This window comes from Cupriavidus sp. C3SS-1 (assembly GCF_057073755.1).
This window is the reverse complement of the sequence record NZ_CP172699.1, coordinates 1,074,979-1,131,506: the sequence shown is the minus strand read 5'-3', so window position 1 is coordinate 1,131,506 and position 56,528 is coordinate 1,074,979. Positions and strand designations below refer to the sequence as shown.

Here is a 56,528-nt window from a genome sequence, read left to right as displayed (position 1 = left end):
TGCACGAAGAGATCAGCGGCAGGTGGACCGCTGCGGCGCAATCGGCCAGCGTGAAGGAATCTCCCGCGATAAACGGCGAGAACTTCGCCAGCTTGGCGAACGCCGGGATATAGCGCGTCAGCAGCTTGAGCTGGCGCTCCTTCACGTTATCGCTGACCTTGCCGCCGAAGAAGGCTTCCGGATACAGTTCGCGCGCGGTAAGTTCCAGGTACACCTCCAGGAAAGTGATGATTTCGCGCACCTTGCCGGCCTGCAGGGGATCGCGCGGCAGCAGCGGCGTTTGCGGATAGGCGGCTTCCAGGTATTCGTTGATCACCTCCGACTCGCACAGCGACCCCGATTCGGTGATCACGTAGGGCACCTTGCCCGCCGGCGTGGCCGCCAGGTCGGTCTCGCCGATCCATGCCAGCACTTCCTCGAACGGCACATTCTTTTCCAGCAGTGCCAGCTTGACCTTGTTGTAGTAGTTGCTGGCGGCAAACCCGCACAGTTTCAGCATGTCGTCTCTCTCCTGTTGGAATCATGCTTGCGGGCGCGAAGCCCAAAGCCATTGTGGGCCATTCCGGTCTTCCGATGCCGCCGGACTGGCCGATCAGCGCACGTTGCCCGCGTTCCGGCTATTTCCGGAAAGGTGCATAAAACGTACGATCGTGCTAATTTAACCACAACTTCAGGGACGCAATATGAGCACTTTCACCATCGAGACGCTCGGCATCGTGGGTACCGGCGCCATGGGCCGCGGCATCGCCCAGATCGCGGCGCAGGCCGGACTCACCGTCAATCTGTACGACGCCAACCCGCAAGCGGTGGAAGCTGCGCGCAAGTATCTGCAGGATACGCTTGGCAAGCTGGCTGAAAAGGGCAAGATCTCCGCTGCCGACGCCGAGGCCACGCTGTCCCGCGTGAAGCCCTGTGGCGCGCTCGAAGACCTGGCCGGTTGCGACATGGTGGTGGAAGCCATCGTCGAGAAGCTTGAAGTGAAGCGCGATCTCGTGGCGAAGCTGGAAGCGGTGCTGCGTCCTGACGCGGTCATCGCCTCGAACACCTCGTCGTTGTCGATCACCGCCATCGCCGTTGGCGCGAAGGAACCCGGCCGCGTGGTTGGCTACCACTTCTTCAATCCCGTGCCGCTGATGAAGGTGGTCGAAGTCATCGACGGCCTGTCCGGCAACCCGGCCGTGGGCGATGCGCTGATGGCCCTGTCGCGCCGCATGGGCCATACGCCGGTGCGCTGCAAGGACATGCCTGGCTTCATCGTCAACCATGCCGGCCGCGGCATGAATATCGAAGGCATCAAGGTCGCGCAGGAAGGCGTGGCCGGCTTCGCCGACATCGACAACGTCATGCGCGAGCAAGCGGGCTTCCGCATGGGGCCGTTCGAGCTGATGGACCTGACCGGGCTCGATGTGTCGCACCCGGTGATGGAATCGATCTACAACCAGTTCTACCAGGAGCCGCGCTACCGTCCGTCGCCGATCACGGCGATCCGCTCGGTCGGCGGCCTGGTCGGGCGCAAGGCCGGCGCCGGCTTTTACCGCTACGTGGATGGCCAGAAGCAGGTCCCGGCCACGGCCGCGGTCCCGTCGGCACGTCCGGGCAGCGTGTGGGTCAGCCGTGCCAGCGAACGCGGCCATGCCATGGTGACGAAGCTGCTCGGCGCACTTGGCATCACGCCCGAGAGCGGTGACCGGCCTTCCGCCGATGCGCTGATCGTGGTCACGCCGCTGGGCCTCGATGCCACCACCTGCGCGCTCCAGCAAGGCCTGGACGCCTCGCGCACGGTGGCCATCGACACGCTGCTGCCGTTCGAGGCCACCAAACGCCGCACGCTGATGACCACGCCCGCCACCGGCGCCGCCGCGCGCGACGCCGCGCATGGCCTGTTCGCCAGCGACGGCGTGCCGGTCACGGTGATCCGCGACTCGGCCGGCTTCATTGCCCAGCGCGTGCTCTGCTGCATCATCAACATCGCCAGCGATATCGCGCAGCAGCGCATTGCCTCGCCGGCGGACATCGACCTGGCCGTGAACCTGGGCCTGGGTTATCCGAAGGGCCCGCTGGCACTCGGCGACGCTGTCGGCCCGCAACTGGTGCTGGAGACGTTGCGCAATATGGAAGCCCTGACCGGCGACATGCGCTACCGTCCGAGCCCGTGGCTGTGGCGCCGTGCGGGCCTGGGCCTGTCGCTGCTGACCGAAGAGAACTGAGGAGCCTCGGCTCCCCTGCCCCCGCAACACCCGAGGCTGCCCATGACCGCGCAACTGCTTTCATCCCGCGTCGATTCGACGCTGGTACTGACCATTTCGAACCCGGAAGCGCGCAACGCGCTGCATCCGGACATCTACGCCGCTTCGTTCGAAGCGCTGAACGCCGCCGCCAGCGATGATTCGCTACGCGCGGTCATCATCACCGGCGCCGACGGCATCTTCTGCGCCGGCGGCAACCTGAACCGGCTGCTCGGCAATCGCTCGAAGCCACCCGAAGTCCAGGCCGAGAGCATCGAGACACTGAACCACTGGATCGAGACGCTGCACGCGTTCCCGAAGCCGGTTATCGCGGCAGTGGAAGGTGCGGCTGCCGGCGCGGGGTTCTCGGTGGTGCTGGCCTGCGATTTCGTGGTGGCCGCGAGCGATGCCAAGTTCGTCATGGCCTACGTCAAGGTCGGCCTGACGCCCGATGGCGGCGGCTCGTATGAACTGGCGCGCGCGCTGCCGCGTGCCCTGGCCAGCGAGTTGATGATGGAAGGCAAGCCAATCGATGCCGCCAGGCTCGCGCATTTCGGCATGGTCAACCGCGTGGTGCCTCCGGGCCAGGCACTGACCGAAGCGCTGCAGCTGGCCGAGGGGCTGGCCGAGCAGTCGCCGCATGCGGTCGGCCGCATCAAGGGCCTGATCAATCATGCGGCGGCTGCGTCGCTGACTGAACACCTTGCGGCCGAGCGCGACAATTTCGTGGCGGCCCTTCACCATCCGGATGGCGGCGAAGGCATTGGCGCCTTCCTGGAAAAGCGCAAGCCGCGCTACCGCTGAAGGTTGCCTTGATCACCGCGGCGCTTTGCGCCGCCGCAGCCAGCCCGCGCAAGACGGGCCTGCTCGAATGATGGGAGACATGCATGGAATTGCCGCCGTCCTCGCGCCGCCGCATCTACCTGATGCGCCATGGCGCCGTCTCATACTTCGATGAAGGCGGCCGTCCCGCGCTGCCCGAGATGGTGCCGCTCAACGAGACCGGCCGCATGCAGGCCACCGCCGCCGGGCGCGCGTTCGCGGCGGAGGGAATCCGCTTCGACCGCATCATCGTCAGCGGCCTGCCCCGCACCGTTGAAACCGCCGAACTGGTGCTGGCCGAACTGCCCGAAATGCGGGACGTACAGCCCGAAGTCTGGCCCGATCTCCGGGAGATCCGTGGCGGCGACCTGTCGGCCATTGCTACCGAGGACCTGCGCGACGCCTTCGTCGGCGCCTTTGAAGGCGAGGTATCCGAGGACAAGCGCTTCCTGAACGGCGAGACCATCGGCCAGTTTCTCGACCGCGTCCTGCCTGCCCTGCAACGACTGCGTGACGACCCGGGCTGGGATACGGTGCTGCTGGTGCTGCATGGCGGCACCAATCGCGCGATCCTGTCGCAGGCCATCACCTGCGGCCGGCGCGTGTTCTTTGGCTCGCTGCTGCAGACCGCGGGTTGCATCAATGTGCTCGACATGGGCGACGATCCGCTTGACTGGGTCGTGCGCATGACCAATTATTCGCCGCCTACGCCTGTGCATAGCGGCTCGCGCCACACCACCATGGAAGTCCTGCTGCACCAGTACCTGCGCGGACGGCAGCCCGCTGCCTGAGGTGCCAGCCCGCACACCGAACGTCATACCCTCATACCCGATAGCACCAGAACATCACCGGAGACAGCATGAGCAGCAACGTATCGCACTTCGAAGGCACGCGCCCCGTGGCGGACCAGCAGCGTTTTGACATCGCCGCGCTGGAAGCCTGGATGCGCCAGCATGTGGAAGGCTTTGCCGGCCCGCTGAGCGTGGAGCAGTTCAAGGGCGGCCAGTCCAACCCGACCTTCAAGCTCGTCACGCCGGGCCAGACCTACGTGATGCGCGCCAAGCCCGGCCCCAAGAGCAAGCTGCTGCCGTCGGCCCATGCGATCGAGCGCGAGTACCGCGTGATGGCCGCGCTGGCCGGCACCGACGTACCGGTCGCTAAGATGTATGCGCTGTGCGAGGACGAATCGGTGATCGGCCGCGCTTTCTACATCATGGAATTTGTCAGCGGCCGCGTGCTGTGGGACCAGTCGCTGCCGGACATGACGCCGACGGAACGCGCCGCCATCTACGACGAGATGAACCGCGTGATCTCGGCCATGCACAGCGTCGACTACCAGGCCATCGGGCTGGGCGACTACGGCAAGCCCGGCAACTACTTCCAGCGCCAGATCGAACGCTGGAGCAAGCAGTACAAGCTGTCGGAGACCGAGTCGATTCCGGCCATGGATGCGCTGATGGACTGGCTGCCGCAGCATATCCCGCAGGAAGACGCCGACCTCACCTGCATCGTCCACGGCGACTACCGCCTCGACAACCTGATGTTCCACCCGACCGAGCCGCGCGTGCTGGCCGTGCTCGACTGGGAACTGTCGACGCTGGGCCACCCGATGGCCGACTTCGGCTACCACTGCATGAGCTGGCATATCGCGCCGGGCCAGTTCCGCGGCATCGCGGGCCTCGACCATGCCGCGCTGGGCATCCCCGACGAGGCCGCCTATCGCCGCCTGTACGAGCAGCGCACCGGCCGCCCCATCACCGGCGACTGGAACTTCTACCTGGCCTTCAGCATGTTCCGCATCGCCGGCATCCTGCAGGGCATCATGAAGCGCGTGGTCGATGGCACGGCTTCATCGGCGCAGGCGCTCGACGCTGGCAAGCGTGCGCGCCCGATGGCCGAGATCGGCTGGGAGTACGCGCAGAAGGCGAAGCAATAAGCACCTGACTGGCAGCCCCTGATTTTACCGGGAGGGGCCAAGTCATCAGACAACAACGCGCTACGGCGCGTTGTTCCGTTTGTGGCCTTCTAACCCGTCCCGTTGTTGGAGGCAGGGGAAGTTTCAGTATTTTCCCGATATCGGAATCGCCAGAATCCGTCTACCATGCAAACCATGTTGTATGACGACTGATAATTTAAAGATTTCTGGAGACATTGTATGACCTCCCGTCGCACGTTCCTGCAGCAGGCATCGGGCCTGGCAACCCTTGGCGCGCTTGGCGGCGCCTCCGTGGCGGTGCCGCGCCTCGCCCACGCCGCCGATGCGTGGCCCAATCGCCCGATCCGACTGATCGTGCCCTACCCCGCCGGTGGCTCGTCGGACATCATCGCCCGGATGATCAGCAAGCAGCTCGGCGAGGCGCTCGGCCAGTCCATCGTGGTCGACAACCGCCCGGGCGCGAACGGCAACATCGGTGCCGCCATGGCAGCGCAGGCCGGCACGGACAACCATACGCTTCTGCTTTGCGACGTGGGCGCGCTGGCCATCAGCCCCTCGGTCTATACCAAGCTCACCTTCAATCCGTCCAAGGACCTGAAGGGCGTAGCCATGCTGGCCTATTCGCCCCACCTGCTGGTCGTGCATCCGTCGGTCAAGGTGTCGAACCTGAAGGAACTCGTCGATCTGTCGCGGACGACGCAGCTGAACTTCGCCGTCACGGCCATCGGCAGCGCGCCTCACCTGGCCGGCGTGGCGGTGGCCCAGGCTACCGGCGCAAAGTGGCAGTACGTGCCTTACAAGGGCGGTTCGCAGGCGATTGCCGATACCGTCGGCGGCACGGCGCAGGTGCTGATGAACGGCATGCTGGCCACGCTGCCGCAGGTGCAGGCCGGCAAGCTCAAGCTGATTGCGGTTTCCAAGCGCACGCGCATGCCGCTGGTGGGCCAGACGCCGACCATCGCCGAACAGGGCGTGCCTGGCTTTGAATCCGGCACCTGGCAAGGCGTGATGGCACCGGTCGGCATGCCCGATGCCATCGTGAACCGGGTCAACGCCGAACTGGTCCGCATCATCCGCTCGCCCGAAATCCGCGCGCAGCTCGCGGGACAGGGTGCGGAAGTGGTGACGATGACGCCGGCGGAAACCAGCCGCTTCTACCAGACCGAGGAGGCTCGCTGGGCCAAGGTGGTCAAAGCAGCGGGCGTCAAGTTGGATGCCTGACGTGCCGGCATATTGAAGAAAGCCCGATAGAAACCAGAAAGGCGGGACCATGGATCCCGCCTGCTTGCGGCTTCATGCCGAACAAGCAGTTGACCGATTTCTCCTTCGGGCCAGGCGAGAACGGCAAGCCAGTTGCCACGCGCCAATCAAGCCGGCTTCAGCGCGTAGTGAACGACCAGTTCAGGCTGACCGGCTGCGCGCCGAGCTTGCCGCTCACGGCGACGCTGTAGCGCTGGCCGCTTGCCAGCGGGGCCAGCGGCGTGCAGATCGCCAGCCCGCGTGCCGCGCCGGACAGGCCCGACGAGCGGCTGTCCACCTTCAGGCAATCGACATTGCGACCCTGCGCGTCGGTGATGGTGAAGCTGTCGGCATCGAACTGCAGCGAGGCGTTGATCGCCTGCAGCGACACTGGGTAACCCATCGTCTTGCCGTCGTAGCCCGGCGCCGGATTGGGGCTTTCCGAGTTGACCCAGCTGGCCGGCACGTCGGCCTGCCCGTCGAACGGATACGCGACCATCTGGCTATCCGTGCCGCCCTTCGATGCGTCGGCAAGGTCGACGGTCTGGTAGTAGTAGGCGGCAGTGCCGCCGCCATTGGGGCCCACGCTCTCCGCATAGCCACTGCCGGCAGAGCCGTAGCTGCCCAGCAGCGCGGCGCGGTGGAATGGCGCGTCGATGAGATCCGATACAAGCGAGTCCTTCGGCGACAGCGAAAGCGGTGCGTTGGCGACCGACGTCCACTTATTCGCCGCTGCCACCACCTCTGCGTTGGCATTGGTCGGATATGCAGCCTCGATACGCGCGTCCGGCGTAGCGCCGGTGTAGCCAGGCTTGCCCGAGACTTCGTCATGCGTCAGCGTCTGGTTGGCGAGCATGTAGGCGGTGTGGTTCTGCGCCGCGTTGTTGAGCGCATCGCGAGCCGCTAACGGCGGCAGGCCGACCTGCTTGCGCCGGTAGTTGGCATAGCAGAGGCCTGCGCTGCGCGCGTCGTCGAGCACGCGATAGTTGCCGACGGCGCTGCCGAGCGCGGGCAGCAGCGTCACGCCACCGCCGGCCGGCGCCGCAGGGCTGGCGCCGCTGACCGTATAGCAGCCGCCCGCCGTAACAGCCGTGCCCGCAGCCTGGGTCGACGCGCTCTGCCCTGACGGCTGTGCGCCGCCGGCCGCGGCCGTACCGCCACCATCTCCGTCGCCCCCGCCGCCACAGGCGGCAAGGACCGACAACAGCGCGGCGCCACACAAAATTCGCAGGCGCAGCGGCTCAGCGCGTGAATGGATTGAAATGGATGCGTGTTCAGCAGGCAGGCGTTTCCCGTTCATCGATCTGGATGGTCGTGGTTCTGATGGAGATACTGCCCGTGGCAGCCCGGCAGGCGGGCGCAGCAGGACATCACCGGAGCGCAGGCGCGGGCGTGCGAGGTGAGGCCGGGGGCAGACGTGACCCGACGATGGTAGGGAGGGGGTATGCGAGCGTCCAGCCTGCTAACAATGGCTTACGTGTGACCCGTTCGCGCTGCACAGAAAGGCATCAGGCCGCTGGTGCCGGCTCCGTCGTGCCGCCGCCAAGCGATGACATCACCGTCATGAGCTGCTCGCGCAGCCAGCGATTGGCGCCGTCGTTCTCGCCGCCGGCATGCCAGTACAGATGCAGTTCGAGCGACGGCACCTTGAACGGCAGCGACAGGATGCGGTTGGCATAGGGCTCGTTGGCGATGCGTGCATAGCGCAGCGGCAGCGTGGCCAGCAGGTCCGTGCAGCTCACCACGCGGCAGGCTGCTGCGTAATGCTGGCAGCGCAGCCTTACGCGGCGCGTCAGCCCCATGCGGTGCAAAGACTGGTCTTCCAGGCCCGCACCGCGCCGCCGCGAGGACACGTGTACATGTTCCGCGGCCAGGTAGCGTTCGAGCGTCAGTTCCTTCTTGACCAGCGGATGGTCTCGGCGCGCCAGCACGACCATCGGGTCCGCCATGAACGGCGCGTGATGGATGGCCGGCGATACCGGCAGCAGGATATCGATCGCGGTATCGATGGTGCCGGCCAGCAGTTCGGATTCCATCTCGCGCCGGTCAAAGCGGATCGCGGCGATCTCCACCTGCGGGGCCGCGGCCGTCACGCGCGCCATCAGCGGCGGCAGCAACGTCGATTCCAGCGCGTCGCGCATGCCGATGGTGAAGCGCCGCACGGTGTTGGCCGGATCGAAATGCGGCGTGTCCTGCAGCGTGCGCGCGAAAGACTGCAACGCCGTGCGGATCTCCGAGGCTAGCGAGCGCGCCAGCGGCGTCGGCGCCATGCCCTGCCCGCGGCGCTCGAACAGCGGGTCATCGAACAGGCCGCGCAAGCGGCCCAGCGCATGGCTCACGGCGGGCTGCGTCAGGTTGAGCTGGCGCGCAGCCGCGGTGATGCTGCCTTCGCTGTAGATGGCGTCGAACACCACAAAGAGATTGAGGTCGATGCGGGATAGCTGCATGGCTGCCATTCTGGCATGGAATGCAGGACATTGATACTGGCAAATCCAGAAAATTCATTTTTGTTATTACCAGGTTTCGGATAGAGTGCATTGCATCGGCTCATGCCGCGCCGTGACGTAGCGCACCACCCTGGTTACGAGGAGACCACATGCAATTCGAATACACGCCGAAGGTCAAGGAGATGCAGGCCAAACTGCTGGCCTTCTTCGACCAGCACATCTACCCGAACGAAAAGCGCTTCTACGAAGAGATCAACGCCAACCGCCAGGCCGGTAACGCCTGGGTGCCGAGCAAGCTGATCGAGGAACTGAAGCCCAAGGCGCGCGAAGCCGGCCTGTGGAACCTGTTCCTGCCGCGCTCGCCGCGCGCGCCGCAAGGCCTGTCGAACCTCGAATACGCAACCCTGTGCGAGATCATGGGCCGGGTGCCCTGGTCGGCCGAGGTCTTCAACTGCGCCGCGCCCGACACCGGCAACATGGAAACCCTGGAGCGCTACGCGTCCGAGGCACTGAAGGACCAATGGCTCGAGCCGCTGCTCGCCGGTGAGATCCGCTCGGCCTTCCTGATGACCGAGCCCGCCGTCGCATCGTCGGACGCCACCAACATCGAATGCCGCATCGAGCGCGACGGCGACCACTACGTGATCAACGGCACCAAGTGGTGGTCATCGGGCGCCGGCGATCCGCGCTGCAAGGTCTACATCGTGATGGGCAAGACCGATCCGAACGCGGGGCGCCACGAGCAGCAGTCGATGGTCGTGGTGCCGGCCGACACGCCGGGCATCACCATCAAGCGCTTCCTGCCCGTGTTCGGCTATGACGACGCGCCGCACGGCCACATGGAGATCGAACTGAAGAACGTGCGCGTGCCGGTGTCGAACATTCTGCTGGGCGAGGGCCGCGGCTTCGAGATCGCCCAGGGCCGCCTCGGCCCGGGCCGCATCCACCACTGCATGCGCAGCATCGGTGTCGCGGAGCGCGCACTGGAGCTGCTGTGCAAACGCGCCTTGTCGCGCGTGGCGTTCGGCAAGCCGGTCGCCAACCAGGGCGTCACGCAGGAACGCATCGCCGAGGCTCGCTGCGAAATCGAAATGGCCCGCCTGCTCACGCTCAAGGCTGCCTACATGATGGACACCGTGGGCAACAAGGTGGCCAAGGCCGAGATCGCGATGATCAAGGTGGTGGCCCCTAACGTGGCGCTGAAGGTGATCGACTGGGCCATCCAGGTGCACGGCGCGGCCGGCGTATCGAGCGACTTCCCGCTGGCCAACTGGTGGGCCCACCAGCGCACGCTGCGCCTGGCCGATGGTCCGGACGAAGTGCACCGCAACGCCATCGCCAAGCTCGAGCTGGCCAAGCACATGGGCATCGACCCGAAGGAAGTGAAGATGCCGGTGGCACGCGGCTTCTGAGCTCGCCCCGGCAGAACTGCCGGGCAGCCCTGCCGGCGGTATGGAAACGCGCAGCCTGTCTGCGCGTTTTTTTCTTCTGTGCTTAAATCGGTCGAAACCCTTCCCTGGAATTTCGTTATGCAGTCAGGAGACTTCTCGCAATGATCGATGTCTACAGCTGGCCGACGCCCAACGGCCACAAAGTCCATATCATGCTCGAGGAGTGCGGCCTCGAATACAAGGTCCACCCGGTCAACATCGGCGCGGGCGACCAGTTCGGCGACGACTTTCTCAAAATCAGCCCCAACAATAAGATCCCGGCCATCGTCGATAGCAACGGCCCGGATGGCGAACCGATCTCGCTGTTCGAGTCCGGCGCCATCCTGCTCTACCTCGCCGGCAAGACCGGCAAGTTCCTGCCCGAAGACGTGCGCGGCAAGTACGAAGCGTTGCAGTGGCTGATGTTCCAGATGGGCGGCGTCGGCCCGATGCTCGGCCAGGCCCACCATTTCCGCATCTATGCGCCGGAAAAGATCGAGTACGCGGTCAATCGCTACACGAATGAAGCCAGGCGCCTGTACGGCGTGATCGACACGCGGCTCTCGCAACACCAATGGCTGGCCGGCGACCAGTACACGATTGCCGACATCGCCACCTTCCCGTGGCTGCGCAGCTGGCAGAACCAGGGCGTGGAACTCGACGACTATCCGGACCTCAAGCGCTGGTTCAACGCCATCGCCGAACGTCCGGCGGTCAAGCGCGGCGTGGAAGTCCTGGCCAATGCGCGCAAGCCGCTGCAGGACGACAAGGCGCGCGAAATGCTGTTCGGCACCACCCAGTACAAGCGTCACTGATGCCAGACTGCCCCGGGGGCGGCTTGCATGCCGCCCGGGGCGACGCCGCCGCTCAGGCCGGCACGCATGCCTCCTGATTTCCGTACGGCGCATGCGTCATCTCCACGACACCGGACCTCGCGCCGGGCAACCTTCGCGAAGCTTCGCGATAATCGCGCACCCCGGCCTGGGCCGCGCCACTGCAACACAGCAAGCCGGCAGAGGGCAGCAATGCCTCAAGGCTGTACGACTCATGCGGGTCCGGCACGAACAACGTCCCGGGCTGTATGAAATTCAGATAAGTCTCCCCACCCTGCGACCAGCGTACACAAAGCGCGCCGCGATGGCATAGCGCCCAGAGCAGGCCGCCGACCTGAACGCACGTCCCTGCCATCAATTGCGCGAATCCTGCGCGCGTGACCGGCATTGGCTGCGTGCCGCCGTAGACGAGTCCCAGCTCGTCGCCGACGTCGTCTGGCATCGTGGCCAGACATCCCAGCGCGCCGTATGACAGTTCACCTTGCAACAAGGTGTCTTCGAATGACGCGGCGTCGCCACAGGCGGAACTATCATCGGGGACGACGCGGACCAGGATGCTGTCGATCGCCGCGCGGACTTGCATCGGCATGCCCGGCATTGGCGCGAACATATCGCCACAGCCGATCAGCACCGCGTCGTGACCGGGCGCGGCGATGCGGATGCCGCCGCGCAGGCAAGCCCACCATTCGCCGCGCATGGCCATGAAGGCGCGCTGCGATTGACCGGCCGGCAGGAAGATCAAGTCGCACGTGCTGCCCGGCCCCGCGCAGGCTGGCAACAAGCGTGAATGAAATCCGATATGAAGGCCCGCGGAAGCGGCATGGCCGCGGCCAAAAGAATGCATGGGCGCGTCGAACAGCGAATAGATCTGCATGGCAATCCCCTGACAGAGCGAAGGAGACACGATGGTCCCCATTAACGCAACGACACCCGCGCATTCGACGCGAGCCTGTCCTTGCGTGTTGCCCCGTTTGGCACGGCCATCAGGCCGCCCGGTTCCTGCCACGGTGCTGCGCCCTTTTTTTGCACATCCCTTGAACTGCGGATCAGGCACCAATGGTGAGTGAGAATATAAGTTGTCGTGGCCGCAGCGTCAAACTTCTAGTGTCCTGTTCCGCAGAACTGTCACATCGATCATGACTGACCAGACTCTCAGACAATTCGGATTGCATCTTGCCAGGCTGCGCAAGCAGCGTGGCTGGTCGCAAGAAACACTCTCCCTGGAAAGCGGACTGGCCCGTTCGTACCTGAGCGGCATAGAACGAGGCAAGCGCAACCTGGCGCTGCTCAACATCTGCATGCTCGCGGATACGCTCGGCGTGCCGCCCTCGGACATGCTCGATTTCCCCAAGCACGGCGGCGCCGTGGCCCAGGTGAAAGAACCGCGCTCGGTGTTCGGCAATGCGCAGAATGCGGCGATAGAAGCCACGATGCGGCACATGGCCGAACTCAACGAAGTCGAGGTCGACCTGGTCGCGGCCGTGGCCCGTGCGCTGGCGCGCAAGGGCAACTACAGGCAGGCATGAGCGGGCTCAGAGGCCCAGCATGCCCTGGCGCTCGATGAAGCGGATCACTTCATCAAGCCCTTGCCCCGATTTGACGCTGCCCATCACGAACGGGCGTTCGCCGCGCATCTTGCGCGCATCGCTTTCCATCACCTCGAGCGATGCGCCGACATACGGCGCAAGGTCGGTCTTGTTGATGACGAGCAGATCCGACTTGGTGATACCCGGTCCGCCCTTGCGCGGGATCTTCTCGCCGCCGGCCACGTCGATCACGTAGACGGTGAGGTCGGACAGCTCCGGGCTGAACGTCGCAGCGAGGTTGTCGCCGCCTGACTCGATGAAGACCACGTCGGCATCCGGGAACCGCGCCAGCATGCGGTCGACGGCTTCAAGGTTGATCGACGCATCTTCGCGAATGGCCGTGTGCGGGCAGCCACCGGTTTCGACCCCCATGATGCGCTCGGCAGGCAGCGCGCCGGAGATCGTCAGCAGGCGCTGGTCCTCCTTGGTGTAGATGTCGTTGGTGATGGCGACCAGGTCATAGCGGTCGCGCATCGCCTTGCACAGCATCTCCAGCAGTGTGGTCTTGCCGGAGCCGACGGGACCGCCGACGCCAATGCGCAGCGGAGGGTTCTTCTTGGTACGAGCCAGGGACATGATGGCATCCTGATTCAGGAACGGAACAATCGGGAATACTGCGTTTCGTGCCGTGACGACAGCAAACCCAGCATCGGTGAAAAGGTGGAAAGCTGCGGCGGCGATGCCGTGGCGCGCTGCACGGCATCGCCCACTGCAGCCAGCACCGCATCGTGCAGGCGCCGCAGCATGTGCTGCCCGGCCACCTGGCCCAGCGGCACCGCCTTGATGGCGGCAGCGACCTGGTTCTCCGCCCAGTTGAAGCAATAGGCGACCAGCCCTTCGCGCTCGTCGATCTCCAGCGCGACGCACGCAGCGGTAAAGGCGGTGGGCAGGCACGCTGGCGACAGCGCGGCCAACTGCTGGCGCAATGCCAGGTCGCCCCATTCCATCTGCCCTACCAGCTTCGCGAGCGACCAGCCCATCTGCTCGGTCTCGAGCCGCAATTCCGATGTTTCGCGCGTGGCGTGGAACCAGTCGTTCCACTTGCGTATTGCATCGATATCCATGGTGCGCCAGTGACGATGGAGCAGCAGCCATAGCGGGGCCTCGCATTGGGCTTGCACATGCAGGAGGTTGTCGCGGATCCAGTGCTCGGCGGAATCGGCATCTCGCACATATCCGCTGTCGACGGCAGCTTCGAGTCCTTGCGAGTAGCTGAAGCCGCCGATGGGGAGTGCGGGGGAGGCCAGGTGCAACAGGGAGATGAGTTGGCGCAGCGGTGTCATGACCACATTGACATCAAGCAACATCAATGCTTGTGCCCACAATTCTCATCATGCTCATGCTCATGTTCATGTTCATGTTCATGCTCATGCTCATGCTCATGCTCATGCTCATGCGAGTGCGAGTGCGAGTGCGAGTGCGAGTGCGAGTGCGAGTGCGAGTGCGAGCCATGATGCTCACGAAACACCGCCTGCGCCGCCGCATAATCCTCGGCGAACGTCGCGTCATGCCCGTGCTTGTGACCACCGCCATACGCACCCGCTTCTGGCTCGAATGGCGCCTGCGCTTGAACGGCCTGCACGCCTAGACGCGCAAGCATGTCCGCCAGCACCGGATCGAACTCCAGCCGTAAATAATCGCGCCCCACCTCCACCGGCGTGTGCCGGTTGCCCAGGTGATACGCCGCGCGCATCAGCGCCTGCGAGTCCACGGCGCGGACTTCCAGCACGCGTTCCGGCGCGGCCAAGACTTCGATAAAGCCGCCGTCTTCCGCCACCAGCAGGTCGCCGCCGCGCAATACTGTGCCGCGCGGCAGGAACAGCGCGGCCTCTTCCCCATTGTCGAGCACCGCGCGCAGGCGGCTCTTGCTGCGTTCCGAGAACGGCAGGACCAGCTTCGGGGCGCGGCGCACCAGCACGGTGGCGATGCCGTGCGGGGCGCTCAGGACTTTGTCAATCTTCAGCATCGGAGAATGTCAGAACAGGAAATAGCGCTGCGCCATGGGCAGCTCGGTGGCGGGCTCGCACATCAGCAACTGGCCATCGGCCACGACTTGATAGGTTTCCGGATCGACGGTGACGTGAGGCTGCCAGTCATTGTGCACCATGTCGCGCTTGCTCACGGTGCGCGTACCGCGCACCGCCGACAGCGTTTTGGCCAGGCCGTAACGCTCACCGACATTCGCAGCGATCGCGGCCTGCGAGACAAAGGTCAGCGACGACCGGTGCAGCGCGCCGCCCGCCGACGCGAACATCGGACGGTAGTGCACAGGCTGCGGCGTCGGGATCGAGGCATTGGGGTCGCCCATCGCCGCGGCGGCGATCATCCCGCCCTTCAGGATCAGGCTTGGCTTCACGCCGAAGAACGCCGGACGCCACAGCACCAGGTCCGCCCACTTGCCCACTTCGATCGAACCTACCTCATGCGCGATGCCATGCGTCAGCGCCGGGTTGATCGTGTACTTGGCGATATAGCGCCTGACGCGGAAATTGTCGTGCCCGCCACGCGCATCGTGTGGATCGCCCGGCAGCTTGCCGCGCTGCGCGGCCATCTTGTGCGCGGTCTGCCAGGTGCGGATGATGACCTCGCCCACGCGTCCCATGGCCTGCGAATCGCTAGAGATCATCGAGAACGCGCCAAGGTCGTGCAGGATGTCTTCGGCGGCGATGGTCTCGCGGCGGATGCGGCTTTCTGCGAAGGCGATATCCTCGGCAATGGACGGGTCCAGGTGGTGGCACACCATCAGCATGTCGAGATGCTCGTCCAGCGTGTTGACCGTGTAGGGCCGCGTCGGATTGGTCGACGACGGCAGCACGTTGGCCTCGCCGCACACCTTGATGATGTCCGGAGCATGGCCGCCGCCGGCGCCCTCGGTGTGATACGTGTGAATGGTGCGGCCCTTGAACGCGGCGATGGTCGCCTCGACAAACCCCGCTTCGTTAAGCGTATCGGTGTGGATCGCTACTTGCGTATCGGTTGCATCGGCCACCGACAGGCAGGTGTCGATTGCCGCAGGCGTCGTGCCCCAGTCTTCGTGCAGCTTGAGGCCAATGGCGCCTGCCTCTACCTGTTCAAGGATCGGCGCCTGCTGGCTTGCATTGCCCTTGCCAAGCAGCCCGATGTTCATCGGATACGCATCGATGGCCTGCAGCATGCGTTCCATGTACCACGGCCCCGGCGTCACGGTAGTCGCGAACGTACCCGTGGCCGGGCCTGTGCCGCCGCCGATCATGGTCGTCACGCCGCTCATCAGCGCCTCTTCGATTTGCTGCGGGCAGATGAAGTGGATATGCGTATCGATACCGCCTGCGGTAACGATCATGCCCTCGCCCGCAATCACTTCTGTGCCGGGACCAATCACGATGGTCACGCCCGGCTGGATATCCGGATTGCCGGCCTTGCCGATCCCCGCGATGCGTCCGCCCTTCAAGCCGATATCCGCCTTGACGATGCCCCAGTGGTCCACGATCAGCGCATTGGTGATGACGGTATCGACGCAGTCCTTTGCCATGCGCTGGCTCTGCCCCATGCCATCGCGAATCACCTTGCCGCCGCCGAACTTCACCTCCTCACCGTAGATCGTGAAGTCCTTCTCGACTTCGATCACGAGCCCGGTGTCGGCCAGGCGCACGCGGTCTCCGGTGGTCGGGCCAAACATCTCGGCATAGGCTTGCCTGGTGATCTTCACCATCACAGCGCTCCCATGACTTTGCCGTTGAAGCCGTAGACGATACGGTCACCATCGAGCGCCACCAGTTCCACGGTACGCGTCTGGCCCGGCTCGAACCGCACCGCGGTGCCGGCCGCGATATTGAGACGGAAGCCGCGCGCGGCCGCGCGGTCGAACGACAGTGCCGCATTGGTCTCGTAGAAATGGAAATGCGAGCCGACCTGGATCGGACGGTCGCCAGTATTGGCAACCGTCACGCTTACCGTGGACCGGCCGGCATTGAGTTCGATCTCACCATCGGCGGGCATCAGTTCACCGGGCATCATCGTCGTCTCCTCACGCAACCAGCAGGCCGGCACCGTACAGCGCCACCCCCGCTCCGGCCACGCGCGCGAGCCAGCCCGCACGATGGCGCAGGACCGTACCCGCGACAATGCCAAGGAGGTGCAGCACCATGGTCGCCACCGCGAAGCCGCCGACATAGGCCAGCACTGCGGGGGCCGCCGCGGCCGTAGCGGGCAGCTCGGCACCGTGGGCATAGCCATGGAACACAGCGAAGCTGCCCACGATTGCCATGCCGGCCCATGCCGGCAGCTTTGCGCGCATCGCTACCAGCACGCCGACCACCAGCAGCGAGGCGGCAATCATCGGCTCAACGGCTGGCAGCACCAGCCCGGACAGCCCCAGCGCGGCACCGGCCAGCATCAACGTAACGAAGGCGAGCGGCAGGCGCAGTGTCTCTGCAGCCGAGCGCGCGCCCAGTGCGCTCCAGACCCCCACTGCAGCCATCGCCAGCAAGTGATCGGCGCCGGTGAACGGATGCAGCAGTCCTGCCCACAGGCTGGCGGCAACGGTAGCGGCATCATGGCCCGGGTGGGCGAACGCGGAGACGGCAGCGAAGGACAGCGTGGCGCCCATGGCCAGGCGCGAGCATGCGAAACGTTTCATAGCGGCTCTCGGTGGATGTTGTTGGTGTTGTCAGATAATCGGATGGTGCACGGTGACAAGCTTGGTGCCATCCGGAAACGTCGCTTCGACCTGGATCTCGGGAATCATCTCGGCCACGCCATCCATCACGTCTTCGCGGCTCAGCACGGTGGTGCCTTCGTGCATCAGTTCAGCCACGGTGCGGCCATCGCGCGCGCCTTCCATGATTGCGGCAGTGATAAGCGCCACCGATTCCGGATAGTTGAGCTTGAGCCCGCGCGCGCGCCGACGTTCGGCCAGCAGTGCGGCGGTGAAGATCAGCAGCTTGTCTTTCTCTCTCGGTGTCAGTTCCATCGTGGTTGTCCTTGTCGTTCTCGAATGCCTGATTCCTGATAGCTCATGTCGCCCACAGCCGCAGCGGCCGTGCCGGCACGCCGTGGATCGGGTCGCGCAGCGCGCTCCACGCGTCGACCAAGAGTTGCCTGACTGGCTCAATCTGCCGGCCCAGCACGCGCAGCAGCAGCATCGACTGCGCCGGTGACGACAGGCAGGTCACGCCTGCGCGCAGGTCCTCCGTGAGCGGCAGGCGCTCGGCCAGCGTCTCGGCAAGTTCCTGCGTGGCTGCGCTGCCCACCGCCCACAGCGTGCCCAGCACGGACATACCATCCAGCCCTGGCAACGCACCGCGCAACGGTGAGGCGGCGTCCAGATGCGATTGCTCGATCCATAACGCGCGCCCGTCGCAGCGCACCTGCGTGTCGAGCCAGAGCGCGCCGCGCGCCCATTGCTCGCCGGACGCCTGCCGCCCGAGCACCACGGCATCCCAGCCGATGGCGCTGCCGCCCGACGCGATATCGAGTTCGGTCACGATGCGCGCGCGCGCATCGTCGAATACGATGTTCTCCTGCGGCAGCCAATCGAGCCGGGCGCCGTCATCCACGGTCAGCCGCACATGCTGGCACGCATCACGGCCGAGCGACTTGTACCACTTGGTGGCACCGGGCGTCGCGATCACCGCGTGCGCGCCGGCTTCCGCATGCAACGCGATATCGAGACTGTCGCCGCCCGCCACGCCTGCCGGCGGATGCAGGATGACGGCGTGGCAGATGCCGCCTTCGGGATAAAGCGGCTTCTGCACCATCAACGGTCCCTGGTGTTGGCGCAGGGCCAGCACGGTACGCTCGCCGCGTGCGGCAAAGCGCAGGCGCAAGCTGGCCTGCCATGAAGGCAGCATGGCGACGGTGGCGGGAAAATCAGGATGACGCATGGCTCGATGAGTAGACCGGCGACGCAGGGGGGCGCGAGCCGCAGCAAGCGCCGCAGCGGATGCCGGAAATCATAGCGCGCCGGCCGCCGACGCGAAAGCGCAGCGCGCGGTACCCGCTGTCCCGCCTGGCACGCTTACACGACAATCAGCTCCCGCACGCCATCCTGCTCCATATTGGCCCCCTCGCCCTTCGCCACGACTTCGCCGCGGCTCATGACCACGTAGTGATCGGCGATATGGCGCGCGAACTCGTAGTACTGCTCGACCAGCAGCACCGTCATGCCGAACTCGTCGACCAGCAGACGCAGCGCACGCCCGATGTCCTGGATGATCGACGGCTGGATGCCTTCGGTCGGCTCGTCGAGGATCAGCAGGCCCGGCTCGCTCATCAGCGCGCGGCCGATGGCAAGCTGTTGCTGCTGCCCGCCCGACAGGTCGCCGCCACGGCGCTGGCGCATGGTGCGCAGCACCGGGAACAACTGGTAGATGCGATCCGGTACGCCCGAAGGCCGTGCGCGGCTGGCGGCACCGATCAGCAAGTTCTCTTCCACTGTCAGCCGCGGAAAGATCTCGCGCCCCTGCGGCACGTAGGCAAGGCCAGCCGAAACTCGCTCATAGGGCGCCTTCTTCTCCAGCGCTCGGCCATCCCACTGGATACTGCCGCTGCGCGTGGGCACGACGCCCATCAGGCACTTGAGCAAGGTGCTCTTGCCGACACCGTTGCGGCCCAGCAGCGTGGTCAGCTTGCCGCCCGGCACTTCGAAAGAAACGTTCCGCAAGATATGGCTGCCGCCATAGAACTGGTTCAGTGCATTGACCTGCAGCATGGCTATCTTCCCAGGTAGGATTCGATCACGCGTTCGTCGCGCTTGACGCTCTCCAGCGTGCCTTCCGCCAGCAAGCTGCCTTCGGCCAGCACCGTGACCTTGCCTTCGTCGCCGGCCAGCGCCGCGACAAATTCCATGTCGTGCTCGACCACCATCATCGAGCAGCTGCCGCGCAGGCTGTTCAGCAACGCGGCGAGCTGCATGGTTTCCTCATCGGTCATGCCGGCCACGGGCTCGTCCAGCAGCAGCAGTTGCGGCTGCTGCATCAGCAGCATGCCGATCTCCAGGCGCTGCTTCTGGCCATGCGACAGCAGTCCCGCCGGGCGGTAGGCCTCGTCCTCGAGGCCGGTTAGCGCGAGTGTTTCTTCAATGCGCCGATGCCCATCCCCCGTGAGCCGCGCGCGCAGCGACGACCACCAGCGCTTGTCGGCCTTCATCGCGAGTTCCAGGTTTTCCCAGACGGCATGCTGTTCGAACACCGTCGGCTTCTGGAACTTGCGGCCGATGCCGACCTGCGCGATGCGCGGCTCGGTCATGCGCATCAGGTCGATGGTCTGGCCCAGGAACACGCGGCCGCTGACATTGGCATTGCGCGGGCCGGTCTTGCCGGTGATGACATCCATCATCGTGGTCTTGCCCGCGCCGTTGGGGCCGATCACGCAGCGCAGCTCGCCGTGGTCGATCGACAGGCTCAGCTTGTTGAGCGCGCGAAAGCCGCCGAACTGCACCGTCAGGTCTTCAAGGTAGAGGATCGGACCATGCGACACATCGATCGTGCCGGGCTCCACCACGCGGCCCAGTCCCGTCGCATTGCCGCTTTCCGCCTGGCCGTATTCGAGCGCGGCATTCATGCTTCGCCTCCGGTGCGCCCCGCCACGGCAGGGCTGGATACAGGATCGTTCCCGGCCGCCGGCTCCGTGCGGCGGTTGCGCTCGCGCAGGCGCTTCAACAGGCCAATCACGCCATCAGGCAGGTACAGCGTGACCAGCACGAACATCGCGCCGAGCAGGAACAGCCAGTACTCGGCGAAGTAGGCCGTGAACATCGTCTTGGCGCCGTTGACGAGGAAGGCCCCGATCACCGGTCCGATCAGCGTGCCGCGGCCGCCAACCGCCACCCAGACAGCCATCTCGATCGAGTTGCCCGGCGACATCTCACCCGGGTTGATGATGCCCACCTGCGGCACGTACAGCGCGCCGGCAATGCCGCACAGCACGGCCGAGAACGTCCAGACGAACAGCTTGTAGCCGAGCGGGTTGTAGCCCGAAAACATCACGCGCATCTCGGCATCGCGCACGGCGGTCACGACGCGGCCGAGCTTGGACGTGACGATGTAGCGGCAGGCCACGAATCCGGCGAGCAACGCCAGGAAGGTCAGCACGAACAGCGCGGTGCGTGTCTGCGGTGCGGCCACGGCATAACCGGCGATGCGCTTGAAGTCGGTGAACCCGTTGTTGCCACCGAAACCCGTTTCATTGCGGAAGAACAGCAGCATCGCCGCATACGTCATGGCTTGCGTGATGATCGACAGGTACACGCCCTTGATGCGCGAGCGAAACGCGAAGAAGCCGAACAGCCAGGCCAGCACTCCCGGCACCAGTACCACGAGCAGCAACGCATAACCCAGGTGCTCGGTGCCGTGCCAGAACCAGGGCAGCTCCTTCCAGTCGAGGAACACCATGAAGTCCGGCAGGTCGCTCTTGTACACGCCTTCACGGCCGATCGAACGCATCAGGTACATGCCCATTGCGTAGCCGCCCAGCGCGAAGAACAAGCCATGGCCAAGACTCAGGATGCCGCAGTAGCCCCACACCAGATCCAGCGCAATGGCGGCCAGCGCATAGCACATGATCTTGCCGATCAGCGTCAGCGCATAAGCGGACAGGTGCAGCGGATGGCCCTCAGGCACCAGCAGCGCGCACACCGGCACGCCGATGGCAACCACCACCGTCAAGGCCACCAGCAAAGTCCAACCGCGCCCGGTGAACAGCGGCTGACGTTCGGGCACGGCAAGCCGAAATTGCGCCGCCGGCGAATTGGAATGAAAGCTCTGCATCATGCCTCCGCGCTGCGCCCCTTGAGCGCGAAAAGTCCCTGCGGCCGCTTCTGGATGAACAGCACGATCAGCACCAGGACAAAGATCTTGGCCAGCACCGCGCCGTAGAACGGCTCGATGAACTTGTTGATGATGCCGAGCCCGAACGCGCCGACGATCGTGCCCGCCAGCTGCCCGACGCCACCCAGCACCACGACCATGAACGAATCGATGATGTAAGCCTGGCCCAGGTCCGGGCCGACATTGCCGATCTGCGACAGCGCGCAGCCACCCATGCCGGCAATGCCCGCGCCGAAGGCAAAGGCGTAGCTGTCCACCTTCCACGTGCGCACGCCCACGCAGGCGGCCATGGTGCGGTTCTGCGTGGTGGCGCGCACGAACAGGCCAAGGCGCGTACGATTGAGCACGGCCCAGGCAACGGCCACCACGGCCAGCGCGAACAGGATGATGACGATGCGGTTGTACGGGATCACCAGGCCCGGCATCCATTCGACGCCGCCGCTCATCCAGGCCGGGTTGGCCACTTCCACGTTCTGCGCGCCGAACAGCGTGCGCACGGCCTGCATCAGCAGCAGGCTCACGCCGAACGTGGCCAGCAGCGTCTCCAGCGGACGACCATAGAGATGGCGCAGCACCAGGCGTTCCAGCACGAAACCGACGATACCCGCGGCGAGGAACGAGGCCGGCAGCGCTGCGGGCAGATACCAGTCGAACGCGCCGGGCGCGTAGGTGCGGAACAGCGTCTGCACGACGTAGGTGGCATACGCGCCGATCATCAGGAACTCGCCGTGCGCCATGTTGATGACGCCGATCAGGCCATAGGTGATCGCCAGGCCCAGCGCCGCCAGCAGCAGCACGCTACCCAGGCTCAGGCCGGCGAACAGGTTGCCGATCAGGTCGGCGCGGCGCTGGTCGCTGCGCAATGCATCGAGTGCCTGCTGCGCGGCCACGCGTACTTCGACATCCGGTTCGCGGTACTTGCCATCGCTGCCCCGCTCGACCAGGGGCGCCAGCTTCTGGCGGCTTTGCGGATTGCTGTCGCGGCCCAGGATGCCAATGGCCTCAAGCCGCGCATCACGCTGTGCCTTGTCGCCGGCGTTCGTCTCCTCGGCCAGCACGGTGGTGGCCCAGATCACGTCCAGCCGTGCGCGCAGGCCGGGATCGGCCTCCACCTTGCGCGCGGCTTCCACGCCGGCGCGCGAGGCACTTTCGGGCTGGTCGTACAGCGTATTGATGGCCTGCGAGCGCACCGCGATATCGGGCGACTGCAACTGCAGACCGCTCGCGGCGCTGTCCACGATGGCGCGCAGGCTGTTGTTCAGGGTCAGCGATTCCAGCTCGCCGGCCTTGACCGTGACCGGCTTGCCGGTGATCGCATCGACGGTCTTGTCGCCTTCCTGGCGCACCATGCCCACCGATGGGGCGTACTGAAGCGAATCGTCCTGCAGCGCCTTGAGGATCGGGCCGGCCTGCTCGGGAGGGGCCTTGGCCAGCGCGGACAGGGCCGCGGTCTTGGCATCGAAATCGTCCTCGGCCAATGGCTTGAGGTCGGCCTGCGTCAGTGCGCCTGCGGCGGCCGCCCATAGCGGCGCGGCAAGCAGCAGCGCAGCCAGCATGGCGCGCAGCCATGATATGGCGATCTTCGGTAACGATTGGGACATAGGTGCTGGCGAATGGGCGGCGCGTGGTCGCGACCTGTTTTCTCTTGGATCAGGAGACCGGCAGGGACGCGCACCGCCGGCCACGAAGAGCCGGCGATGCACGCCTGCCAGGGTGTGGCACGCTGCCTTACATCACCTTGTCCGGCTTGCCTTCGTTGCCGGAGATGAACGGGCTCCACGGCTGCGCGCGGATGGGCTTGGCGGTCTTCCACACCACGGTGAACTGCCCGTCGCCCTTCACTTCGCCGATCATCACCGGCTTGAACAGGTGATGGTTGTCGCCCATGGTCAGCGTGAAGCCGTCCGGCGCCTTGAAGGTCTGGCCATACATGGCCGCGCGCACCTTGTCGGGATCGGTCGTGCCGGCCTTCTTCACGGCCTGTGCCCACATATGGATACCGACATAGGTGGCCTCCATCGGGTCATTGGTCACCCGCTTGTCGCCGCCGGGCAGGTTGTTCGCCTTGACCCAGGCTGCCCACTGCTTCTTGAACGCTTCGTTCTCGGGGTTCTTGACCGACATGAAGTAGTTCCATGCGGCCAGGTGACCCACCAGCGGCTTGGTATCGATGCCGCGCAGTTCTTCTTCGCCCACGGAGAAGGCCACCACCGGCACGTCCTTGGCCTTCAGGCCCGCATTGCCGAGTTCCTTGTAGAACGGCACGTTGGAGTCGCCGTTGATGGTGGAGATCACGGCGGTCTTGCCGCCCTGCGAGAACTTCTTGATGTTGGCGACGATGGTCTGGTAGTCGCTATGGCCGAACGGGGTGTAGACCTCTTCGATATCCTTGTCGGCCACGCCCTTGCTCTTCAGGAACGCGCGCAGGATCTTGTTGGTGGTGCGCGGATAGACGTAGTCGGTGCCGAGCAGGAAGAAACGCTTGGCGCCGCCGCCTTCCTTGCTCATCAGGTACTCGACCGCCGGAATGGCCTGCTGGTTGGGTGCTGCGCCGGTGTAGAAGACGTTCTTGGACATCTCCTCGCCTTCATACTGCACCGGGTAGAACAGCAGCGAGTTCAGCTCTTCATAGACCGGCAGCACGGACTTGCGCGACACCGAAGTCCAGCAGCCGAACGTGACCGCAACCTTGTCCTTGGTGATCAGCTGGCGCGCCTTCTCGGCGAACAGCGGCCAGTTCGACGCCGGATCCACGACCACCGGCTCCAGCTTGCGGCCGAGCACGCCACCGCTCTTGTTGATCTCGTCGATGGTCATCAGCGCGACGTCCTTGAGCGACGTCTCCGAGATGGCCATGGTGCCGGACAACGAATGCAGGATGCCGATCTTGATCGGGTCCTTGGACTGCGCCATCGCCAGCGGGCTCGCGCCGATCATGGCCGCGGCGGCTACCGCCGACAGCTTCAGCATGTCACGTCGTTTCATTGCAGCTCCCAGTTTGTCGTTTGGTTACGGGACTCAACGCTCCCCGGGTGGTGCATCCGCAACTACCGTGCCATGGCTCGCCAGGACATCGACGGATGGCCAGACGCCGCCGGGGCGACCGGCAAGAGACAATTCCAGGGAGATACCGCGCGAAAGCACCATGCTGGTGCCGGACGGGAACGAACGAGACGCACCGCGCGCGTGCACGGCGCAATCGGGTGCAAGCGAGGCCGAGGGCACGCCGGCGCCGAAAATGGGAAGGCGCCGGGAGGAATGCCGCGCCACGGTGCGCGATGCACCGCCACAAACAAGAACGGGGCCCCAAGGCCCCGTTGTCTATCGTCCAGAGACGATTACTTCATCATCCACGGCATCATGTTCGCGTTCATGTTGTGCATGATCCAGAGCGAGCCGGCCAGCACGATGAACAGGATCAGCAGCGTGAACAGGAACGACATCACGTTCCAGCGCTGCTCCTTCGAACCATCCATATGGAGGAAGTACTTCAGGTGCACGACGACCTGCACCGCGGCCATGCCGAGGATGATCAGCAGGGTCGTGCCGCGGTCCATGGTGCCGTCCATCACGATCTTGAACGGGATGACGGTCAGGATCACCGCCAGCACGAAGCCGATCACATAGGACTTGAAGCTGCTGTGGCCGTGCGACTCGGCGTGGGCCGATGCTGCGTGTTGCTGTGCCATTTACATTGCCCCCATCAGGTAGACCACGGTGAAGACGCCGATCCACACGACGTCCAGGAAGTGCCAGAACAGGCTGAGGCAGTTCAGGCGCTTGGACATGGTCGGGGTCAGGCCCTTCTTGCTGACTTGCCACATCAGGACCAGCATCCACACCATGCCGCTTGCGACGTGCAGGCCGTGGGTGCCCACCAGCGTGAAGAACGACGACAGGAACGCGCTGCGGCTGGGGCCGGCGCCTTCGGCGATCAGGTGATGGAATTCATTGATTTCCATGTACATGAACGCGGCGCCCAGCGCGAACGTGATAGCCAGCCAGACCAGCACCCGCACTTTCGAGCGGTTCTGCAGCGAGATCATCGCGAAGCCGTACGTGATCGACGAGAACAGCAGGATGAAGGTCTCGGTCAGCACGTAGTTGAGCTCGAACAGCTCCTTGCCCGACGGGCCACCCGCCACTTCGCCGCGCAGGACGGCGAACGCGGCGAACAGGCACGCGAACAGGATGCAGTCGCTCATCAGGTACAGCCAGAAACCAAAGATGGTGTTCTCGCTGGTGTCGTGGTGCGCGTGGTCGTGCGTGTCGTCATGCGAGTGCGCATGAGCCGGGGCTTGCGCCGCCCCGAAGCGATCAAGGACTTCTGTCGACATGGTTATCAGGCCTGCGAAGCAATGCGCTGCAGTTGGCGCGTTTCAATCTGCTCGACCTCGGCGGCCGGCACGTAGTAGTCGATGTGGTCATCGTTGGCGCGGCGGATGAACGACACCACCATGCCAACCAGGCCCACGGCGGCAAGCCACCAGATGTGCCAGACCAGGGCAAAGCCCAGCACCAGGCTGAACAGGCCCATCCAGAAACCGGCGCCGGTGTTCTTCGGCATGTGGATCTGCTCGTAGCCGCTGGTCGGGATGGTTTCGCCACGCGCCTTCATGTCGGCGAACGCGTCCAGGTCACGCACCACCGGGGTGTGCGCGAAGTTGTAGAACGGCGGCGGCGACGAAGTTGCCCATTCCAGCGTGCGGCCACCCCACGGGTCGCCGGTCACGTCGGCCAGCTTCTTGCGGTCGCGGATCGACACGACGATCTGCAGCACCTGGAAGAAGATGCCCAGCGCCACGAACACCACGCCGACCACGGCCAGGTACAGCCACGGCGTCCAGGCCGGGTTGTCGGTGTGGTTCAGGCGACGGGTCATGCCCATCAGGCCCAGCACGTACAGCGGCATGAAGGCGAAATAGAAGCCCACCAGCCAGCACCAGAAGGCGTACTTGCCCAGACGCTCGTTCAGCTTGAAGCCGAACGCCTTCGGCCACCAGTAGGTGATGCCCGCCAGGTAGCCGAACAGCACGCCGCCGATGATCACGTTGTGGAAGTGGGCGATCAGGAACAGGCTGTTGTGCAGCACGAAGTCGGCTGCCGGCACGGCCATCAGCACGCCGGTCATGCCGCCGATCACGAAGGTGATCATGAAGCCCAGCGTCCACAGCACCGGCGTGGTCATCTGCACGCGGCCACGGTACATCGTGAACAGCCAGTTGAAGATCTTCACCCCGGTCGGGATGGAGATGATCATGGTCGTGATACCGAAGAACGCGTTGACGTTCGCACCGGAGCCCATCGTGAAGAAGTGGTGCAGCCACACGATGAACGACAGCACCATGATGGCCGCGGTCGCGTACACCATGCCCTTGTAGCCGAACAGCTTCTTGCCCGAGAACGTAGCGATGACTTCAGAGAAGATACCGAACGCCGGCAGGATCAGGATGTACACCTCGGGGTGGCCCCAGATCCAAATCAGGTTCACGTACATCATGGCATTGCCGCCGCCATCGTTCGTGAAGAAATGCATGTCGAAGTAGCGGTCCAGGCCCAGCAGTGCCAGCGACACCGTCAGCACCGGGAAGGCGGCCACGATCAGCACGTTGGTGCACAGGGCGGTCCAGGTGAACACCGGCATGCGCATCAGGGTCATGCCCGGGGCGCGCATCTTCAGGATGGTCACCAGGAAGTTCACGCCGGTCAGCAGCGTGCCCAACCCTGAAATCTGCAAGGACCAGAGGTAGTAGTCCACCCCCACGCCCGGGCTGAAGTCCAGGCCGGACAGCGGCGGGTAAGCGAGCCAGCCGGTCTTGGCGAATTCGCCAACGCCCAGCGAGACGTTCACCAGCATGGCGCCCGACACGAACAGCCAGAACGACAGCGTGTTCAGGAACGGGAAGGCCACGTCGCGCGCACCGATCTGCAGGGGCACCACGAGGTTCATCAGGCCCGTCATCAGCGGCATGGCCACGAAGAAGATCATGATCACGCCGTGGGCGGTGAAGATCTGGTCGTAGTGTTCCGGCGGCAGGACGCCGTGGGCACCGTTGGTAGCAAGCGCCAGCTGCATGCGCATCATGAGCGCGTCGGAAAAGCCGCGCAGCAGCATGACCAGCGCGACCAGGCAGTACATCACGCCGATCTTCTTGTGATCGACGGAAGTGAACCACTCATTCCAGAGGTAGCCCCACTTCTTGAAATACGTGATCGCGCCTAGCAGCGCAGCGCCGCCGAGGGCGACACCGGCCAGTACGACCATGATGATCGGCTCATGAAACGGAATCGCCGACAAACTCAATTTGCCAAACATCATTGCTCCTAGGATTGCGCGCCCAGCGCCGGCTTGGCCGGCGTGGCCATGGACACCCGCTCTTCGCCGAGCGTGTTACGCGACGTGCAGATCGGGCCGCCATCGAAACCCTCGCGGGCCATGGCATGGCCGTCGTTGCCCATGTATTGGTGCAGGACGCCGGTGAACAGGCCGTCTTCGACCTTGCCGTAGTAGGCAACCGGCTCCGCTTCGCTCGGCTGCGCCAGGACCTTGTAGTCCGCGCTGGCGAGCTGACGTTCGGAGGCGCGCACCTTGGCGACCCACGCGTCGAACTCGAAGTTCGACATGGCCGTCGCCTTGAACTTCATGCCCGAGAAGCCGCCGCCGCTGTAGTTGGCGGACATGCCGTCATACGTGCCGGCTTCGTTGGCAATCAGGTGCAGCTTGGTCTCCATCCCTGCCATCGCGTAAACCTGGCTGCCCAGTTGCGGGATGAAGAACGAATTCATGATTGAATCGGAGGTGATCTTGAAGTTCACCGGCGTGCCCACCGGGAACGCGATCTGGTTGACCGTCGCGATCTTCAGTTCCGGATAGATGAACAGCCACTTCCAGTTCATCGCCACCGCCTCGACGGTGATCGGCTTCTGTTTCGATTCGAGCGGCTTGTACGGGTCCAGGTCGTGCGAAGACTTCCACGTGATGATGCCCAGCGCGATGATGATCAGGCAGGGAATCAGCCACACCACGACTTCGATCGCGGTCGAGTGCGACCAGTCGGGTTCATAGCGTGCCGAGGTATTGCTTGCGCGGTACTTCCAGGCGAACACCAGCGTCAGGATGATCACCGGCACCACCACCAGCAGCATGAGCCAGGTGGCGATCAGGATGATGCCTTTGATGTCGACGCCTACCTGCCCCTTCGGGTCGAGCAGCGTCATGTTGCAGCCGGCGAGCAGCAAGAGCAGGCCGAGGCTTGGCAGGGACCGCGTCCACCGCGGCAGTATGGGTTTCTTCATGTCACGACTGGTTTGGTTAGGCCGCGCTTGGGCAAAGCGTGGCTTCACCGCCTGATGCCGGAAGCAAGAGGCGTTGGGCTGAGGGAAAACCTGAAGGACGTGTCCTTAGCTGGCGTTGGGGTCTGGCGGACTTAACGCCGGATGACCATGCGGCCTGACAACGCCATGAACACGGAAGGACAACTGACGACTGCGCGAGCGGCTCGCCTTAGGCGGGGGCACTGCGGCAATTGATGGCCGAAACCGCGAACGGTCCCGGCTCGAAACTGCGGCCGGGTAGCGTTGAACCACGAGGTTTTTGCACTTCCCGGCAAGCCTGCCTTGTGGGCAAGCGCGGTTTCCGGCCGGAATGCGCAACACGTAAAACATCGTGGGCGCGACTGTACCGCAATGCAGCATTACGGGTAAACCCAACAGCACAGAACACACTGTTCAGAAAATCGGACAATTCTTAAAAGCGTCGTTCGCGCCGCTAAAAATGTGTTGCAACATCCTCATTAACGTTAAAAACCGAAAAAAACCGCCGGACGGCGGTTTTTTTCTTCCTGTATCAACAAAACAACAATGGTTCAGCCGTAGCGGCGGCTAATCGACTCCGCCACGCACACCGGACGGTCACTGCCCTCGCGCTCGATCGTCACTTCCCAGGTCGACTGGGCGCCCACCAGTTCAGGCGACTTGGGCAGCGGGTCGAGCCGCTCGACCTTCAGCAGTTTGATACGCGCGCGCAGCTTGCTGCCCACGGGCACCGGCGCGGTGAAGCGCACGCGGTTCAGGCCGTAGTTCACGCCGATCTTCGACGGCATGTGCAGCGCGTTGTGCATGAACTTGGGTACCAGCGACAGCGTCAGGAAGCCATGCGCGATCGGGCCACCGTAAGGCGATTCCTTTTTGGCGCGCTCCACGTCGACGTGGATCCACTGGTGGTCGCCGGTCGCCTCGGCAAACAGGTTTACCTGCTCCTGGGTGATCTCCATCCAGTCGCTGATGGCGACCTCCTGTCCTTGCAGGCTTTCCAGTTCTTCGAGCGATGCGATGGTGCGCATGTCCGTTATCTCCTCGTTGTTTAGGTTGGGGGCGATCTCAGGCGGGGCGCCGGCCGTACATGCCCATGCCTTTGACCGTGCAGACCAGTTCGCCGCGCTGGTTGGTGGCTTCCCATTGGGTATGGACGACACCGCGATCCGGCTTGGATTGCGATGGCCGGGAATCCAGCACATTGAGCACGACAGTCAGCGTGTCGCCGGCATAGACCGGCTTGAGCCAGCGGATCTCGTCGACGCCCGGCGAACCCATGCTCGCCGACTTGCCGGTGCTGCTCAGCACCAGCAGGCGCATCATGATCGAGCACGTCATCCAGCCGCTCGAAATCAGGCCGCCATAGATACTTTTGGCCGCGGCCTCCTTGTCGATATGGAATGGCTGCGGGTCATACTGGCGGGCAAAGCCGAGGATCTCTTCCTCGGTGACGAGGTAGGAGCCGAGTTCGCGGCGGCTGCCGACTGCAAAGTCCTCGAAATACAGCATCGGTCATATCTCCGTTGTCGCTGACTTTTGACTTGTCATCGCGATATTCGCATGGCAGGTAACGGCGTGCGTCCGTATTTGCCGAACCCGCCCCTAACTGCGCGCAAAGAAAAAAACCGCGCCTGGACTACGGCGCGGTTTCGACTGGGGCATTGACTCGATCAGGCAGCTTGCTGGAAGCTTGCCTGGGCGGCAAACCGTCCCAGGTGGTGATCGACGTCACCGAACGTGGTGTTGATAAGCGTCAGGCGCTTGAACATGTGCGCGGCCGGCAGTTCGTTGGTCACGCCCATGCCGCCGTGGATCTGCACGGCCTCCTGGCCGACGTAGCGCGCGGCCTGGCCAACGCGGGCCTTGGCAGCCGATACGTAGCGGCGGCGCTCTTCCGGCGTCGACTCTTCAAAGCGGGCTGCGGCCAGCAGCGTGATCGAGCGGGATTGTTCGGCCTGGATAAACATCTCGACCATCCGATGCTGCAGCGCCTGGAAGCGCGCGATCACCACGCCGAACTGCTGGCGCTGCTTGGCGTAATCGAGCGTTGCGGCGTTGAGCGTGTCCATCACGCCCACGGCCTCGGCGCACAGCAGCACCGCGGCGTAGTCGGCCACCTGCTCGACCTGCTCGAAGGCCTTGCCAGCTTCGCCCAGCAATTGCGCCGGGGCATCCTGGAACGTGACATCGGCCGCGCGCAGGTTGTCGATGGTGCGGTAGTCCTTGATGCTGACGCCGGCGCCCCTGGCGTCGACCAGGAACAGCGAGATGCCGTCACGATCTGCGTCCGCCCCCCCGGTGCGTGCCGACACGATCAGCTTGTCGGCCTGGCCGCCATGCAGCACCACGGTCTTGCGGCCGTTGAGCTTGCCGTCGCGCGCGGTGACGCGCACGTTGTTCAGCTCATAGCGCGCCTGCGGCTCGTTGAACGCCACCGCGAGCTTCAGTTCGCCACCGGCCACTTGCTCCAGCAGCGCTTCCTGGCCACCGGCCAGGCCCAGGGCATAAGCGCCCACGACGGTCGCCAGGTACGGCTCGACGACCAGGCCGCGGCCCAGTTCTTGCTGCACCACCATCATGTCCAGCGCCTTGCCGGAGAAGCCGCCCTGCGCTTCCGGCACCGGCAGCGCGGTCAGGCCGAGCTCGACGATCGAGCCCCAGGCGGATTCGCCATAGCCAGTCTCGCTCTCATAGCGCTTCTTGCGCGACTCGAAATCGTAGTCCTTGTCGATGAAACGGCGTACGGCGTCAGCCAGCTGCTTTTGTTCGTCGCTGAGATTGAAGTTCATGTTCCGTGTCTCCTCACAGCCCCAGGATCATCTGGCTGATGATGTTGCGCTGGATTTCGTTGGACCCGCCGTAGATGGAGGTCTTGCGATAGTTGAAGTAGTAGGCGGCCAGCGGGGCGGCATCGTCGTAGCCGGTCACCGCGTGCTCGTGCTCGCACTCCAGGTAGGCGGGGTCGAACGGCTGGGCGTACGGGCCAACGGCTTCGACCATCAGTTCCGTCAGCATCTGCTGGATCTCGGTGCCCTTGATCTTCAGCATCGAGGCTTCCGGGCCGGGGCCCTTGCCCGCGGCTTCGCTCGACACCACGCGCAGCACGGTGATCTCCAGCGCCATCAGTTCGATTTCCAGCGCGGCGACCTTGGCGCCGAACACCGGATCTTCCAGCAGGGGCTTGCCGTTCTTCTGCTGCTGGCGCGCCACCCGCTTCAGGAAGCCCAGCTCGCGCTTGGAATTGCCGACGCGGGCAATGCCGGTGCGCTCGTGGCCGAGCAGGTACTTGGCGTAGGTCCAGCCCTTGTTCTCGTCGCCGACGCGGTTTTCCACCGGTACCTTGACGTTGTCGAAGAACACTTCGTTCACCTCATGCTCTTCGTCGAGCATGATGATCGGACGCACGGTGATGCCCGGCGTCTTCATGTCGATCAGCAGGAACGAGATGCCCTCCTGCTTCTTGGCCTCGGGATCGGTGCGCACCAGGCAGAAGATCATGTCGGCGTGCTGGCCGAGCGTGGTCCAGGTCTTCTGGCCGTTGACGATGTAGTGCTTGCCGTCGGAGGTCAGCTCCGCGCGGGTCTTGACCGATGCCAGGTCGGAGCCCGAGCCAGGCTCCGAGTAGCCCTGGCACCACCAGTCGGTGCAGTCCAGAATGCGCGGCAGGTAGTACGACTTCTGCTGTTCGTTGCCGTACTTCATGATCACGGGCGCGACCATGGCAACGCCGAAGGGCAGTACGCCGGGAGCGCCGACGCGGGCGTTTTCCTCGTCCCAGATATGGCGCTGCGTGGCGTTCCAGCCGGTGCCGCCGTATTGCACGGGCCAGTGCGGTGCCGACCAGCCCTTGCCCGCCAGGATCTTGTGCCAGCGCACCAGGTCGTCGCGATTGGGCCGGCGATGGTTCAGCACCTTGCCGCGGATATCCGCCGGCAGATTGGCTTCCAGCCAGCTACGCACTTCCTCGCGGAAGGCGTTGTCGGACGCCGAGTAATTGAGATCCATGCCCGTCTCCAGTGATGCCGGCACGGTGCCGGCAAGTAGTTCTGCCTGCGCGTCTTGCGCCGACAACCACGGGCACAGGACGCAATTCAGTGAGCCGTCTGCTTCAATGCATCCGGCACCACGAGCGGGATCGTTTCAATGCCCTCTTCCGCCAGCGCCTGCACCTCTTCCGGGGAAGCCGAACCGCGGATGCCGCGCTCCGGTGCCTCGTCGTAATGCATGCGCCTGGCCTCCTCGGCAAAGCGGTCGCCAACGTCCTCGGTCTGCGCCATCACCTGCCGAACGGCCTTCATATAGGCCGCCTGCAAGGCTTCCAGGGCGGCCGGCGCTGGCGCCGCCTGCCCTGCCTTCGCGTGGCCGCGCTGCACCGGCGTCGCGCCCGAGAGATTCAGGCGCGGCGCGCTCGGCAGCCGACTCACCGCGTGGTCACCGCAGACCGGGCATTGGACGAGGTCACTTGCGATTTGCGACTGCGCATCATCCTCGGAGGAAAACCAGCCCTCGAAACGATGGTCTTGCGCACAACGCAGGTCGAGCACCTTCATGATCTTTCCAGCCCGTCAAAGGCAATAGTATCTGTGAATCGAAATTTTGTGAACGGTCGTGCTAATTTTTCCCCAAAGGGATTTCCCGCATCTATGTGTCGCGAGAAGCACATCGCTCCGTTCTTTGGCCGGCTATCGCCGTTTTTCTTCAGCGCTTCAGGACGGAAGCGGCTGCTCGCCGGGCTGCCAGACCCCAGAGATTACCTTCTCCAGCCAGAACGCGCCGATGATGGTCTTGACATCGGTAATGCGGCCCTGACGCACCCAGTCGAGCACCTGGCCGGCCGGGACGATGAAGGTTTCGAGAAACTCGCCGTCATCGAGCTTCGCCTGGCCCGCGGTCAGGTCGCGCGCAAGGAACACGTCGATAAATTCGGTGGAGTACGAAATGACGGGATGGATGCGAGTCAGGTAATCCCAGCGCGCGGCGCTATAGCCGGTCTCCTCTTCCAGCTCGCGCTCGCCGCAGCGCAGCGCGCCCTCTTGCGGGTCCAGCTTGCCGGCTGGGAATTCGAGCATGACTTCGCCTACCGGGTAGCGGAACTGACGCTCCATCAGCACGGTGCCATCGTCGAACAGCGGAATCATCATGACCGCGCCGGGATGTACGACGTACTCGCGGCCGGTCTGCTTGCCGTCGGGCAGGCGGACGATGTCTTGCTTCAGCGTGAGGAATTTGCCGCGATGGACGGTCGCCGAAGCAACGCAGACTTCCTTCAGCCCTGCATCGCCTTCAGGCGGGGCTAGTTGGTCCTGGGTCTTTTCCGTCATGAGCGCTCCGGGTGATTGGCACGCCCGGCGGCTTTATGACCGGCTTCAGGCCGTGCGGTGTTTGACGAGGTACTGCCAGGTAAAGCCGGGGAAGGCGAACACCAGCATCATGCACGCCGTAATGGCGTAGAACTGCCAGCCCTGCGGGAAGGCGTTGCCGAGGCTCGCCTCCACCGCAAAGCCGGCCAGGCCGGCCGCCAGATACAGGCAGATGAGTTCCACCAGCCGCAGCCACAGGGGCTTGCGGCTCCAGCGCAGCGGGATCACCGCGAACAGGCGCTGGTTGATGAACGGCAGGTTGGCACAAACCAGTGCCAGCAAGATGACAAACCAGCCGCCCGTCGGGGAACTCATGCCTTGCTGCCTCTTGCGTTCAGGAGGCCAGCGTTGCGCGGATGGCCTGGTAGCACAGGTTCATCAGCGCAGCCGGGAAGATGCCCAGCAGGATCACTGCCGCGCCGTTCAGGCTCAGCACCGAACGCAGGCCGGTGGTAGCCTCGAGCGGCTCTTCGCCGACCGGTGCATCGAAGTACATCAGCTTGACCACGCGCAGGTAGTAGAAGGCACCGATCAGCGAGAACAGCACCGCCACCACGGCCAGCCAGGTCATGCCCGACTTCACCACGGCCTCAAGCACGGCCAGCTTGGCGTAGAAGCCCACGGTCGGCGGAATGCCGGCCAGCGAGAACATCATCACCAGCATCAGGAACGCGAACCATGGATTGCGGCGCGACATGCCCTTCAGGTCTTCCAGCGTTTCCGCCTCGAAGCCCTTCGTGGTACGCAGCAGGATCAGGCCGAAGGTGCCCAGCGTGGTCAGCAGGTACGTGACCGAATAGAACATCGACGCGCTGTAGGCGTTCGCCGCGCCATCCACCTTGTTGGCCACCACGCCGGACAGCATGCCCAGCAGGATGAAGCCCATGTGCGAGATGGTCGAGTAAGCCAACATCCGCTTCAGGTTGGTCTGGACGATGGCGGTCAGGTTGCCGATGGCCAGCGACAGGACGGCCAGCACCACCAGCATGGTCTGCCAGTCAGCGGCCAGCGGCAGCAGGCCTTCGACCAGTACGCGCAGGATCAGCGCGAATGCCGCCACCTTCGGGCCGCCGGCGATCAGCAGCGTCACCGCGGTCGGCGAACCCTGGTAGATGTCCGGAATCCACATATGGAACGGCGCGGCGCCAAGCTTGAACGACAAGCCGGCGACGATAAAGACCACGCCAAACGCCAGCATGGTGGTATTGACGCGGCCCGACTCGACCACGCGGAACACTTCGCCCAGGTTCAGCGAACCGGTCGCACCGTACATCATCGAGATGCCGTACAGCAGGAAGCCCGAAGCCAGCGCGCCCAGGACGAAGTACTTCATGGCCGATTCCGACGTCACGCGGCTTTCGCGGCGCAGTGCCACCAGCGCGTAGGACGACAGCGACAGCAGTTCCAGGCCCAGGTACAGGGTCAGGAAGTTGTTGCCGGTGATCATGACGATCTGGCCGCCGAGCGCGAACAGCGAGAGCTGGTAGAACTCGCCCGCGTACATGTCGCGGTCCGCCAGGTAGCGGCGGGTGTAGACCAGCGTCATGAACAGGCCGGCCGAGCAGAATGCCGACAGCACATTGGCCAGCGGATCGATCACGACCAGGTTGGCAAACGCGTAGTGCGTTTCGCCGGTCGATGCGTTGATGCCGAACCAGACGGTCAGCACCAGCGTGAACAGCAGCGACAGCGGGTAGGCGACGCTTGGCTTGCCCTTGCCGCGGGCAAGGTCGATCCAGTTGACCGCGGCGATCGACACCGCGAGGAAAATAATCGGCGCCACGGAGGCGAGAGTCGAGGACGGTTGCATAGTGTTATCTCTCCCCGATTACAGCTTCGACTGCGCCACGTGGGACAGCAGGTTGACCACCGACGCGTGCATCACGTCGGTGAAGGGCTTCGGGTGCAGGCCCATGTACAGCGTCATGATGGCGAGCAGGCCCAGCATCAGGAATTCGCGCTTGTTCAGGTCCACCAGTTCGCGGACGTGCTGGTGCACGATGTCGCCGAAGATCACGCGCTTGACCATCCACAGCGAATAGGCAGCGCCGAGGATCAGGGCGGTGGCCGCGAGCAGGCCGATCCAGAAGTTGTACTCGACCGAACCCAGGATCACCATGAACTCGCCAACGAAACCGGAGGTCGCGGGCAGGCCGCAGTTGGCCATCGCGAAGAACACCGACAGCGCGGCAAATTTCGGCATGGTGTTCACCACGCCGCCGTAGTCGGCGATCTGGCGCGAGTGCACGCGGTCGTACAGCACGCCGATGCACAGGAACATGGCGCCCGAGATGAAGCCGTGCGAGATCATCTGCACGATGCCGCCTTCGATGCCGATTTCATTGAAGATGAAGAAACCGAGCGTCACGAAGCCCATGTGCGCAATCGACGAGTACGCCACCAGCTTCTTCATGTCGGCCTGCACCAGCGCCACCAGGCCGATGTAGATGACGGCGATCAGCGAGATGGTAATGATGAACGCGGACAGCGAATGGCTTGCATCCGGCGCGATCGGCAGCGAGAAGCGCAGGAAGCCGTAGGCGCCCAGCTTCAGCATGATCGCGGCCAGCACCACGGAACCGCCGGTCGGCGCCTCGACGTGGGCGTCGGGCAGCCAGGTGTGCACCGGCCACATCGGCACCTTGACGGCGAATGCCATGAAGAAGGCGATGAACAGCGCGATCTGCTCGTTCATCGACAGCTTGGCCTGGTGCCATTGCAGGATTTCGAAGGTACCGGTCTTGTTGTACAGGTACAGCAGCGCGATCAGCGTCAGCAGCGAGCCCAGCAGCGTGTACAGGAAGAACTTGAAGGCCGCGTACACACGGTTCGGGCCGCCCCACACGCCGATGATGATGTACATCGGGATCAGCGTGGCTTCGAAGAACACGTAGAACAGCATGCCGTCCAGCGCGCAGAACACGCCGACCATCACGCCGGACAGGATCAGGAACGCAGCCATGTATTCGGCCACGCGTTCGGTGATCACTTCCCAGGCCGAGATCACGACGATCACGGTGATGAAGGCGGTCAGCACGACGAACCACATCGAGATGCCGTCAACGCCCAGGTAGTACTGGATGTTGAAGCGCTCGATCCAGGACGACTTCTCCACGAACTGCATCGCAGCGGTGGATTTGTCGAAGTGGAACACCAGCGGCAGCGTGACGATGAAGCTGACGATCGAGCCGAACAGCGACATCCACCTCACGTAGCAGGCGCTGCGGTCCGAGCCCGAGGCCAGTATCAGCAAGCCGAAGAAGATAGGCAGCCAGATTGCGAAAGACAGAACCATTTCTTTGTTTTCCTTACTCGGTGCCTATCACTTGGTGCCGATCACGCCGGTTACGGTGAGCGTCAGCAGCGCCAGCATGCCCACGATCATCGCGAATGCGTAGTGGTAGATGTAACCCGATTGCAGGTAGCGGCTGGCAGCGGCGAACGAGGCCACCACGCGCGCCGAACCATTGACGAACAGGCCGTCGATAAAGCTCTGGTCGCCACCCTTCCACAGGCCGGTGCCCAGCAGGCGGGCACCGCGTGCGAACACGGCCTGGTTGATGTCGTCCATGTAGTACTTGTTCTCAAGCAGCGTGTACACGCCCGAGAAGCGGTTCTTGATCGCCTCGGGGATGTCCGGGCGCTTCATGTAGAAGAACCATGACAGCACCACACCGGCAATCGCCAGCCACAGGACCGGGGTGGTCAGCGAATGGATCGCCATCGGCACCCAGCCGTGGAACGCTTCTTCCAGTTCCTTCATGGCATGGTGGTTCTCGCCGACGAAGATCACGTCCTTGAACGCCACGCCGTGCTTGAAGAACTCGCCGAACAGCATCGGCTCGATAGCGATCGCACCGATGATGACCGACGGGATCGCCAGCAGCACCAGCGGCAGCGTCACGACCCACGGCGACTCGTGCGGCTTCTCGCCGGCAGCCAGGCCATGGTGGTGGTCATGCGAGACCTCTTCTTCCTCGTGGTCGCCTTCATGCGGGTGGTGAGCATGGTTCTGGCCCCAGCGTTCCTTGCCGTGGAAGACCAGGAAGTACATGCGGAACGAATAGAACGCCGTCACGAACACGCCAGCCAGCACCGCGAAGTAGGCAAAGCCCGAACCCGCCAGGTGCGACTCGGCCACCGCTTCGATGATCGAATCCTTCGAGTAGAAGCCCGAGAAGAAAGGCGTGCCGATCAGCGCCAGCGAACCCACCAGCGAGGTGATCCACGTGATCGGCATGTACTTGCGCAGGCCGCCCATATTGCGGATGTCCTGGTCGTGGTGCATGCCGATGATGACCGAACCCGCGCCAAGGAACAGCAGCGCCTTGAAGAACGCGTGGGTCATCAGGTGGAACACGGCGACCGAGTAAGCCGAAGCGCCCAGCGCAACCGTCATGTAGCCGAGCTGCGACAGCGTCGAGTACGCGACCACGCGCTTGATGTCGTTCTGGATGATGCCCAGGAAGCCCATGAACAGCGCCGTAATGCCGCCGATCACCATGACGAAGGACAGCGCGGTGTCCGACAGCTCGAACAGCGGCGACATGCGGCTGACCATGAAGATGCCGGCCGTCACCATGGTTGCGGCGTGGATCAGCGCGGAAATCGGGGTCGGGCCTTCCATCGAGTCAGGCAGCCAGACGTGCAGCGGGAACTGGGCCGACTTGCCCATGGCGCCGATGAACAGGCAGATGCAGGCCACCGTCAGCATCATCCAGTCGGTGCCCGGGAAGATGACGGTCGCCAGCTTCTCGCGGGCGGCGAACACGTCCGCGTAGTTCATGCTGCCGCTGTAGGCCAGCAGCAGGCCGATGCCAAGGATGAAGCCGAAGTCGCCGACACGGTTCACCAGGAACGCCTTCAGGTTCGCGAAGATGGCCGTCGGGCGGGTGTACCAGAAACCGATCAGCAGGTACGACACCAGGCCCACCGCTTCCCAGCCGAAGAACAGCTGCAGGAAGTTGTTGCTCATCACCAGCATCAGCATCGAGAAGGTGAAGAGCGAGATGTACGAGAAGAAGCGGTTGTAGCCGGGGTCGCCGTCCATGTAGCCGACGGTGTAGATATGCACCATCAGCGACACGAAGGTCACCACCACCATCATCATGGCCGTCAGAGAATCGACCAGGAAGCCGACTTCCATCTTCAGGTCGCCGATGGCCATCCACTCGTAGACGGTGCCGTTGTAGCTCGCGCCGTTCATCACGTCGAGCAGCACCATCACCGACAGCACGCAGGCAATGGCCACGCCGAGGATCGTCGCGGTGTGGGCCACCATGCGGCCGCCGCGCGACTCCGAGGAAAACAGACCAAAGAACTTGGTGCCGAACAGGCCGGCGATCGCTGAGCCGACTAGCGGCGCAAGCGGAATCGCGAGCAGCAGGTTGGGGTTGAGCGTGGTTGCCATAGGACGCTTATTGGTGTGCGAGCGGTGAGCGGTCTTGGTTCATTGCGTAGTGCGTCATGAATATCAGTACTTCAGGGTATCCATGTCGTCCACGTTGATCGTGTCCAGGTTGCGGAACAGCACAACCAGGATTGCCAGACCGATTGCCGACTCGGCAGCGGCCACCGTAAGGATGAAGAAAACGAAAACCTGACCAGCCAGGTCGCCCATATAGTGCGAAAAGGCGACGAAGTTCATATTGACCGCAAGCAGCATGAGTTCGATCGCCATCAGCAGCACGATCACGTTCTTGCGGTTCAGGAAGATACCAACGATGCTGATCGCGAACAGGATCGCACCGAGCACGAGGAAATGGGCGAGTGAGAGCACAGCGTTTCTCCGTGGCTTTAGTTCTTGTTGGCGGTCGCCGCGGCATCGGCCTGGGCGGACTGGCTTTCCGCTGCCATGGCCACCAGGCGCACGCGGTCATCGCGGCGGGTACGCAACTGCGACGAGATATCCTGGGCCTTCACGTCCTTGCGACGACGCATGGTCAGCGCAACAGCCGCGATGATGGCCACCAGCAGGATGATGCCGGCCACTTCGAAGGCGTAGATGTAGTCGGTGTAGATCAGCTTGCCCAGCGCGGCCGTGTTCGAGTAGTTCGGGTCCTGCGAGCCAGGCGCCACCACCGGCGCGACCGTACCGATGAAATTGCGCACCAGCACGATGGCCATTTCAGCAATGATCAGCGCGCCAACGACCGACGCGAGCGGTACGTAAGTCCAGAAGTCCCTGCGCAGGTGTTCGATGTCGATATCGAGCATCATCACCACGAACAGGAACAGCACCATCACGGCGCCGACGTACACCAGCACCAGCAGGATGGCGAGGAATTCCGCCTTGAGCAACAGCCAGATCGCCGCAGCCGTGAAGAACGACAGTACGAGGAACAGTGCGGAGTGCACCGGGTTCTTCGCGGTGATGACCTTCAGTGCGGAGAGCACCAGCACCAGCGCAAAGACGTAGAAGATGGTGGTCGTGAGTTCCATGGTCCGTGTCGGATCCTCTCTTGGCCTTCGGCACAGACTCCCCCCCTTGGGTGGCCCGCGCTTGCGGCATCCTTCCATTGGCCCCTTGCGGAGCCCGATTCAAATTCACTGGGCGGCACCGGTGACGCCGGCGCCAACCGATCTCAGCGGTACTTGGCGTCCGCAGCCTTGGCCGCGGCAATCTGCGGCTCGTAGCGGTCGCCCACTGCCAGCAGCATGTCCTTGGTGAAGTACAGGTCACCTCGCTTCTCGCCGTGGTATTCCAGGATCGGCGTTTCGACGACTGCGTCGACCGGGCAGGCTTCTTCGCAGAAGCCGCAGAAAATGCACTTGGTCAGGTCGATGTCGTAGCGCGTGGTACGGCGGGTGCCGTCGGCACGCACGTCGGACTCGATCGTGATGGCCAGTGCCGGGCATACGGCCTCGCACAGCTTGCAGGCGATGCAGCGCTCTTCCCCGTTGGGGTAGCGGCGCAGCGCGTGCAGGCCGCGGAAACGCGGCGAGATCGGCGTCTTCTCTTCCGGGAACTGGACGGTGACCTTGCGCGCGAAGAGATAGCGGCCGGTCAGCGCCATGCCCTTGAAGAGTTCCTTCAGGAGCAGGCTGTTGAAGAAGTCCTTGATGGCGAGCAGCATGACAATTGCTTCCTAGTGTTTCCCGAGGCGCGCACCGCATCGTTGCAGTGTGCGCGTCCTCGCTTGGCTGTTCAGTGCCAGATATTCCAAGGCGACTTGATCCAGATCGCCACGATGATCAGCCAACCGACGGTCAGGGGAATGAACACCTTCCAGCCCAAACGCATGATCTGGTCATAGCGGTAGCGCGGGAACGAGGCGCGAATCCAGATAAAGACGGACAGCAGCAGGAATACCTTGATCAGCAGCCAGAAGAATCCGGGGATCAGATTGGTCAGGAAGCTCGAGAACGGAGGCGCCCAGCCACCCAGGAACATCAGCGCGGTCATCGTCGAGATGATGATCATGTTGATGTACTCGGCCAGGAAGAACAGCGCGAAGCCCATGCCCGAGTATTCGATCATGTGACCAGCAACGATTTCCGACTCGCCTTCCACCACGTCGAACGGGTGACGGTTGGTTTCAGCCACGCCCGAGATGAAGTACACACCGAACATCGGCAGCAGCGGAATCCAGTTCCACGAGAGGACGTTGATGCCCATGTCGGCGAAATAGCCCGCGTTCTGGCTGTTGACGATGGCCGACAGGTTCAGGCTGCCCGACACCATCAGCACCGTCACCAGGGCAAAGCCCATGGCGATTTCGTACGACACCATCTGCGCGGCGGCACGCATGCCGCCCAGGAACGCGTACTTCGAGTTAGAGGACCAACCGGCCAGGATCACGCCGTACACGCCCACCGAGCTGATCGCCATCACATACAGCAGACCGGCGTTGACGTTGGCCATCACGACTTCGGCCTGGAACGGAATCACCGCCCAGACGGCCACGGCCGGCATCAGCACCATCAGCGGGGCAATCAGGTACATGCCCTTGCTGACTTGCGTCGGCGTCATGACTTCCTTGAGCAGCAGCTTCAGCACGTCGGCAATCGGCTGCAGCAGGCCCAGCGGGCCGACACGGTTCGGGCCCAGACGCACGTGCATCCAGCCGATCAGCTTGCGCTCCCACAGAATCAGGTAGGCCACGCACAGCAGCAGCGGCACCACGATAAGCACGGCCCGGATGAGGATCCACAGCGGCGTCCAAGCGCCGCCGAAGATGGCGTGGCCTTGCGAGGTAATCCAGTCGATCATGTTGCTTTCTCGCTATTCTTGTATGGCTCAGGCCGCCCCGGCCGTTGCCGCAGCCTTCTGGCCGGCGGACAGGTCCACGGCCTTCTCGACCTTGACCGTACCGAACATCGCACCGAGGCTCATCGCGGCCGGGGTTGCGGCCGGGACGCGCACCGTATTGGCCGGCAGCGTGTTTTCCAGCACGCCCGGCAACACCACGCTGCCTTCGCCCTGCGTCACGCGGACCGGATCACCCGACTGGATACCCAGGCCGGCGAACAGGTCGGCCGACAGCGCCACCTGCTGCGCGCGGCGGGCCGCGGCGGTCAACTGCAGCGATTCGGCGCGGCGCACGATCGGGTCGGCGTGGTAGATCGGCACATCGGCAATGCGTTCGATGCCATTGGCAGCGGCCGCGCTCACGCGGATCGGCGCGTCGGTGGCGTTGTTCAGCTGCGGTGCAACCGGCGCGGCCAGGACTTCGGCACGAACCGCTTCCGCGCTGTCGTAGTCGAAACCGGCGACGTCCAGCAGGTTGCCCAGCACGCGCAGGACCTTCCAGCCCGGACGCGATTCGCCGAGCGCGCGCACGACACCGTTGAAGCTCTGCGGCAGGCCTTCGCAGTTGACGAAGGTGCCCGCGGTTTCCGTGAACGGCGTAACCGGCAGGATCACGTCGGCATACTGCATGGCCGCTTCCGAGCGGAACGGCGACAGCACCACCACCGTGCCGGCCTGGGCCAGCGCGGCCAGGGCCTTCTGCGGGTCGGCAGCGTCGAACTCGGGTTCGGTGTTGAGCAGCACGTAGGCCTTGCGCGGCGACTCGAGCATCGCCTGGGCATTGGCACCGCCCTGCTTCGGCAGCGCGCCGGCGATATAACCGCCGACCGTATTCGCAGCTTCGGTCAGGAAGCCCAGCGTAGCGCCGGTTTCCGTCGCGATCCACTGTGCCAGCGCGTGCAGCGCGGCGAATTGCGGGTGACGCACGGCCTCGTTGCCGAGGAACACGGCGCGGCGCTCGCCCGACAGCAGGGCTTCCGCAGCCTTGCCGGCAGCATCGCCACCATCAAAACCCTCGGTGCCAGCGGGTGCGGCAACGCCCTTGGCGGTGGCCACGGCACGGGCCACACCGGCCAGCGCTGCAGTCCAGCCCGACGGCGCCACGTCGATACGCGCGGCCAGCGGCATCAGCAGGTCTTCACCGCCGGCACCCAGCACGGCAACGCGGGCGCCCTTCTTGCCAGCCTGGCGCAGGCGCGCAGCCAGCAGCGGGTGGTCCTTGCGCAGCGACGAGCCGATCACCAGCACGCGTTGCAGGGTGGACACGTCGGCCACTGGCATGCCGAGCCACGGCGCGCCCTTCAGCGCTGCCGAGAAATCGGACTGGCGCAGACGGAAGTCGACGTTGTCGCTGCCCAGGCCGCGCATCAGCTTGCCCAGCAGGAACAGCTCTTCGAGCGTGCTGTGCGGGCTCGCCAGCGCAGCGATCTGGTCGGCGCCATGGTCGCGCTTGATGCTCGCCAGGCCATTGGCCACGTATTCGAGCGCGGTCTGCCAGTCGGTTTCGATCCACTGGCCACCCTGCTTCAGCAGCGGGCGGGTCAGGCGGTCGGCGCTGTTCAGGCCTTCATACGCGAAACGATCCTTGTCCGAGATCCAGCACTCGTTGACGTCTTCGTTCTCAAGCGGGAGCACCCGCATGACGCGCTGGTTCTTGCTCTGGACCACGAGATTGGCACCGAGGCCGTCGTGCGGCGACACCGACTTGCGGCGAGCCAGTTCCCAGGTACGGGCCGAATAGCGGAACGGCTTGCTGGTCAGCGCGCCGACCGGGCACAGGTCGATCATGTTGCCCGACAACTCCGAATCCACGGTCTGGCCGACGAACGTCGTGATTTCCGAATGCTCGCCGCGGTTCAGCATGCCCAGCTCCATCACGCCGGCCACTTCCTGGCCGAAACGCACGCAGCGGGTGCAGTGGATGCAGCGGGTCATCTCCTCCATGGAGATCAGCGGGCCCACGTTCTTGTGGAACACCACGCGCTTTTCTTCCTTGTAGCGCGACTCCGATGCACCATAGCCCACGGCCAGATCCTGCAGCTGGCATTCGCCGCCCTGATCGCAGATCGGGCAGTCGAGCGGGTGGTTGATCAGCAGGAATTCCATCACGGACTTCTGCGCCTTGACGGCCTTCTCCGAATTGGTGAAGACCTTCATGCCTGGCGTCACGGGCGTGGCACAGGCGGGCAGCGCCTTGGGCGCCTTTTCAACTTCAACCAGGCACATGCGGCAGTTCGCCGCGATGGACAGTTTGCGGTGGTAGCAGAAGTGCGGGATGTAGGTGCCCAGCTTGCGGGCGGCTTCCATCACCAGGCTGCCTTCAGCAACCTCTACCTTCTTGCCGTCGATCTCGAGTTCAACCATGTTCTGCCACGCTTAGATGTAGGCCGGAACCATGCACTGCTTGTGTTCGACGTGATATTCGAACTCTTTCCAGTAGTGCTTGAGCATGCCGCGGACCGGCATCGCCGCGGCATCGCCGAGCGCGCAAATGGTGCGGCCCATGATGTTTTCCGCGACGTTATTGAGCAGGTCCAGGTCTTCCTGGCGCCCTTCTCCGTGTTCAATGCGATTGACCATGCGATAGAGCCAGCCGGTGCCTTCGCGGCACGGCGTGCACTGGCCGCACGATTCTTCAAAATAGAAATACGACAGGCGCAGCAGCGAGCGCACCATGCAGCGCGTCTCATCCATGACGATCACGGCGCCCGAGCCCAGCATCGAGCCGGCCTTGGCGATCGAGTCGTAGTCCATGTCGGACGCCATCATCATCTCGCCCGGCACCACCGGCGCGGACGAGCCGCCCGGAATCACCGCCTTGATGCGCTTGCCGCCGCGCATGCCGCCAGCCAGTTCCAGCAGCTTGGCGAACGGCGTGCCCAGCGGGATCTCATAGTTGCCGGGACGCTCGACGTCACCCGAGATCGAGAAGATCTTGGTGCCGCCGTTGTTCGGCTTGCCGAGCTTCAGGTAGTTCTCCGGGCCGATGGCCAGCAGGAACGGCACCGCGGCAAAGGTCTCGGTGTTGTTGATGGTGGTCGGCTTGCCGTACAGGCCGAAGCTGGCCGGGAACGGCGGCTTGAAACGCGGCTGGCCCTTCTTGCCTTCCAGCGATTCGAGCAGCGCGGTTTCCTCGCCGCAGATGTAGGCACCGTAGCCATGGTGGGCATGCAGCTGGAAATTGAAGCCCGAACCCAGGATGTTGTCGCCCAGGAAGCCGGCTGCACGCGCCTCTTCGAGGGCTTCCTCGAAGATCTTGTACTCGTTCCAGATCTCGCCGTGGATGTAGTTGTAGCCCACGGTGATGCCCATCGCGTACGCGCCGATGGCCATGCCCTCGATCAGCGAGTGCGGATTGAAGCGGATGATGTCACGGTCCTTGAACGTACCGGGCTCGCCTTCATCGGTATTGCAGACGAGGTATTTCTGGCCCGGGAACGTACGCGGCATGAAGCTCCACTTCAGGCCGGTCGGGAAGCCTGCGCCCCCACGGCCGCGCAGGCCCGAGGCCTTGACGTCGGCGATCACCTGCTCGGGCGGGATCTTCTCGGTCAGGATGCGCTTGAGCTGCTGGTAGCCACCACGTTTGACGTAGTCTTCCAGGTGCCAGTTCTTGCCGTCCAGGCCGGCCAGGATCAGCGGCTGGATGTGACGGTCGTGCAGAGAGGTCATGTTACTTTGCCCCCTTGGCGGCAGCATCGGCCTTCAGCTCTTCGACCAGCGCCTCGAGCTTGTCTTCGCTCATGAAGCTGCACATGCGGGTATTGTTGACGATCATTACCGGCGCGTCGCCGCAGGCGCCCATGCACTCACCCTCTTTGAGCGTGAAGCAGCCGTCGGCGGTGGTCTCGTTGTAGTCGATGCCGAGCTTGCGCTTGAGGTACTCGCCGGCCCGCTCGCCGCCCGACAGGGCGCACGGCAGGTTGGTGCAGACAGCGAGCTTGTACTTGCCCACCGGCTTGGTGTCGTACATGTTGTAGAAGGTCGCCACCTCTTCCACCCACACGGGCGGCATGTCGAGATAGCTGGCGACGAACTGCATGACTTCGGGGGAAACCCAGCCCACCTCGCCCTGTGCCACGGCAAGCGCCGCCATCACGGCCGACTGCTTCTGGTCGGCCGGATACTTCGCGATCGCGCGATCGATTTCCTTGAGAGCTTCTGCTGATAGCATGGTCATTGCAGTAAAACGGCGGAGGCAGCGTACCGGGGCTTGCATCCGCAGGTTTGCAGCCGTCGCTGCCTGTTCCGCCGGCGGGCCTGAGGCCCTGCCGTTCCGCCGCGGTGTCCCCGCCGCTCCCTGCCCTCGTGGCAAGAAAGCGCCCGGATCGTCGTCCGGGCCGGCGGTCCGTGATTAGCGGTCGATTTCGCCGAAGACGATGTCCTGCGTACCGATGATCGTCACCGCGTCAGCAATCATGTGGCCCTTGGCCATTTCGTCCAGCGCGGCCAGGTGCGCATAGCCGGGCGCGCGAATCTTCAGGCGGTAAGGCTTGTTCGCGCCGTCCGAGATCGCATAGATACCGAATTCGCCCTTCGGATGCTCCACCGCTGCATAGGCCTCGCCTTCGGGCACGTGAATGCCTTCGGTGAACAGCTTGAAGTGGTGGATCAACTCTTCCATGTTCGACTTCATGTCCACCCGCGACGGCGGCGCAACCTTGTGGTTGTCCGTGATCACGGGGCCCGGATTGCGGCGCAGCCATTCGATGCACTGCTTGATGATGCGGTTGGACTGGCGCATTTCCTCGATACGCACGAGGTAACGCGCGTAGCAGTCGCCGCCCACGCCCACCGGCACATCGAAGTCGATCTTGTCGTACACCTCGTACGGCTGCTTCTTGCGCAGATCCCAGGCGATGCCCGAGCCGCGCAGCATCGGACCGGTGAAGCCCATCTGCAGCGCGCGTTCCGGGCTCACCACGCCAATATCCACCAGGCGCTGCTTCCAGATCCGGTTGTCGGTCAGCAGCGTCTCGTACTCGTCGACGTACTTCGGGAACCGGTTGGTGAAGTCCTCGATAAAGTCCAGCAGCGAGCCCGAACGCGCTTCGTTCATGGCCTTGATGGCACGCTCGTTGTGAACCTTGGACGCCCGATATTGCGGCATTGTGTCAGGCAGGTCGCGATAGACGCCGCCCGGACGGTAGTAGGCCGCGTGCATGCGCGCGCCCGACACCGCCTCGTACATGTCGAACATGTCCTCGCGCTCGCGGAACGCGTAGAGGAACACCGCCATGGCACCCACGTCGAGCGCATGCGCGCCGATCCACATGAGGTGGTTCAGCAGGCGGGTGATTTCGTCGAACATCACGCGGATGTACTGGGCGCGCACCGGCACTTCAATGCCGAGCAGCCGCTCGATCGCCATCACGTAGGCGTGTTCGTTGGACATCATCGACACGTAGTCGAGACGGTCCATGTAGGGAACGTTCTGGATCCAGCTCTTCTGCTCGGCCAGCTTTTCGGTGGCACGATGCAGCAGGCCGATATGCGGGTCGGCGCGCTGGATCACTTCGCCGTCCAGCTCCAGCACCAGGCGCAGCACGCCGTGCGCGGCCGGGTGCTGCGGGCCGAAGTTCAGGGTGTAATTCTTGATATCTGCCATGGCGCGTAATCAGTGCTGCGTGCCGCCGTAGTTGTCCTCGCGAATCACGCGCGGCGTGATTTCGCGGGGTTCGATCGTCACCGGCTGGTAAATGACCCGCTTCTGCTCCGGGTCATAGCGCATTTCCACGTAACCCGAGGTCGGGAAATCCTTGCGGAACGGATGGCCAACAAAGCCGTAGTCGGTCAGGATCCGGCGCAGGTCCGGGTGACCTTCGAATACGATGCCGTAGAAATCGAAGGCTTCGCGCTCGAACCAGTTCACCGAATTCCACACGTCGATCACCGACGGCACGACCGGGAACTCATCATCCGGGGCAAACACGCGCACGCGCAGGCGCCAGTTGTGGGTCACCGACAGCAGGTGCGACACAGCCGCAAAACGCAGGCCGTCCCAGGCGCCGTCGCCGTAGTCGGAATAGTCCACGCCGCACAGGTCGATCAGCTGCTCGAAACGCAGCGCGGGATCGTCGCGCAGGATGCGGGACACTTCCAGGTAGTCGTCGGCCTTGACGATCAGCGTCAGCTCGCCAGTCGCCTCGATCAGTTTCTGCACGCGCTTGCCGAGAACTTTCTCGAGCGCGGCCTTCAGGGTCTCAAGCTTCGCCATGTCAGCCCTTGCGCGCGATGGTGTTGGTACGCTTGATCTTGTTCTGCAGCTGGATCACGCCGTAGATCAGCGCTTCAGCCGTGGGCGGGCAGCCAGGCACGTAGATATCCACCGGCACAATGCGGTCGCAGCCACGCACCACCGAATACGAATAGTGGTAGTAGCCGCCGCCATTGGCGCAAGAGCCCATCGAGATGACCCAGCGCGGCTCGGCCATCTGGTCGTAGACCTTGCGCAGCGCAGGCGCCATCTTGTTGCACAGCGTGCCAGCCACGATCATCACGTCCGACTGGCGCGGCGACGGGCGGAACACCACGCCGAAGCGGTCCAGGTCGTAGCGCGCGGCGCCGGCATGCATCATTTCCACGGCACAGCAGGCCAGGCCAAAAGTCATCGGCCACAGCGACCCGGTGCGGGTCCAGTTGATCAGCTTGTCAGCGGTAGTCGTGACAAAGCCTTCGTTGAGAACGCCTTCGATTGCCATTTCACATCACTCCCAATCGAGCGCGCCCTTTTTCCAGATGTAGACGAAGCCCACGATGAATTCCAGCAGAAACACGCCCATGGCGATGAATCCCGGCCAGCCAATATCCTTGAGGGCAACACCCCACGGAAACAGGAAGGCGGTTTCGAGATCGAACAGGATAAACAGGATGGCGATGAGGTAGTAGCGCACGTCGAACTTCATGCGCGCGTCCTCGAACGCTTCGAAGCCGCACTCGTATGGCGACAGCTTCGCGGGGTCAGGTTTGTTCGGGCCGAGGATCCGACCGATCGACATCAACGCTATGCCGAGCACAACGCCGAAGATGATGAAGATGAGAACGGGGAAGTAGGCTTCGAGAGTCAAGGTACGGCCAGCCTTATCTGGAATGTTGTCAACAGCACCAGCTGAAGCGGCGTCCTGTTGCCCACCCCAGGCGCTATGCCGAAACTGCTGGCGCGCCGCCTTGCGGATTGCCAAAGCCCCCTGCCGGGAGCATTGCCCGACAGCGGACTTCGATCAAGTTTTTTGGTGCCGACGGCGAGACTCGAACTCGCACAGCTTTCGCCACTACCCCCTCAAGATAGCGTGTCTACCAATTTCACCACGTCGGCTGGGGGAGAAACAATATTGCCTGGCGCCGGGTTTTCAGGCCCTTCAGAGCTTTCGCAGAGGTTTTTGCCTTTGCTCAAGCCCCATCGCTGGGGAATCGTTTCAAGCCTTGGATTCTAACCCGCTTTGCTGCATTGTTCAACGCACAACTGCAAAAAAAATCAGGAATCGAATACAAGGCCGCTCGATTATTTCGGAACCGCAGGCGCAGCCGGAGCCGAGGCGTCCGCAGCCGCCGCAGCAGGCGCTGAGGCACCAGCAGCCGGAGCCGGCGTGGTCACCGGGGCCGAGCCCATCACGCCCAGCGACGCGGCGGGCTTGTAGTTACCCATCAGCGTCAGGCTCAGCGTGCAGATGAAGAACAGCGTCGCCAGCACCGCAGTCGTGCGCGACAGGAAGTTTGCGGAGCCCGTGGCGCCGAACAGGCTGCCCGAAGCGCCTGACCCGAACGCCGCACCTACATCGGCACCCTTGCCGTGCTGAATCAGCACCAGGCCGATGACGCCCAGCGCCGACAACACTTGCACCAGTACCAACAAAGTCTTGAAAATTGCCATTTGGATAAATTTAGCGTTACTTGCCTGATCGGATATCCGGCGCGACGGGCATTCAGGCGTTGCCGATCGCGAGAAAATCTTCCGATTTCAACGAGGCACCACCAATCAGGCCTCCGTCAATATCGGGCATGGAAAACAGTTCGACCGCATTGTCCGGCTTAACACTACCGCCGTACAAAATCGCCATGCGCTCCGCCACGCCGGCGTCACGCTCGCGAACCTGGCCGCGCAAGAAGGCGTGCACGGCCTGCGCCTGCTCGCTGGTCGCGGTCTTGCCCGTGCCGATCGCCCAGACCGGCTCGTAGGCCAGGACCACGCGACCCAGTTGCTCAACTGACAGCGCGTCCAGGACTGCTTGCAACTGCCGACCCACGACGACCTCGGTCTGGCCAGCTTCGCGCTCGGCCAGCGTCTCGCCAACGCAGATCACTGGCAGGATGCCGAATTCCAGCGCGCGCAGCGCCTTCGCGGCAACCACCGCGTCCGTTTCCGCATGGTAGGTACGACGCTCCGAGTGACCCACCAGCGCGTAGGTGCAGCCAAACTCCCCCAGCATGGACGCAGCCACCTCGCCAGTGAAGGCGCCGCGCGCCTCGGCAGACACATCTTGTGCGCCCCAGACCACCTGCGAGCCGTTCAGCAGCGCCTGGCATTGTGCAAGATAGGGGAAAGGTGCGCAGACCGCCAGCCGCGCGCGCGCCGGTGCAGCCTTGATTCCCTCGAGCAGCGCGGCGTTGGCGGCCAGGCTGCCGTGCATCTTCCAGTTGCCGATGACGAGCTTTTGTCTCACGGGGTCCCCTCCCAAATCAAACCCGTTATTGTAGCTTGCGGCAGGGGACCGGCGCTACCGCGCGCGGCCAGGCCGGCGCGGCAACTTTTCAAGGCCGCTTACCAGGTCAGGACGATCTTGCCGATGTGCTCGCTGGATTCCATCAGCCGATGGGCTTCGGCCGCCTGGGCCGCCGGAAACACCTTGTGGATCACCGGCTTGATCTTGCCCGCCTCGAGCAACGGCCACACCTGCTGATGCAGCGCCTGGGCGATCTGCCCCTTGAATGCCGCGGACCGCGGACGCAGGGTGGAGCCAGTGACCGTGATACGGCGGCGCAGGATATCGCCAAGCGGAATCTCCGCCTTGGCGCCGCCAAGCAGCGCGATGATGACGATGCGGCCATCGTCGGCAATGCACTTCAACTCACGGCCCAGATAGGAGCCAGCCACCATGTCGAGGATCACGTCGACGCCCTTGCCAGCGGTCAGCGTGGCCACTTCGGCAACGAAATCCTGGGTCTTGTAGTTGATGGCACGGTCTGCGCCGAGATCCTCGCAGGCCTTGCATTTCTCATCGGTACCGGCCGTGACGAACACCTTGTAGCCGAGCGCCTTGGCAATCTGGATCGCGGTTGTACCGATGCCGCTGGAGCCGCCCTGGATCAGCAGCGTCTCATCCTTTCCGCGCGGGCCCTGGCCCAGGTAACCGCGGTCGAACACATTGCTCCACACGGTGAAAAAGGTTTCCGGCAGCGCCGCGGCTTCGATATCGCTCAGGCCCTTCGGAGCCGGCAGGCACTGGGCCACCGGCGCCGTGCACAGTTGCGCATAGCCGCCGCCTTGCACGAGCGCGCAGACGCGATCGCCAACCTTGAGCCCGAAGCGATTATCCGCATGGGAGAGGTCTCCACCGACCACGACGCCAGCCACTTCGAGGCCAGGCAGGTCCGACGCGCCGGGCGGTACCGGATAGTTGCCGGTGCGCTGGAACACGTCGGGGCGATTGACGCCGGCCGCGGCCACGCGGATCAGGATCTCGCCGGCACCCGCCACCGGGTCGGGGCGTTGCGTCTCCTGCAGGACTTCGGGCGCACCGTATTCGCGAATCTCGATGGCTTGCATTGCTGCTCCTTTTCTTGGTCTCGCGCGCGACGCAAGAGGCCATCGCGGCGTGTCGGTGAGAGCGGTCGCTCAATTGGGTTGCCCGGCAGTGTAAACAAAAAAGCGGCTGGACATCGCCAGCCGCTTTTTCTTCGATACCGCCGGATGGCGGCGCCGGATTCAGCTTACTGCTGCTGGTCCGACGGCGCAGCCGGAGCCGGCGCTGCTTCGGCGTGCGTCTGCGGGCTGATGCTGCCGCCCTCTTCCGCCAGCGCGGCCTTCAGCGACAGGCGCAGACGGCCCTTCTCGTCAGCCTGGATCAGCTTGACGCGCAGCTGCTGGCCTTCCTTCAGCCAGTCCTTGATGTCCTTCACGCGCTCGTTGACGATTTCCGAGATATGCAGCAGACCGTCCTTGCCCGGCAGGATGTTCACGATCGCGCCGAAGTCCAGCAGCTTCAGCACCGTGCCGTTGTAGATCTTGCCCACTTCGGCTTCGGCGGTGATGCCTTCGATGCGGCGCTTGGCTTCGGCCATGCCTTCGGTCGAGGTCGAGGCGATGGTGATGGTGCCGTCTTCCTGGATGTCGATGGTGGTGCCGGTTTCCTTGGTCAGCGCCTGGATGGTCGAGCCGCCCTTGCCGATCACTTCGCGGATCTTGTCCGGATGGATCTTCATGGTGATCATGCGCGGAGCGTGCGCCGACAGTTCGGTGCGGGCGTGGCCCATGGCGCTGTGCATCGCGCCCAGGATATGCAGGCGGCCTTCCTTGGCCTGCGCCAGGGCAACCTGCATGATTTCCTTGGTGATGCCCTGCACCTTGATGTCCATCTGCAGTGCGGTGATGCCGTTGTCGGTACCCGCGACCTTGAAGTCCATGTCGCCCAGGTGGTCTTCGTCACCGAGGATGTCGGTCAGAACGGCGAACTTGTTGCCTTCCAGGATCAGGCCCATGGCCACGCCGGCCACGTGTGCCTTGACCGGAACGCCGGCGTCCATCAGTGCCAGGCAACCGCCGCAGACCGAAGCCATCGACGACGAACCGTTGGATTCGGTGATTTCCGAAACCAGGCGAATGGTATAGGCGAACTCATCGTCCTTCGGCAGCACCGGGATCAGTGCGCGCTTGGCCAGGCGGCCATGGCCGATTTCGCGGCGCTTCGGGCTGCCCACGCGACCGGTTTCGCCGGTGGCGAACGGAGGCATGTTGTAGTGGAGCATGAAGCGGTCGCGGTATTCACCGGCCAGCGCGTCGATGATCTGCTCGTCGCTCTTGGTACCGAGCGTAGCCACCACCAGTGCCTGGGTCTCGCCGCGGGTAAACAGCGCCGAACCGTGGGCGCGCGGCAGGACCGACGAACGGATCTCGATCGGGCGCACGGTGCGGGTGTCGCGGCCGTCGATACGCGGCTCCCCTGCCAGCACCTGGCCGCGCACGATCTTGGCTTCCAGGTCGAACATGATGTTGCCGACTTCCACCTTGTCGGCTTCCACGCCGGCGGCTGCCAGCGCGGCCGCCACGTTGGCGGACACTTCCTTCAGCTTCTGGCTGCGGGCCGACTTCTGGCGCAGCTGGTAGGCTTCCTGCAGCAGCGGCAGCGCCACTTCGGTGACCTTGGCGATCAGCGCTTCGTTCTTCGGCGCAGCGGCCCAGTCCCACTCCGGCTTGCCGCCGTCACGGACCAGTTCGTGGATCGCATTGATCGCGGTTTGCATCTGCTCGTGGCCATACACCACGGCACCCAGCATCACATCTTCCGACAGCTGGTTCGCTTCCGATTCCACCATCAGCACAGCGCGCTCGGTACCGGCGACGATCAGGTCGAGGTCCGAAGTCGCCATTTGCGAACGGGTCGGGTTCAGCAGGTACTGGCCGTCCTTGTAGCCGACGCGGGCAGCGCCCACCGGACCGCTGAACGGAATGCCCGACACGGCCAGCGCGGCCGAGGCACCGATCAGCGCGGGGATGTCAGCCGGCACGTCCGGGTTCAGCGACACCACGTGCACGACAACTTGTACGTCGTTGTAGAAGCCTTCCGGGAACAGCGGTCGCAGCGGACGGTCGATCAGGCGCGAGGTCAGGGTCTCGTTTTCCGACGGACGGCCTTCACGCTTGAAGAAGCCACCGGGGATCTTGCCGGCAGCGTAGGTCTTTTCGATGTAGTCGACGGTCAGCGGGAAGAAGTCCTGGCCGGCCTTCGGGCTCTTGGCGGCGACAACGGTCGCCAGCACGACGGTGTCTTCCACGTCGACCAGCACCGCGCCACCGGCCTGGCGGGCGATTTCACCGGTTTCCATACGGACCGAATGTTGGCCCCACTGGAACTGCTTGACTACTTTGTTGAACATGGACATTTGCATTCCTTGTCTTGCGTGCACGCCGGAATCATTGCTCGGCGTGCGCCGCCTGCGTTCTCAGCCGCAGGCTAACTGCCGGAAACAGTCGCAGTGGCAGGGAAGTGCTATGCCATTCCAGCGCGGCACGGTTGCCGATGCCGCGCTGGAATGACACAAAACCCCGTTTCCTTGGCCGATCCGGATACTGAAAACCATGAAAAAGAGCAACTTACTCCGTTGCGGGGCTTGCCGCAACGGGGGACCGGCGAATCGGAATCCCCTCAGGTCCAGTGAAGCGAAGATCACTCAAGTATTACTGCATTGCGGACCGGGCATGCATTGCCCCGCCAGAAATGCAAAATGCCTGCCCCAGCAATGCTGAAGCAGGCATCGAGGCGTCACGCGAAACCGTGCAAACCCTGGAATCGCGCTGCCATGCCAGCCAATCCTTACTTGCGCAGGCCCAGCTTTTCGATCAGGGCGCGGTAACGGTCAGCGTCGTTGGACTTCAGGTAGTCCAGCAGGCGACGACGACGGCTCACCATGCGCAGCAGGCCGCGGCGGCTGTGGTGGTCCTTCATGTTGGCCTTGAAGTGCGGGGTCAGTTCGTTAATGCGGGTGGTCAGCAGGGCCACCTGAACTTCGGGGCTGCCAGTGTCGTTGGCGCCACGGGCGAACTGCTGAATGACTTCAGACTTGTTGATATTGGCGAATGCCATGATGATTTCCTTTTACTTGCGAACGCCACAGCGCGGGATGCGCCGCTTGCGTCGTGCCATGCATAAACTGGCATCTGCCCTCACGCCGGGAATACCGGGTGACGACAGGCGCGGATTATAGCGGAAAGCCTTTCCGGAGGCCAGCCTGCCTTCCTCTTCCCTGACCCGACTCGCTATGGGCGCTGCATACGGCACGTCGTCGGCAGCGTGGTCTGGGCGGCCTTGAGCTTGCGCACCGTGCGGAAGCCGTAGCCGGAGCCCTCGTTGTCAAATCGTACTTCGCCGCCCTGCCGCTCCATGACCGAGACATAGAGCGGCTGAAGCACCTGGTGGTCGTCGGCGCGCACCGTGGCCTCATGGAAGTCATTGACGTATCGCATGTTCTCCAGCGCGCGGGCTACCTGCACGGCATCGGTCGAGCCGGCTTTCTCAATCGCGCGCGCCAGCATTTCCACCATCATCTGCATGCGCAGGTGCACGTAATCGTCCCTTGGGTCCGGGTAGCGGGCGCGGAACTGCTCGTAGAAGGCGTCCGAGGCGGCCCCACCGACGTTCGGGTGCCATTCCGCCACGGCGAGCACACGACCCACGCCGGCATCCCCCATCGCGGCGGGTGCGCCAAGTCCATTGCCGTAGAAGGTATAGAACCTGGCCTGCAGGCCGCCTTCGCGTGCAGCCTTGACCATCAGCGTCAGGTCATTGCCCCAGTTTCCGGTCACCACCGCGTCGGCCCCGCTGGCCTTGATTTTGGCGATGTAGGGCGCAAAGTCCTTGATCTTGCCGATCGGGTGGAATTCGTCGCCGACAAACTGCAGGTCCGGCCGCTTGGCCGTCAGCATCTCGTGCGCGGAGCGCGACACCTGATGGCCGAAGCTGTAGTCCTGGTTGAACAGGTACACGCGGCGCACCGCGCGGTCCTGCCGGATGACTTCGGCCAGTGCCTGCATGCGCATGTCGGCGCTGGCGTCGAAGCGGAAATGCCAGAAGCTGCAATTCTCGTTGGTCAGGCTCGGGTCGACGGCCGAATAGTTCAGGAACAGTACCCGGGCGTCGGGCTGCCGGGCATTATGCCGGTTGATTGCCGCCACCAGCGCGCTCGCCACCGCCGAGCTGTTGCCTTGCAGGACAAAGGGAATGCCCTTGTCCACGAGCCCGCGGAACTGGATCAGGCTTTCGTCGACATTGCCCTTGCTGTCGAAGGTCACCAGCTCCATCGGGCGCTTGCCCTGAGCCGTCTTCACGCCGCCCCGCGCATTGATCCGCTCGATCGCGATGCGCAGGTTCCGGACCACGGCATCGCCGGCATTGGCGAACGGCCCGGACAGCCCGTCGATCATGCCGAGCCGGATCGGCTCCTGCGCCTGGGCTCCCGCTGCCAACCACATGAGGCCAACTGCCAGCCAACCCTTCGCCTGTTTCCACATGCCATGCCTCCACGAAAGGGCGCATGGTAAGGCAGCGCCCGCGCCGCGGCAAATCAG

The 56,528-nt window shown here is 64.0% G+C and carries 56 protein-coding genes and 1 tRNA gene (1 of these 57 running past the window's edge); 8 read left to right on the top strand and 49 right to left on the bottom strand.

From position 1 onward, the window contains the following. Positions 1-499: the 5' portion of a glutathione S-transferase gene (locus ACIGJC_RS05260; protein ID WP_483710963.1), read on the bottom strand. It extends 143 nt beyond the left edge of the window; only the first 499 of its 642 coding nucleotides appear in the window; it begins with the start codon at positions 497-499; its stop codon lies off the left edge, out of view. A 184-nt stretch (positions 500-683) separates the two neighbouring features. Between ACIGJC_RS05260 and ACIGJC_RS05255 the strand changes: the two genes are divergently transcribed. From ACIGJC_RS05255 to ACIGJC_RS05235, 5 genes are all read left to right on the top strand, one after another. After that, entirely contained in the window at positions 684-2,207 is a 1,524-nt protein-coding gene (locus ACIGJC_RS05255) for a 3-hydroxyacyl-CoA dehydrogenase (RefSeq protein WP_483710962.1), read from the top strand. A gap of 42 nt (positions 2,208-2,249) precedes the next feature. Further along, complete coding sequence (locus ACIGJC_RS05250; RefSeq protein ID WP_483710961.1) at positions 2,250-3,029, top strand: oxepin-CoA hydrolase, alternative type; 780 nt, start codon at positions 2,250-2,252, stop codon at positions 3,027-3,029. A gap of 83 nt (positions 3,030-3,112) precedes the next feature. Next, positions 3,113-3,838 carry a histidine phosphatase family protein gene (locus ACIGJC_RS05245; RefSeq protein ID WP_483710960.1) on the top strand — a complete coding sequence of 242 codons (726 nt, stop codon included), beginning with the start codon at positions 3,113-3,115 and terminating at the stop codon, positions 3,836-3,838. 68 nt (positions 3,839-3,906) lie between these two features. Continuing rightward, a complete protein-coding gene (locus tag ACIGJC_RS05240) occupies positions 3,907-4,983 on the top strand; it encodes a phosphotransferase (protein ID WP_483710959.1) in 1,077 nt (358 codons plus the stop codon). Between the two features lie 219 nt (positions 4,984-5,202). Next, positions 5,203-6,204 (top strand): Bug family tripartite tricarboxylate transporter substrate binding protein, encoded by a 1,002-nt coding sequence (locus ACIGJC_RS05235; RefSeq protein ID WP_483710958.1) that lies wholly within the window; start codon positions 5,203-5,205, stop codon positions 6,202-6,204. A gap of 157 nt (positions 6,205-6,361) precedes the next feature. Here ACIGJC_RS05235 and ACIGJC_RS05230 read toward each other — a convergent pair whose 3' ends face one another. After that, positions 6,362-7,522 carry a CAP domain-containing protein gene (locus tag ACIGJC_RS05230; protein WP_483710957.1) on the bottom strand — a complete coding sequence of 387 codons (1,161 nt, stop codon included), beginning with the start codon at positions 7,520-7,522 and terminating at the stop codon, positions 6,362-6,364. Positions 7,523-7,730: 208 nt separating this feature from the next. Beyond that, complete coding sequence (locus ACIGJC_RS05225; RefSeq protein ID WP_483710956.1) at positions 7,731-8,669, bottom strand: LysR family transcriptional regulator; 939 nt, start codon at positions 8,667-8,669, stop codon at positions 7,731-7,733. 149 nt (positions 8,670-8,818) lie between these two features. Here ACIGJC_RS05225 and ACIGJC_RS05220 point away from each other — a divergent pair, with 149 nt between their 5' ends. Both ACIGJC_RS05220 and ACIGJC_RS05215 read left to right on the top strand, forming a co-directional pair. Further along, positions 8,819-10,081, top strand: a complete 1,263-nt coding sequence (locus ACIGJC_RS05220; protein WP_483710955.1) for an acyl-CoA dehydrogenase family protein — start codon at positions 8,819-8,821, stop codon at positions 10,079-10,081. Between the two features lie 140 nt (positions 10,082-10,221). Further along, positions 10,222-10,914 (top strand): glutathione binding-like protein, encoded by a 693-nt coding sequence (locus ACIGJC_RS05215; protein WP_483710954.1) that lies wholly within the window; start codon positions 10,222-10,224, stop codon positions 10,912-10,914. Between the two features lie 52 nt (positions 10,915-10,966). Here the strand turns inward: ACIGJC_RS05215 and ACIGJC_RS05210 are convergent, their stop codons facing one another. Next, positions 10,967-11,986 carry a hypothetical protein gene (locus ACIGJC_RS05210; protein WP_483710953.1) on the bottom strand — a complete coding sequence of 340 codons (1,020 nt, stop codon included), beginning with the start codon at positions 11,984-11,986 and terminating at the stop codon, positions 10,967-10,969. Positions 11,987-12,068: 82 nt separating this feature from the next. Between ACIGJC_RS05210 and ACIGJC_RS05205 the strand changes: the two genes are divergently transcribed. Beyond that, on the top strand, positions 12,069-12,458 hold the full coding sequence (locus ACIGJC_RS05205) for a helix-turn-helix domain-containing protein (RefSeq protein WP_483710952.1): 390 nt from the start codon (positions 12,069-12,071) through the stop codon (positions 12,456-12,458). Between the two features lie 6 nt (positions 12,459-12,464). Here ACIGJC_RS05205 and ureG read toward each other — a convergent pair whose 3' ends face one another. The 45 genes from ureG to ACIGJC_RS04980 all read right to left on the bottom strand — a co-directional run bounded on the left by ureG (position 12,465) and on the right by ACIGJC_RS04980 (position 56,471). Beyond that, complete coding sequence (ureG, locus tag ACIGJC_RS05200; RefSeq protein ID WP_483710951.1) at positions 12,465-13,094, bottom strand: urease accessory protein UreG; 630 nt, start codon at positions 13,092-13,094, stop codon at positions 12,465-12,467. A 14-nt stretch (positions 13,095-13,108) separates the two neighbouring features. Then, entirely contained in the window at positions 13,109-13,801 is a 693-nt protein-coding gene (locus tag ACIGJC_RS05195) for an urease accessory protein UreF (protein ID WP_483711467.1), read from the bottom strand. 23 nt (positions 13,802-13,824) lie between these two features. Next, positions 13,825-14,484, bottom strand: coding sequence for an urease accessory protein UreE (ureE, locus tag ACIGJC_RS05190; RefSeq protein ID WP_483710950.1), 660 nt, complete (start codon positions 14,482-14,484; stop codon positions 13,825-13,827). A gap of 9 nt (positions 14,485-14,493) precedes the next feature. Then, positions 14,494-16,212, bottom strand: a complete 1,719-nt coding sequence (ureC, locus tag ACIGJC_RS05185; protein WP_483710949.1) for an urease subunit alpha — start codon at positions 16,210-16,212, stop codon at positions 14,494-14,496. Next, entirely contained in the window at positions 16,209-16,514 is a 306-nt protein-coding gene (locus ACIGJC_RS05180; protein WP_483710948.1) for an urease subunit beta, read from the bottom strand. Before ACIGJC_RS05180 ends, ureC begins: the two co-directional genes overlap by 4 nt. 10 nt (positions 16,515-16,524) lie before the next feature. Next, positions 16,525-17,136: a HupE/UreJ family protein gene (locus tag ACIGJC_RS05175; RefSeq protein WP_483710947.1), complete on the bottom strand. Its 612-nt coding sequence runs from the start codon at positions 17,134-17,136 to the stop codon at positions 16,525-16,527. Positions 17,137-17,166: 30 nt separating this feature from the next. Further along, positions 17,167-17,469 (bottom strand): urease subunit gamma, encoded by a 303-nt coding sequence (locus ACIGJC_RS05170; protein WP_483710946.1) that lies wholly within the window; start codon positions 17,467-17,469, stop codon positions 17,167-17,169. A 43-nt stretch (positions 17,470-17,512) separates the two neighbouring features. Continuing rightward, positions 17,513-18,382: an urease accessory protein UreD gene (locus ACIGJC_RS05165; RefSeq protein ID WP_483710945.1), complete on the bottom strand. Its 870-nt coding sequence runs from the start codon at positions 18,380-18,382 to the stop codon at positions 17,513-17,515. A gap of 134 nt (positions 18,383-18,516) precedes the next feature. After that, complete coding sequence (gene urtE / locus ACIGJC_RS05160) at positions 18,517-19,209, bottom strand: urea ABC transporter ATP-binding subunit UrtE (RefSeq protein ID WP_483710944.1); 693 nt, start codon at positions 19,207-19,209, stop codon at positions 18,517-18,519. 2 nt (positions 19,210-19,211) lie between these two features. Further along, positions 19,212-20,060, bottom strand: coding sequence for an urea ABC transporter ATP-binding protein UrtD (gene urtD, locus ACIGJC_RS05155; protein WP_483710943.1), 849 nt, complete (start codon positions 20,058-20,060; stop codon positions 19,212-19,214). Continuing rightward, positions 20,057-21,265 (bottom strand): urea ABC transporter permease subunit UrtC, encoded by a 1,209-nt coding sequence (gene urtC, locus ACIGJC_RS05150; RefSeq protein WP_483711466.1) that lies wholly within the window; start codon positions 21,263-21,265, stop codon positions 20,057-20,059. Before urtC ends, urtD begins: the two co-directional genes overlap by 4 nt. Beyond that, the gene (gene urtB, locus ACIGJC_RS05145) at positions 21,265-22,926 is read right to left on the bottom strand and encodes an urea ABC transporter permease subunit UrtB (protein ID WP_483710942.1); all 1,662 of its coding nucleotides are present in this window, start codon (positions 22,924-22,926) and stop codon (positions 21,265-21,267) included. Before urtB ends, urtC begins: the two co-directional genes overlap by 1 nt. Before the next feature lie 127 nt (positions 22,927-23,053). Beyond that, positions 23,054-24,310, bottom strand: coding sequence for an urea ABC transporter substrate-binding protein (gene urtA, locus ACIGJC_RS05140; protein ID WP_483710941.1), 1,257 nt, complete (start codon positions 24,308-24,310; stop codon positions 23,054-23,056). Positions 24,311-24,663: 353 nt separating this feature from the next. After that, complete coding sequence (cyoD, locus tag ACIGJC_RS05135; RefSeq protein ID WP_483710940.1) at positions 24,664-25,014, bottom strand: cytochrome o ubiquinol oxidase subunit IV; 351 nt, start codon at positions 25,012-25,014, stop codon at positions 24,664-24,666. Beyond that, complete coding sequence (cyoC, locus tag ACIGJC_RS05130) at positions 25,015-25,662, bottom strand: cytochrome o ubiquinol oxidase subunit III (RefSeq protein ID WP_483710939.1); 648 nt, start codon at positions 25,660-25,662, stop codon at positions 25,015-25,017. A 5-nt stretch (positions 25,663-25,667) separates the two neighbouring features. Beyond that, positions 25,668-27,641 (bottom strand): cytochrome o ubiquinol oxidase subunit I, encoded by a 1,974-nt coding sequence (gene cyoB / locus ACIGJC_RS05125; protein ID WP_483711465.1) that lies wholly within the window; start codon positions 27,639-27,641, stop codon positions 25,668-25,670. 8 nt (positions 27,642-27,649) lie between these two features. Continuing rightward, entirely contained in the window at positions 27,650-28,621 is a 972-nt protein-coding gene (gene cyoA, locus ACIGJC_RS05120) for a ubiquinol oxidase subunit II (RefSeq protein ID WP_483710938.1), read from the bottom strand. A gap of 569 nt (positions 28,622-29,190) precedes the next feature. Next, complete coding sequence (locus ACIGJC_RS05115) at positions 29,191-29,667, bottom strand: MaoC family dehydratase (RefSeq protein WP_483710937.1); 477 nt, start codon at positions 29,665-29,667, stop codon at positions 29,191-29,193. A gap of 37 nt (positions 29,668-29,704) precedes the next feature. Continuing rightward, positions 29,705-30,148 carry a MaoC family dehydratase gene (locus tag ACIGJC_RS05110; RefSeq protein ID WP_483710936.1) on the bottom strand — a complete coding sequence of 148 codons (444 nt, stop codon included), beginning with the start codon at positions 30,146-30,148 and terminating at the stop codon, positions 29,705-29,707. 161 nt (positions 30,149-30,309) lie between these two features. Then, positions 30,310-31,428 carry an acyl-CoA dehydrogenase family protein gene (locus ACIGJC_RS05105; RefSeq protein ID WP_483710935.1) on the bottom strand — a complete coding sequence of 373 codons (1,119 nt, stop codon included), beginning with the start codon at positions 31,426-31,428 and terminating at the stop codon, positions 30,310-30,312. 13 nt (positions 31,429-31,441) lie between these two features. Then, a complete protein-coding gene (locus tag ACIGJC_RS05100) occupies positions 31,442-32,644 on the bottom strand; it encodes an acyl-CoA dehydrogenase family protein (RefSeq protein ID WP_483710934.1) in 1,203 nt (400 codons plus the stop codon). A gap of 86 nt (positions 32,645-32,730) precedes the next feature. Continuing rightward, positions 32,731-33,189 carry a DUF1178 family protein gene (locus ACIGJC_RS05095; RefSeq protein WP_483710933.1) on the bottom strand — a complete coding sequence of 153 codons (459 nt, stop codon included), beginning with the start codon at positions 33,187-33,189 and terminating at the stop codon, positions 32,731-32,733. A gap of 156 nt (positions 33,190-33,345) precedes the next feature. Then, a complete protein-coding gene (locus tag ACIGJC_RS05090) occupies positions 33,346-33,960 on the bottom strand; it encodes an NUDIX domain-containing protein (RefSeq protein WP_483710932.1) in 615 nt (204 codons plus the stop codon). A 45-nt stretch (positions 33,961-34,005) separates the two neighbouring features. Further along, positions 34,006-34,314, bottom strand: coding sequence for a DUF2818 family protein (locus ACIGJC_RS05085; protein ID WP_483710931.1), 309 nt, complete (start codon positions 34,312-34,314; stop codon positions 34,006-34,008). Positions 34,315-34,333: 19 nt separating this feature from the next. Further along, complete coding sequence (gene nuoN, locus ACIGJC_RS05080) at positions 34,334-35,809, bottom strand: NADH-quinone oxidoreductase subunit NuoN (protein ID WP_483710930.1); 1,476 nt, start codon at positions 35,807-35,809, stop codon at positions 34,334-34,336. Positions 35,810-35,827: 18 nt separating this feature from the next. Next, positions 35,828-37,294 carry an NADH-quinone oxidoreductase subunit M gene (locus tag ACIGJC_RS05075; RefSeq protein WP_483710929.1) on the bottom strand — a complete coding sequence of 489 codons (1,467 nt, stop codon included), beginning with the start codon at positions 37,292-37,294 and terminating at the stop codon, positions 35,828-35,830. Between the two features lie 27 nt (positions 37,295-37,321). Beyond that, positions 37,322-39,409 (bottom strand): NADH-quinone oxidoreductase subunit L, encoded by a 2,088-nt coding sequence (nuoL, locus tag ACIGJC_RS05070; RefSeq protein ID WP_483710928.1) that lies wholly within the window; start codon positions 39,407-39,409, stop codon positions 37,322-37,324. A gap of 63 nt (positions 39,410-39,472) precedes the next feature. Then, on the bottom strand, positions 39,473-39,778 hold the full coding sequence (nuoK, locus tag ACIGJC_RS05065; protein WP_011297154.1) for an NADH-quinone oxidoreductase subunit NuoK: 306 nt from the start codon (positions 39,776-39,778) through the stop codon (positions 39,473-39,475). Between the two features lie 17 nt (positions 39,779-39,795). Next, on the bottom strand, positions 39,796-40,440 hold the full coding sequence (locus tag ACIGJC_RS05060) for an NADH-quinone oxidoreductase subunit J (protein ID WP_483710927.1): 645 nt from the start codon (positions 40,438-40,440) through the stop codon (positions 39,796-39,798). A gap of 143 nt (positions 40,441-40,583) precedes the next feature. Continuing rightward, positions 40,584-41,075, bottom strand: coding sequence for an NADH-quinone oxidoreductase subunit NuoI (nuoI, locus tag ACIGJC_RS05055; RefSeq protein WP_011297152.1), 492 nt, complete (start codon positions 41,073-41,075; stop codon positions 40,584-40,586). A gap of 71 nt (positions 41,076-41,146) precedes the next feature. Then, positions 41,147-42,211: an NADH-quinone oxidoreductase subunit NuoH gene (gene nuoH, locus ACIGJC_RS05050; RefSeq protein WP_483710926.1), complete on the bottom strand. Its 1,065-nt coding sequence runs from the start codon at positions 42,209-42,211 to the stop codon at positions 41,147-41,149. Positions 42,212-42,238: 27 nt separating this feature from the next. Beyond that, on the bottom strand, positions 42,239-44,614 hold the full coding sequence (gene nuoG / locus ACIGJC_RS05045; RefSeq protein WP_483710925.1) for an NADH-quinone oxidoreductase subunit NuoG: 2,376 nt from the start codon (positions 44,612-44,614) through the stop codon (positions 42,239-42,241). 12 nt (positions 44,615-44,626) lie between these two features. Beyond that, positions 44,627-45,922: an NADH-quinone oxidoreductase subunit NuoF gene (nuoF, locus tag ACIGJC_RS05040; RefSeq protein WP_483710924.1), complete on the bottom strand. Its 1,296-nt coding sequence runs from the start codon at positions 45,920-45,922 to the stop codon at positions 44,627-44,629. A gap of 1 nt (position 45,923) precedes the next feature. After that, entirely contained in the window at positions 45,924-46,424 is a 501-nt protein-coding gene (gene nuoE / locus ACIGJC_RS05035; RefSeq protein WP_483710923.1) for an NADH-quinone oxidoreductase subunit NuoE, read from the bottom strand. A gap of 180 nt (positions 46,425-46,604) precedes the next feature. Then, entirely contained in the window at positions 46,605-47,858 is a 1,254-nt protein-coding gene (locus tag ACIGJC_RS05030) for an NADH-quinone oxidoreductase subunit D (protein ID WP_483710922.1), read from the bottom strand. Between the two features lie 9 nt (positions 47,859-47,867). Then, complete coding sequence (locus ACIGJC_RS05025) at positions 47,868-48,467, bottom strand: NADH-quinone oxidoreductase subunit C (RefSeq protein ID WP_483710921.1); 600 nt, start codon at positions 48,465-48,467, stop codon at positions 47,868-47,870. Position 48,468: 1 nt separating this feature from the next. After that, positions 48,469-48,951 carry a NuoB/complex I 20 kDa subunit family protein gene (locus ACIGJC_RS05020; RefSeq protein ID WP_011297145.1) on the bottom strand — a complete coding sequence of 161 codons (483 nt, stop codon included), beginning with the start codon at positions 48,949-48,951 and terminating at the stop codon, positions 48,469-48,471. A 6-nt stretch (positions 48,952-48,957) separates the two neighbouring features. After that, positions 48,958-49,317, bottom strand: a complete 360-nt coding sequence (locus ACIGJC_RS05015; RefSeq protein WP_483711464.1) for an NADH-quinone oxidoreductase subunit A — start codon at positions 49,315-49,317, stop codon at positions 48,958-48,960. Between the two features lie 163 nt (positions 49,318-49,480). Then, positions 49,481-49,565, bottom strand: a tRNA-Leu gene (locus ACIGJC_RS05010). Between the two features lie 186 nt (positions 49,566-49,751). Next, positions 49,752-50,120 carry a preprotein translocase subunit SecG gene (gene secG, locus ACIGJC_RS05005; RefSeq protein ID WP_483710920.1) on the bottom strand — a complete coding sequence of 123 codons (369 nt, stop codon included), beginning with the start codon at positions 50,118-50,120 and terminating at the stop codon, positions 49,752-49,754. Positions 50,121-50,172: 52 nt separating this feature from the next. Then, positions 50,173-50,877, bottom strand: a complete 705-nt coding sequence (tpiA, locus tag ACIGJC_RS05000) for a triose-phosphate isomerase (RefSeq protein ID WP_483710919.1) — start codon at positions 50,875-50,877, stop codon at positions 50,173-50,175. Positions 50,878-51,008: 131 nt separating this feature from the next. Continuing rightward, positions 51,009-52,013 (bottom strand): NAD(P)H-quinone oxidoreductase, encoded by a 1,005-nt coding sequence (locus ACIGJC_RS04995; protein WP_483710918.1) that lies wholly within the window; start codon positions 52,011-52,013, stop codon positions 51,009-51,011. 164 nt (positions 52,014-52,177) lie between these two features. Next, positions 52,178-54,346 carry a polyribonucleotide nucleotidyltransferase gene (gene pnp, locus ACIGJC_RS04990; RefSeq protein WP_483710917.1) on the bottom strand — a complete coding sequence of 723 codons (2,169 nt, stop codon included), beginning with the start codon at positions 54,344-54,346 and terminating at the stop codon, positions 52,178-52,180. Positions 54,347-54,777: 431 nt separating this feature from the next. Further along, positions 54,778-55,047 (bottom strand): 30S ribosomal protein S15, encoded by a 270-nt coding sequence (gene rpsO / locus ACIGJC_RS04985; protein WP_483710916.1) that lies wholly within the window; start codon positions 55,045-55,047, stop codon positions 54,778-54,780. 173 nt (positions 55,048-55,220) lie between these two features. Continuing rightward, positions 55,221-56,471, bottom strand: a complete 1,251-nt coding sequence (locus tag ACIGJC_RS04980; RefSeq protein ID WP_483710915.1) for a branched-chain amino acid ABC transporter substrate-binding protein — start codon at positions 56,469-56,471, stop codon at positions 55,221-55,223. Between the last annotated feature and the right edge of the window lie 57 nt (positions 56,472-56,528).

Coding starts and splice junctions, on each gene's coding strand:
- ACIGJC_RS05255 (WP_483710962.1), top strand. CDS start 684: ATGAGCACTTTCACCATCGAGACGCTCGGCATCGTGGGTACCGGCGCC.
- ACIGJC_RS05250 (WP_483710961.1), top strand. CDS start 2,250: ATGACCGCGCAACTGCTTTCATCCCGCGTCGATTCGACGCTGGTACTG.
- ACIGJC_RS05245 (WP_483710960.1), top strand. CDS start 3,113: ATGGAATTGCCGCCGTCCTCGCGCCGCCGCATCTACCTGATGCGCCAT.
- ACIGJC_RS05240 (WP_483710959.1), top strand. CDS start 3,907: ATGAGCAGCAACGTATCGCACTTCGAAGGCACGCGCCCCGTGGCGGAC.
- ACIGJC_RS05235 (WP_483710958.1), top strand. CDS start 5,203: ATGACCTCCCGTCGCACGTTCCTGCAGCAGGCATCGGGCCTGGCAACC.
- ACIGJC_RS05230 (WP_483710957.1), bottom strand. CDS start 7,522: ATGAACGGGAAACGCCTGCCTGCTGAACACGCATCCATTTCAATCCAT.
- ACIGJC_RS05225 (WP_483710956.1), bottom strand. CDS start 8,669: ATGCAGCTATCCCGCATCGACCTCAATCTCTTTGTGGTGTTCGACGCC.
- ACIGJC_RS05220 (WP_483710955.1), top strand. CDS start 8,819: ATGCAATTCGAATACACGCCGAAGGTCAAGGAGATGCAGGCCAAACTG.
- ACIGJC_RS05215 (WP_483710954.1), top strand. CDS start 10,222: ATGATCGATGTCTACAGCTGGCCGACGCCCAACGGCCACAAAGTCCAT.
- ACIGJC_RS05205 (WP_483710952.1), top strand. CDS start 12,069: ATGACTGACCAGACTCTCAGACAATTCGGATTGCATCTTGCCAGGCTG.
- ureG (WP_483710951.1), bottom strand. CDS start 13,094: ATGTCCCTGGCTCGTACCAAGAAGAACCCTCCGCTGCGCATTGGCGTC.
- ACIGJC_RS05195 (WP_483711467.1), bottom strand. CDS start 13,801: ATGACACCGCTGCGCCAACTCATCTCCCTGTTGCACCTGGCCTCCCCC.
- ureE (WP_483710950.1), bottom strand. CDS start 14,484: ATGCTGAAGATTGACAAAGTCCTGAGCGCCCCGCACGGCATCGCCACC.
- ACIGJC_RS05180 (WP_483710948.1), bottom strand. CDS start 16,514: ATGATGCCCGGTGAACTGATGCCCGCCGATGGTGAGATCGAACTCAAT.
- ACIGJC_RS05175 (WP_483710947.1), bottom strand. CDS start 17,136: ATGAAACGTTTCGCATGCTCGCGCCTGGCCATGGGCGCCACGCTGTCC.
- ACIGJC_RS05170 (WP_483710946.1), bottom strand. CDS start 17,469: ATGGAACTGACACCGAGAGAGAAAGACAAGCTGCTGATCTTCACCGCC.
- ACIGJC_RS05165 (WP_483710945.1), bottom strand. CDS start 18,382: ATGCGTCATCCTGATTTTCCCGCCACCGTCGCCATGCTGCCTTCATGG.
- urtE (WP_483710944.1), bottom strand. CDS start 19,209: ATGCTGCAGGTCAATGCACTGAACCAGTTCTATGGCGGCAGCCATATC.
- urtD (WP_483710943.1), bottom strand. CDS start 20,060: ATGAATGCCGCGCTCGAATACGGCCAGGCGGAAAGCGGCAATGCGACG.
- urtC (WP_483711466.1), bottom strand. CDS start 21,265: ATGCAGAGCTTTCATTCCAATTCGCCGGCGGCGCAATTTCGGCTTGCC.
- urtB (WP_483710942.1), bottom strand. CDS start 22,926: ATGTCCCAATCGTTACCGAAGATCGCCATATCATGGCTGCGCGCCATG.
- urtA (WP_483710941.1), bottom strand. CDS start 24,310: ATGAAACGACGTGACATGCTGAAGCTGTCGGCGGTAGCCGCCGCGGCC.
- cyoD (WP_483710940.1), bottom strand. CDS start 25,014: ATGGCACAGCAACACGCAGCATCGGCCCACGCCGAGTCGCACGGCCAC.
- cyoC (WP_483710939.1), bottom strand. CDS start 25,662: ATGTCGACAGAAGTCCTTGATCGCTTCGGGGCGGCGCAAGCCCCGGCT.
- cyoB (WP_483711465.1), bottom strand. CDS start 27,641: ATGTTTGGCAAATTGAGTTTGTCGGCGATTCCGTTTCATGAGCCGATC.
- cyoA (WP_483710938.1), bottom strand. CDS start 28,621: ATGAAGAAACCCATACTGCCGCGGTGGACGCGGTCCCTGCCAAGCCTC.
- ACIGJC_RS05115 (WP_483710937.1), bottom strand. CDS start 29,667: ATGCGCACCATCGCATCGCTCGAAGAACTGGAAAGCCTGCAAGGACAG.
- ACIGJC_RS05110 (WP_483710936.1), bottom strand. CDS start 30,148: ATGCTGTATTTCGAGGACTTTGCAGTCGGCAGCCGCCGCGAACTCGGC.
- ACIGJC_RS05105 (WP_483710935.1), bottom strand. CDS start 31,428: ATGAACTTCAATCTCAGCGACGAACAAAAGCAGCTGGCTGACGCCGTA.
- ACIGJC_RS05100 (WP_483710934.1), bottom strand. CDS start 32,644: ATGGATCTCAATTACTCGGCGTCCGACAACGCCTTCCGCGAGGAAGTG.
- ACIGJC_RS05095 (WP_483710933.1), bottom strand. CDS start 33,189: ATGAAGGTGCTCGACCTGCGTTGTGCGCAAGACCATCGTTTCGAGGGC.
- ACIGJC_RS05090 (WP_483710932.1), bottom strand. CDS start 33,960: ATGACGGAAAAGACCCAGGACCAACTAGCCCCGCCTGAAGGCGATGCA.
- ACIGJC_RS05085 (WP_483710931.1), bottom strand. CDS start 34,314: ATGAGTTCCCCGACGGGCGGCTGGTTTGTCATCTTGCTGGCACTGGTT.
- nuoN (WP_483710930.1), bottom strand. CDS start 35,809: ATGCAACCGTCCTCGACTCTCGCCTCCGTGGCGCCGATTATTTTCCTC.
- ACIGJC_RS05075 (WP_483710929.1), bottom strand. CDS start 37,294: ATGGTTCTGTCTTTCGCAATCTGGCTGCCTATCTTCTTCGGCTTGCTG.
- nuoL (WP_483710928.1), bottom strand. CDS start 39,409: ATGGCAACCACGCTCAACCCCAACCTGCTGCTCGCGATTCCGCTTGCG.
- ACIGJC_RS05060 (WP_483710927.1), bottom strand. CDS start 40,440: ATGGAACTCACGACCACCATCTTCTACGTCTTTGCGCTGGTGCTGGTG.
- nuoI (WP_011297152.1), bottom strand. CDS start 41,075: ATGCTGCTCGCCATCAAGGACTTCTTCAACAGCCTGCTCCTGAAGGAA.
- nuoH (WP_483710926.1), bottom strand. CDS start 42,211: ATGATCGACTGGATTACCTCGCAAGGCCACGCCATCTTCGGCGGCGCT.
- nuoG (WP_483710925.1), bottom strand. CDS start 44,614: ATGGTTGAACTCGAGATCGACGGCAAGAAGGTAGAGGTTGCTGAAGGC.
- nuoF (WP_483710924.1), bottom strand. CDS start 45,922: ATGACCTCTCTGCACGACCGTCACATCCAGCCGCTGATCCTGGCCGGC.
- nuoE (WP_483710923.1), bottom strand. CDS start 46,424: ATGCTATCAGCAGAAGCTCTCAAGGAAATCGATCGCGCGATCGCGAAG.
- ACIGJC_RS05030 (WP_483710922.1), bottom strand. CDS start 47,858: ATGGCAGATATCAAGAATTACACCCTGAACTTCGGCCCGCAGCACCCG.
- ACIGJC_RS05025 (WP_483710921.1), bottom strand. CDS start 48,467: ATGGCGAAGCTTGAGACCCTGAAGGCCGCGCTCGAGAAAGTTCTCGGC.
- ACIGJC_RS05020 (WP_011297145.1), bottom strand. CDS start 48,951: ATGGCAATCGAAGGCGTTCTCAACGAAGGCTTTGTCACGACTACCGCT.
- secG (WP_483710920.1), bottom strand. CDS start 50,120: ATGGCAATTTTCAAGACTTTGTTGGTACTGGTGCAAGTGTTGTCGGCG.
- tpiA (WP_483710919.1), bottom strand. CDS start 50,877: ATGCACGGCAGCCTGGCCGCCAACGCCGCGCTGCTCGAGGGAATCAAG.
- ACIGJC_RS04995 (WP_483710918.1), bottom strand. CDS start 52,013: ATGCAAGCCATCGAGATTCGCGAATACGGTGCGCCCGAAGTCCTGCAG.
- pnp (WP_483710917.1), bottom strand. CDS start 54,346: ATGTCCATGTTCAACAAAGTAGTCAAGCAGTTCCAGTGGGGCCAACAT.
- rpsO (WP_483710916.1), bottom strand. CDS start 55,047: ATGGCATTCGCCAATATCAACAAGTCTGAAGTCATTCAGCAGTTCGCC.
- ACIGJC_RS04980 (WP_483710915.1), bottom strand. CDS start 56,471: ATGTGGAAACAGGCGAAGGGTTGGCTGGCAGTTGGCCTCATGTGGTTG.